Annotated in this window: 57 protein-coding genes (2 of these 57 running past the window's edge); 23 read left to right on the top strand and 34 right to left on the bottom strand. The window is 63.8% G+C overall.

Annotated features, from left to right (window positions below; translation table 11 throughout):
• A protein-coding gene (locus tag ABZN20_RS18450; protein WP_367026193.1) for a substrate-binding periplasmic protein crosses the window boundary here: on the bottom strand, positions 1-19 show its 5' portion. It extends 725 nt beyond the left edge of the window; only the first 19 of its 744 coding nucleotides appear in the window; the start codon lies at positions 17-19; the stop codon falls past the left edge of the window.
• Between the two features lie 237 nt (positions 20-256).
• On the opposite strand from ABZN20_RS18450, the gene ABZN20_RS18445 reads away from it, so the two are divergent.
• The gene (locus tag ABZN20_RS18445) at positions 257-415 is read left to right on the top strand and encodes a hypothetical protein (protein ID WP_218805867.1); all 159 of its coding nucleotides are present in this window, start codon (positions 257-259) and stop codon (positions 413-415) included.
• Positions 416-628: 213 nt separating this feature from the next.
• Here the strand turns inward: ABZN20_RS18445 and ABZN20_RS18440 are convergent, their stop codons facing one another.
• From ABZN20_RS18440 to ABZN20_RS18415, 6 genes are read right to left on the bottom strand one after another with little or no spacing between them, the layout of a single operon-like run.
• Positions 629-1801: a fused response regulator/phosphatase gene (locus ABZN20_RS18440; protein ID WP_367026192.1), complete on the bottom strand. Its 1173-nt coding sequence runs from the start codon at positions 1799-1801 to the stop codon at positions 629-631.
• Positions 1794-2861, bottom strand: coding sequence for a chemotaxis-specific protein-glutamate methyltransferase CheB (gene cheB, locus ABZN20_RS18435; protein WP_367026191.1), 1068 nt, complete (start codon positions 2859-2861; stop codon positions 1794-1796). Before cheB ends, ABZN20_RS18440 begins: the two co-directional genes overlap by 8 nt.
• Positions 2858-5089 carry a hybrid sensor histidine kinase/response regulator gene (locus ABZN20_RS18430; RefSeq protein ID WP_367026190.1) on the bottom strand — a complete coding sequence of 744 codons (2232 nt, stop codon included), beginning with the start codon at positions 5087-5089 and terminating at the stop codon, positions 2858-2860. Before ABZN20_RS18430 ends, cheB begins: the two co-directional genes overlap by 4 nt.
• Positions 5086-5739: a chemotaxis protein CheW gene (locus tag ABZN20_RS18425; protein ID WP_218805863.1), complete on the bottom strand. Its 654-nt coding sequence runs from the start codon at positions 5737-5739 to the stop codon at positions 5086-5088. Before ABZN20_RS18425 ends, ABZN20_RS18430 begins: the two co-directional genes overlap by 4 nt.
• Positions 5736-6992, bottom strand: coding sequence for a CheR family methyltransferase (locus ABZN20_RS18420; protein ID WP_218805862.1), 1257 nt, complete (start codon positions 6990-6992; stop codon positions 5736-5738). The genes ABZN20_RS18425 and ABZN20_RS18420 overlap by 4 nt, the downstream gene beginning before the upstream one ends.
• A complete protein-coding gene (locus tag ABZN20_RS18415; RefSeq protein ID WP_218805861.1) occupies positions 6983-7444 on the bottom strand; it encodes a chemotaxis protein CheW in 462 nt (153 codons plus the stop codon). Before ABZN20_RS18415 ends, ABZN20_RS18420 begins: the two co-directional genes overlap by 10 nt.
• 112 nt (positions 7445-7556) lie before the next feature.
• On the opposite strand from ABZN20_RS18415, the gene yfbR reads away from it, so the two are divergent.
• Complete coding sequence (gene yfbR / locus ABZN20_RS18410) at positions 7557-8144, top strand: 5'-deoxynucleotidase (RefSeq protein ID WP_218805860.1); 588 nt, start codon at positions 7557-7559, stop codon at positions 8142-8144.
• A gap of 226 nt (positions 8145-8370) precedes the next feature.
• On the opposite strand, the gene ABZN20_RS18405 is transcribed toward yfbR, so the two are convergent.
• Positions 8371-8925 carry a hypothetical protein gene (locus ABZN20_RS18405; RefSeq protein ID WP_367026189.1) on the bottom strand — a complete coding sequence of 185 codons (555 nt, stop codon included), beginning with the start codon at positions 8923-8925 and terminating at the stop codon, positions 8371-8373.
• A gap of 367 nt (positions 8926-9292) precedes the next feature.
• Between ABZN20_RS18405 and ABZN20_RS18400 the strand changes: the two genes are divergently transcribed.
• Both ABZN20_RS18400 and ABZN20_RS18395 read left to right on the top strand, forming a co-directional pair.
• Entirely contained in the window at positions 9293-9973 is a 681-nt protein-coding gene (locus tag ABZN20_RS18400) for a TIGR04283 family arsenosugar biosynthesis glycosyltransferase (RefSeq protein ID WP_218805858.1), read from the top strand.
• Between the two features lie 32 nt (positions 9974-10005).
• Positions 10006-10737, top strand: a complete 732-nt coding sequence (locus tag ABZN20_RS18395) for a DUF3047 domain-containing protein (protein ID WP_367026188.1) — start codon at positions 10006-10008, stop codon at positions 10735-10737.
• Positions 10738-10741: 4 nt separating this feature from the next.
• On the opposite strand, the gene ABZN20_RS18390 is transcribed toward ABZN20_RS18395, so the two are convergent.
• From ABZN20_RS18390 to ABZN20_RS18355, 8 genes are read right to left on the bottom strand one after another with little or no spacing between them, the layout of a single operon-like run.
• Entirely contained in the window at positions 10742-11227 is a 486-nt protein-coding gene (locus ABZN20_RS18390) for an inorganic phosphate transporter (protein ID WP_367026187.1), read from the bottom strand.
• Positions 11224-11970, bottom strand: a complete 747-nt coding sequence (locus ABZN20_RS18385; RefSeq protein ID WP_367026186.1) for a TVP38/TMEM64 family protein — start codon at positions 11968-11970, stop codon at positions 11224-11226. The genes ABZN20_RS18390 and ABZN20_RS18385 overlap by 4 nt, the downstream gene beginning before the upstream one ends.
• Positions 11967-12920, bottom strand: a complete 954-nt coding sequence (locus ABZN20_RS18380; RefSeq protein WP_367026185.1) for a DUF3179 domain-containing protein — start codon at positions 12918-12920, stop codon at positions 11967-11969. The genes ABZN20_RS18385 and ABZN20_RS18380 overlap by 4 nt, the downstream gene beginning before the upstream one ends.
• Positions 12917-14353, bottom strand: coding sequence for a dihydrolipoyl dehydrogenase family protein (locus tag ABZN20_RS18375; protein WP_367026184.1), 1437 nt, complete (start codon positions 14351-14353; stop codon positions 12917-12919). Before ABZN20_RS18375 ends, ABZN20_RS18380 begins: the two co-directional genes overlap by 4 nt.
• 23 nt (positions 14354-14376) lie before the next feature.
• Positions 14377-15162, bottom strand: coding sequence for a DUF547 domain-containing protein (locus tag ABZN20_RS18370; RefSeq protein WP_367026183.1), 786 nt, complete (start codon positions 15160-15162; stop codon positions 14377-14379).
• Positions 15159-15683, bottom strand: a complete 525-nt coding sequence (locus tag ABZN20_RS18365; RefSeq protein ID WP_367026182.1) for a carboxymuconolactone decarboxylase family protein — start codon at positions 15681-15683, stop codon at positions 15159-15161. The genes ABZN20_RS18370 and ABZN20_RS18365 overlap by 4 nt, the downstream gene beginning before the upstream one ends.
• The gene (locus tag ABZN20_RS18360; RefSeq protein ID WP_218805849.1) at positions 15680-16345 is read right to left on the bottom strand and encodes a TIGR04282 family arsenosugar biosynthesis glycosyltransferase; all 666 of its coding nucleotides are present in this window, start codon (positions 16343-16345) and stop codon (positions 15680-15682) included. Before ABZN20_RS18360 ends, ABZN20_RS18365 begins: the two co-directional genes overlap by 4 nt.
• Positions 16342-16638: a carboxymuconolactone decarboxylase family protein gene (locus ABZN20_RS18355; protein ID WP_423246415.1), complete on the bottom strand. Its 297-nt coding sequence runs from the start codon at positions 16636-16638 to the stop codon at positions 16342-16344. The genes ABZN20_RS18360 and ABZN20_RS18355 overlap by 4 nt, the downstream gene beginning before the upstream one ends.
• Positions 16639-16779: 141 nt before the next feature.
• On the opposite strand from ABZN20_RS18355, the gene ABZN20_RS18350 reads away from it, so the two are divergent.
• The 3 genes from ABZN20_RS18350 to ABZN20_RS18340 all read left to right on the top strand — a co-directional run bounded on the left by ABZN20_RS18350 (position 16780) and on the right by ABZN20_RS18340 (position 19104).
• Positions 16780-17850 (top strand): IS630 family transposase, encoded by a 1071-nt coding sequence (locus tag ABZN20_RS18350; protein WP_218806107.1) that lies wholly within the window; start codon positions 16780-16782, stop codon positions 17848-17850.
• A 346-nt stretch (positions 17851-18196) separates the two neighbouring features.
• Positions 18197-18817, top strand: a complete 621-nt coding sequence (locus tag ABZN20_RS18345; protein ID WP_367026181.1) for a sigma-70 family RNA polymerase sigma factor — start codon at positions 18197-18199, stop codon at positions 18815-18817.
• Positions 18817-19104 (top strand): zf-HC2 domain-containing protein, encoded by a 288-nt coding sequence (locus ABZN20_RS18340; protein ID WP_218805845.1) that lies wholly within the window; start codon positions 18817-18819, stop codon positions 19102-19104. Before ABZN20_RS18345 ends, ABZN20_RS18340 begins: the two co-directional genes overlap by 1 nt.
• A 231-nt stretch (positions 19105-19335) precedes the next feature.
• Here ABZN20_RS18340 and ABZN20_RS18335 read toward each other — a convergent pair whose 3' ends face one another.
• Both ABZN20_RS18335 and arsS read right to left on the bottom strand, forming a co-directional pair.
• A complete protein-coding gene (locus tag ABZN20_RS18335) occupies positions 19336-20457 on the bottom strand; it encodes a methyltransferase domain-containing protein (RefSeq protein WP_218805844.1) in 1122 nt (373 codons plus the stop codon).
• Between the two features lie 4 nt (positions 20458-20461).
• Positions 20462-21454 (bottom strand): arsenosugar biosynthesis radical SAM (seleno)protein ArsS, encoded by a 993-nt coding sequence (gene arsS / locus ABZN20_RS18330; RefSeq protein WP_218805843.1) that lies wholly within the window; start codon positions 21452-21454, stop codon positions 20462-20464.
• Between the two features lie 142 nt (positions 21455-21596).
• Between arsS and ABZN20_RS18325 the strand changes: the two genes are divergently transcribed.
• A complete protein-coding gene (locus ABZN20_RS18325; protein WP_367026180.1) occupies positions 21597-21788 on the top strand; it encodes a YfbR-like 5'-deoxynucleotidase in 192 nt (63 codons plus the stop codon).
• A 10-nt stretch (positions 21789-21798) separates the two neighbouring features.
• Here ABZN20_RS18325 and ABZN20_RS18320 read toward each other — a convergent pair whose 3' ends face one another.
• The 6 genes from ABZN20_RS18320 to ABZN20_RS18295 form a co-directional block, all read right to left on the bottom strand.
• Entirely contained in the window at positions 21799-22230 is a 432-nt protein-coding gene (locus ABZN20_RS18320) for an SRPBCC family protein (protein WP_367026179.1), read from the bottom strand.
• Between the two features lie 396 nt (positions 22231-22626).
• On the bottom strand, positions 22627-23169 hold the full coding sequence (locus tag ABZN20_RS18315) for a cytochrome P460 family protein (RefSeq protein ID WP_218805841.1): 543 nt from the start codon (positions 23167-23169) through the stop codon (positions 22627-22629).
• Between the two features lie 306 nt (positions 23170-23475).
• A complete protein-coding gene (locus ABZN20_RS18310) occupies positions 23476-23814 on the bottom strand; it encodes a hypothetical protein (RefSeq protein ID WP_218805840.1) in 339 nt (112 codons plus the stop codon).
• 129 nt (positions 23815-23943) lie between these two features.
• Positions 23944-24456 carry a DUF6653 family protein gene (locus ABZN20_RS18305; RefSeq protein WP_367026178.1) on the bottom strand — a complete coding sequence of 171 codons (513 nt, stop codon included), beginning with the start codon at positions 24454-24456 and terminating at the stop codon, positions 23944-23946.
• A 67-nt stretch (positions 24457-24523) separates the two neighbouring features.
• A complete protein-coding gene (locus ABZN20_RS18300; RefSeq protein ID WP_367026177.1) occupies positions 24524-25336 on the bottom strand; it encodes an alpha/beta hydrolase in 813 nt (270 codons plus the stop codon).
• Between the two features lie 47 nt (positions 25337-25383).
• On the bottom strand, positions 25384-25953 hold the full coding sequence (locus ABZN20_RS18295) for an HXXEE domain-containing protein (RefSeq protein ID WP_367026176.1): 570 nt from the start codon (positions 25951-25953) through the stop codon (positions 25384-25386).
• Positions 25954-25959: 6 nt separating this feature from the next.
• On the opposite strand from ABZN20_RS18295, the gene ABZN20_RS18290 reads away from it, so the two are divergent.
• Positions 25960-27393 carry an IS1380 family transposase gene (locus ABZN20_RS18290; protein WP_367026175.1) on the top strand — a complete coding sequence of 478 codons (1434 nt, stop codon included), beginning with the start codon at positions 25960-25962 and terminating at the stop codon, positions 27391-27393.
• Between the two features lie 376 nt (positions 27394-27769).
• Here ABZN20_RS18290 and ABZN20_RS18285 read toward each other — a convergent pair whose 3' ends face one another.
• From ABZN20_RS18285 to parE, 3 genes are all read right to left on the bottom strand, one after another.
• Positions 27770-28360 carry a group II intron maturase-specific domain-containing protein gene (locus ABZN20_RS18285; protein ID WP_367026174.1) on the bottom strand — a complete coding sequence of 197 codons (591 nt, stop codon included), beginning with the start codon at positions 28358-28360 and terminating at the stop codon, positions 27770-27772.
• Between the two features lie 144 nt (positions 28361-28504).
• The gene (gene parC / locus ABZN20_RS18280) at positions 28505-30739 is read right to left on the bottom strand and encodes a DNA topoisomerase IV subunit A (RefSeq protein ID WP_367026173.1); all 2235 of its coding nucleotides are present in this window, start codon (positions 30737-30739) and stop codon (positions 28505-28507) included.
• A gap of 18 nt (positions 30740-30757) precedes the next feature.
• A complete protein-coding gene (gene parE, locus ABZN20_RS18275; RefSeq protein ID WP_367026172.1) occupies positions 30758-32644 on the bottom strand; it encodes a DNA topoisomerase IV subunit B in 1887 nt (628 codons plus the stop codon).
• Positions 32645-32781: 137 nt separating this feature from the next.
• On the opposite strand from parE, the gene ABZN20_RS18270 reads away from it, so the two are divergent.
• From ABZN20_RS18270 to ABZN20_RS18255, 4 genes are all read left to right on the top strand, one after another.
• Positions 32782-33012, top strand: a complete 231-nt coding sequence (locus ABZN20_RS18270) for an exodeoxyribonuclease VII small subunit (protein WP_218805837.1) — start codon at positions 32782-32784, stop codon at positions 33010-33012.
• Positions 33002-33904, top strand: a complete 903-nt coding sequence (gene ispA, locus ABZN20_RS18265) for a (2E,6E)-farnesyl diphosphate synthase (protein ID WP_218805836.1) — start codon at positions 33002-33004, stop codon at positions 33902-33904. Before ABZN20_RS18270 ends, ispA begins: the two co-directional genes overlap by 11 nt.
• A gap of 126 nt (positions 33905-34030) precedes the next feature.
• Positions 34031-35950, top strand: a complete 1920-nt coding sequence (gene dxs / locus ABZN20_RS18260; RefSeq protein ID WP_218805835.1) for a 1-deoxy-D-xylulose-5-phosphate synthase — start codon at positions 34031-34033, stop codon at positions 35948-35950.
• The gene (locus tag ABZN20_RS18255; RefSeq protein WP_367026171.1) at positions 35950-36465 is read left to right on the top strand and encodes an adenine phosphoribosyltransferase; all 516 of its coding nucleotides are present in this window, start codon (positions 35950-35952) and stop codon (positions 36463-36465) included. Before dxs ends, ABZN20_RS18255 begins: the two co-directional genes overlap by 1 nt.
• Positions 36466-36539: 74 nt before the next feature.
• Here the strand turns inward: ABZN20_RS18255 and hpnH are convergent, their stop codons facing one another.
• Positions 36540-37655, bottom strand: a complete 1116-nt coding sequence (gene hpnH / locus ABZN20_RS18250) for an adenosyl-hopene transferase HpnH (protein ID WP_218805833.1) — start codon at positions 37653-37655, stop codon at positions 36540-36542.
• A gap of 390 nt (positions 37656-38045) precedes the next feature.
• On the opposite strand from hpnH, the gene ABZN20_RS18245 reads away from it, so the two are divergent.
• From ABZN20_RS18245 to ABZN20_RS18215, 7 genes are read left to right on the top strand one after another with little or no spacing between them, the layout of a single operon-like run.
• Positions 38046-39134 carry a phytoene/squalene synthase family protein gene (locus tag ABZN20_RS18245; RefSeq protein ID WP_218805832.1) on the top strand — a complete coding sequence of 363 codons (1089 nt, stop codon included), beginning with the start codon at positions 38046-38048 and terminating at the stop codon, positions 39132-39134.
• A gap of 31 nt (positions 39135-39165) precedes the next feature.
• Entirely contained in the window at positions 39166-41130 is a 1965-nt protein-coding gene (gene shc, locus ABZN20_RS18240; protein ID WP_367026170.1) for a squalene--hopene cyclase, read from the top strand.
• Entirely contained in the window at positions 41127-41837 is a 711-nt protein-coding gene (locus ABZN20_RS18235; protein WP_367026169.1) for a phosphorylase, read from the top strand. The genes shc and ABZN20_RS18235 overlap by 4 nt, the downstream gene beginning before the upstream one ends.
• Positions 41838-41845: 8 nt before the next feature.
• Complete coding sequence (locus ABZN20_RS18230) at positions 41846-44500, top strand: MMPL family transporter (RefSeq protein ID WP_367026168.1); 2655 nt, start codon at positions 41846-41848, stop codon at positions 44498-44500.
• A 53-nt stretch (positions 44501-44553) separates the two neighbouring features.
• Entirely contained in the window at positions 44554-45942 is a 1389-nt protein-coding gene (locus tag ABZN20_RS18225) for an aspartate aminotransferase family protein (RefSeq protein ID WP_367026167.1), read from the top strand.
• Positions 45943-45968: 26 nt separating this feature from the next.
• Positions 45969-46349: a copper resistance CopC family protein gene (locus ABZN20_RS18220; protein WP_218805827.1), complete on the top strand. Its 381-nt coding sequence runs from the start codon at positions 45969-45971 to the stop codon at positions 46347-46349.
• A gap of 18 nt (positions 46350-46367) precedes the next feature.
• A complete protein-coding gene (locus ABZN20_RS18215; RefSeq protein WP_367026166.1) occupies positions 46368-48044 on the top strand; it encodes a copper resistance D family protein in 1677 nt (558 codons plus the stop codon).
• 71 nt (positions 48045-48115) lie between these two features.
• Here the strand turns inward: ABZN20_RS18215 and ABZN20_RS18210 are convergent, their stop codons facing one another.
• From ABZN20_RS18210 to ABZN20_RS18185, 6 genes are all read right to left on the bottom strand, one after another.
• Positions 48116-48745, bottom strand: coding sequence for an HpnM family protein (locus ABZN20_RS18210; protein WP_255556292.1), 630 nt, complete (start codon positions 48743-48745; stop codon positions 48116-48118).
• A 190-nt stretch (positions 48746-48935) separates the two neighbouring features.
• Positions 48936-51431: a heavy metal translocating P-type ATPase gene (locus ABZN20_RS18205; RefSeq protein WP_218805824.1), complete on the bottom strand. Its 2496-nt coding sequence runs from the start codon at positions 51429-51431 to the stop codon at positions 48936-48938.
• Positions 51424-52008: a cation transporter gene (locus tag ABZN20_RS18200; RefSeq protein ID WP_367026165.1), complete on the bottom strand. Its 585-nt coding sequence runs from the start codon at positions 52006-52008 to the stop codon at positions 51424-51426. The genes ABZN20_RS18205 and ABZN20_RS18200 overlap by 8 nt, the downstream gene beginning before the upstream one ends.
• 51 nt (positions 52009-52059) lie before the next feature.
• Positions 52060-52506: a hypothetical protein gene (locus tag ABZN20_RS18195; RefSeq protein ID WP_255556291.1), complete on the bottom strand. Its 447-nt coding sequence runs from the start codon at positions 52504-52506 to the stop codon at positions 52060-52062.
• A gap of 82 nt (positions 52507-52588) precedes the next feature.
• On the bottom strand, positions 52589-52792 hold the full coding sequence (locus ABZN20_RS18190) for a heavy metal translocating P-type ATPase metal-binding domain-containing protein (RefSeq protein ID WP_218805822.1): 204 nt from the start codon (positions 52790-52792) through the stop codon (positions 52589-52591).
• Between the two features lie 124 nt (positions 52793-52916).
• Entirely contained in the window at positions 52917-53189 is a 273-nt protein-coding gene (locus tag ABZN20_RS18185; protein WP_255556290.1) for a hypothetical protein, read from the bottom strand.
• Between the two features lie 323 nt (positions 53190-53512).
• On the opposite strand from ABZN20_RS18185, the gene ABZN20_RS18180 reads away from it, so the two are divergent.
• The 3 genes from ABZN20_RS18180 to ABZN20_RS18170 form a co-directional block, all read left to right on the top strand.
• Positions 53513-54445, top strand: a complete 933-nt coding sequence (locus tag ABZN20_RS18180; RefSeq protein WP_218805821.1) for a sulfite exporter TauE/SafE family protein — start codon at positions 53513-53515, stop codon at positions 54443-54445.
• Positions 54446-54572: 127 nt separating this feature from the next.
• On the top strand, positions 54573-55190 hold the full coding sequence (locus ABZN20_RS18175; protein WP_367027583.1) for a methylthioribulose 1-phosphate dehydratase: 618 nt from the start codon (positions 54573-54575) through the stop codon (positions 55188-55190).
• On the top strand, positions 55187-55474 hold the 5' portion of the coding sequence (locus ABZN20_RS18170) for a 1,2-dihydroxy-3-keto-5-methylthiopentene dioxygenase (protein WP_367026164.1). The gene runs 279 nt beyond the window's last position; the window shows 288 of its 567 coding nt (coding positions 1-288); it begins with the start codon at positions 55187-55189; the stop codon falls past the right edge of the window. Before ABZN20_RS18175 ends, ABZN20_RS18170 begins: the two co-directional genes overlap by 4 nt.

Here is a 55474-nt window from a genome sequence, read left to right as displayed (position 1 = left end):
GCTTCGGCAGTTTCGACATCTTGGGACCCCGCTCCTTGATGAAATTCGTGGGTGGCGCAATGCCGGCGGCGGGCGGAAAACGCGCCCGTGCAGCCGGCCGGTTCGGCCCGGAAGTGTAGAGGGAGTCGGCGCCGAAATCGAGACGTTGGAGTCTCCTGACAACTCATTCTCAGCCTTTGCGCAAGGACGGCCATACCAGCGATCACGGCTGGAGTTACGCAATCCACACACTGCCGTACACCTGGGATTGCGGCCTGTGCAGTTCGTGACACACCTGCTCCGCGCATACAACGCCCAGAGCGACGGCGTACTCGGCGAACTCCCCAAGGCCATGGGCCAGAACCTGTTCTACCCGTCTTCCGTCTTCAACTACTCCCCCACGAATACACCGTCCCCGGCACGGCGCTGCAGCTGAAGGGGCCGGACGATCCGACCGGCGAGGGACGCTGGATACCCGCCACCGCCGTGGACGAATACGGCGCGAAACTGGCGGAATGGTTCGGGGGCGGCGGACCTCGCCGCGCCATTCCCCAACCTCGGCAAACTCCACGCCGGCCGCACCGATCTCGCCCTCATGAGGACCGGCCGAGCGGCGCTGCGGATCATCGATGCTCCGGAGCCCTCGGGATCAATCGAACTTCAACTCCAGGACGGAAACGTCGTCTTCGAACTCGGCACTGTCCTGGATGGCCCGCATTGCCGCCAGCAGCTCCCGCGGCCCGCCGCCGGCCGAAGCGACCGACGCCAGCTGCTCCGTGAACTCGCCGAACGTGAACTCGTCCCCGCTGGGGCGCGTGACCTCGTAGATTCCGTCGCTGAACAGATAAACCGCGGCGGCCGGCGGCAAGCGGAACTCCGCTGCCGTGAACGTCGCATCGCCCATCACGCCGATGGGCATGGCCTGCTGCCGCAGCTCGGCCGGCCCGCCGCCGGCCGCGATGACGATCGCCGGGGGATGCCCCGCGCTGGCATAGCGCACCGTGCGGGTAGCCCGCTCGAACACCCCGTACCAGATGGTGAAATACAGCAGATTGTGCTTTTCCATGGCGAAGGCCTCGTTCAGCGCACCAAGCACCGACGCCGGTTCCAGGAAATCCACCTCCGGGAGGGTACGCCGGCTGATCGCCGCCATGGCCGATACCGAGAGCAGGGCGGGCCCCACGCCGTGCCCGCAGACGTCCAGGAGGAAAAATGCGAAATGGCCGGGATCGACGTCGAAATAGCCGAAGGAATCCCCTCCCAGCGTGGTGGAGGGCACGAACTCCCAGGCGCTGCGGATGGGCCCCGCGAGTATCGGCGCCGGCAGTTGCGAGCGCACGTAGCTCGCCGCCTCGTGCAGTTCCGCCGCCAGCGCGCCGTAGGCCTCGTCGCGCTGCAACTGGGCGATGTAGGCATTGGAATGGTAGCGCAGGCGGGCGATCAGCTCGATGCGGTCGGGCAGCTTGACCAGGTAGTCGTTCGCCCCCCGTGCGAAGGCTTCCGCCTTCACCGTCGGCTCCTCCTTGCTCGACAGCACGATCAGCGGGATGTTGCGGGAAGCCGGATGCTCCCGGAACCGTATCACCAGATCGAGCCCGTCCACTTCCGGCATCACCAGATCCTGGAGGATGATGGTGGGCCGTACCCGCTCCGCTTCCGCCAGAGCCTGGGTCGGATCGCTCAGGAAATGGAACTCCATGTCCGTCTCGTCCTTCAGCAGGCGGCGGACGGCTTCGCCGATGATCTTCTGGTCGTCGATCAGCAGCACGACGACGGGGTGGGCGACCGCGAGCGCCGCGGTCACCCCTTTCTCTTCACTCATCAGAAGCTCCCTGGGAAACTCGTCCCGGTTCCGTTAACGAACGTATGTGCCGCACCACGGCGGGCGCGATCCGATCCAGAGGCAGAACGGCACTGGCCGCTTGCTGCCGGACGGCGGCCCCCGGCATGCCCCAGATGACGCTGGTGTTCTCGTCCTGTGCGATCGTCATCATGCCCGCCCGCCGCAAAGCCAGCAGACCCGCTGCGCCGTCCCTGCCCATCCCCGTCAGCAGCACCCCGCAACCGGCCAGGCCGGGGAGAACGGCGAGGCTTTCGAACAGCCGGTCCACCGACGGGCAATGGCTGGCCTTGTCCTCGGCTTCGACGTAGTGGAGCCGCATCCGGCCGTCCAGCACCATGTGCGCCTCGCGAGCGGCAAGGAACACCGTGGCCGGCCTGATCCGCTCCGGCCGCTCCAGCAGCCGGACATCCAGCGGCGTCTGGCGCGACAGCCAGTGCGCCAGGTTGTCGGCGAAACGCGCGTCCAGATGCTGCACCACCAGTACGGCAGCGGGAAAATCGGCCGGAAGCCCGGCGAGAACGACGCCGAGCGCCTGGGGACCGCCGGTCGAGGACCCTATCGCCACCACCGGCACCCCCTCGCCGTTCGACGGCCGCGCCTGCCGAGGCGCCGGTTTTCCCGCGGATGCCCCGTGGGACGGCGCGGCCATCAGGGCGCCCACCGTCGCTATCTTGCGCAACAGCTCGCCGGCGCCGGCGACTTTCTCGCCGTCCTCCAGCCGTCGCGGCGTCTCGACCGCATCCAGCGCGCCGGCCGCAATGGCCTCGTAGACGCGGGTGAAGGCACCGGCGATCGTCGCCGTCACCACCAGGATGGGGCAGGGAGTCGTGCCCATGATGCGGCGCGTGGCTTCGACACCGTCCATGGCCGGCAGATGCATCGCCATCAGGATCAGATCCGGCCTGTCGGCGGCGCAGCGGGCCACGGCTTCGTTCCCGTCGAGGGCGGTCCAGCAGACCTCCAGGCCCGCCTCCCGCTCGACCACGCCGCGCAGGGTTTCGATCGCCTGGCGGTCCGCGTTTACGATCGCGATCCTCAAACCGCGGCCTCTCCGATCAGTTCCCGCACCGCCTGGATCAGCGTGTCGTCGCGGAACCCGCTCTTGGCGAGATAGTAGTCCGCGCCCGCCTCCAGTCCCGCCATCCGGTCCTCCTCCCTGTCCTTGTACGAAACGATCATGACGGGCAGCCGCTCGAAACGGGCATCGGCCCGTATCCGCCGCACCAGCTCGATGCCGTTCATGCGCGGCATGTCGACGTCGCTCACCACCAGATCGTAGCGGCCCAGCCCCAGCGCATTCCAGCCCTCCATGCCGTCGACCGCCACGTCCACCTCGTAGCCCTGATTTTCGAGCAGCCGCCGCTCCAGTTCGCGCACGGTGATGGAATCGTCCACCACCAGGATCCTGCGGACACGCTGGCGTTCCGGCGCCGAACGGCCGCGCCGCCCGACCGCCAGGCCGCCCGACAGCATCGAGGCGATGGACCGGAACAGGTCGTCCACGTCGAGAATCAGGACGGGCATGCCGTCCTCCGCGACCGAAACGGCGCTGAGGTGCGGAACCTTGCCGAACCGCGTATCCATGGGCCTGACCACCAGTTCGGACTCGCCGAGAAAGTCGTCGACCTCGATGGCAAAGGCTTCCCCCTGGTTCATCAGAACCACCGCATGGATGCGGTCCGCCATCGTATCCGGAGCCTCCATTCCCAGCAGCTCGCGGGCGGCGACGAGGGCGACGTTCGCGCCGTCCGCGACGAAATAGCTTCGGCCCTCGATGGTCTTGAGTTCGGAAGGCTCCAGTGCCGCCAGGTAGCCGATTCGCGCCAGGGGGAAGGCATAGGGTTCGCCACCGAGCCGGACCAGCAGGGCGCGGACCACCGAGCGGGTGACCGGAAGCTGGAGCCGGAACACCGTGCCACGGCCGGCCGCCGACTCGACCGACGCCGAGCCGCCTTCGGCATGCACCATGGATTGCACCACGTCCAGACCCACGCCGCGGCCCGATACCCGGCTGGTCACGTCGCGCGTCGACAGCCCCGGCAGAAACAGGAAGTCGAACAGCTCCGCGTCGGTCATCTGCGTCGCCAGCGCCGCCGTGGTCAGGTTGCGTTCGACGATCTTCCGCCGGAGCCGCTCGCGGTCCACGCCGCGGCCGTCGTCGCTCACCGAGATCAGCAGCAGCCCGGCGTGATGACGCGCCTCGAGGCGGAGGCTGCCGGTTTCCGGCTTCCCCGACGCCCGCCGCTGCTCCGGCGGCTCCAGGCCGTGATCCAGCGCGTTCCGGAGCAGATGGCCGAGTGGCGCCTCCAGCTTGGCGAGGATGTCACGGTCGACCAGGGTGGTGCCGCCGCCGATCTCGAAATGGACCTGCTTGCCGAGCTCCCGCGCCAGATCGCGAACCTGGCGCGGAAACGAACGCGTCCCTTCCTCGAAAGGACGCATCCGGCCGGCCACCACTTCCCTGAACTGGGATTCGGCGGTCGACGCCGCGCGGCGCGCGTGGGCATCCAGCTCCTCGAGCGTCCGCCCCAGCCCGCCGCGTATCTCCTCCAGCAGCCGGAGCGCACTCGCCCCTTGATCTTCTTTCTGCAGCACGGCCGCCAGCCGGCCCAACCCCCGGCGAGTGGTCTCCAGGCCGGCGAGCATGTCCTCCATGCGGTGCGCCTCGACCAGTGACTCGGAGGCCAGGCTGATGATCCGGTTGAGCACCTCGGCGCTGATCTTGACGGAGCGGTCCGGCGCCCCGGTGGACACGGGTTCCGGTACCGGCGCGGCGGACACCGCCACGGCTTCGGTTTCGGAAGGAGGCGGCGCCGCTTCGGCGATTGCCGGCGGCTCCGCCGGCCCGGAGGAGCCGCCGGCCGTACCCGGTTCCACCTGCTCGAGATGCCGCAGACGGCGCTCCAGATCGTCCGCCGCGTCCGCCTGCGCCACCAGCCAGGCCGGCAGGTCCGACTCGTCCACCTGCGCCAGGGCGACGATCCAGTCGACGCCCTTGAGCAGCACGTCGACCCGCGCCGGACTCAGTTCCAGCCTGCCTTCCTTGGCCGCCACCAGCCCGTCCTCCATGGCGTGGGCGATGCCGACCGCCGCATCCAGCCCCAAGACCCGCGCCGCCCCCTTGAGCGAATGGGCGGCGCGCATGAGCGGTTCGATCTGCCCGGGTCCGGCCGGCCCCGCTTCCAACGCGATCAGGCCCGCGGTCAGGACGCCCGCATGGGTGTCGACTTCCTCCCGGAACAGATCCAGCAGGGCGAAATCGCTCATCGCAGCATGGCCTCGAGCGCTCCGAACAGACGTTCGGCGTCCAGCACCGCTATGCTTCCCACATGATGCCTCACCAGCCACCGGGTGTAAGCGTCGGCGGCCCTGCCGACCGTCGCCGGCGGCCTGCTTTCCTCGTCCAGGATCAGACGCCTCGCGCCCAGGATGGCTCCGACCGGAAACACCAGCCGGCGCCCCTCCCCGCCGCAGACCAGGACCACTCCACTTGCGGAATCGGCTTCGCTTTCGATGCCCAGGACGGCGGCGAGGGAAAAATACGGAATCAGATCGCCGCGCACACTCATGATTCCCAGGAATTCGTTCCCGCTGCGGTGCGGAACGCTCCGCCAGAGGCCCGGCGCGATGCCTTCCCGCACCCACTCCGCCGGCAAGGCAAACCATTCCGCCCCCAGCCGGAAGACCACCAGCGACGTCCGTTCCGCGGCGTCCTCGTCCGTCACGGCCGAGAGCTGTTCGGTCCAGCGCTCGATGCTGTCCTCCGCAGGCGGGCGGTCGAACAGCGCACGGCCCGCGGCCTGATAAACGCCGCAACTGCGACAATGGATCACCTCGGCGAGGCGGGGGCACTCACGGCTGCCGTAGATGCCGATCCGGTTCCAGCAGCTTTCCTCCGAGATTCCGGCTTCCGTCATTGCCCACCCTCACCGGCGGCGGAGCGGTTGCGGAAGTGGCGGGCGCGCTCCTCATCCCCGCGCCGCTCGTGCAGGGCGGCCATGTGCAGCAGGCTTTCGCCGTGCGTGGGGGCCAGATAAAGCGCCTGGCGGAAATATTTCAGCGCTTCGTCCTCCCGGTTGGCGGCCGACATGACGATCCCGAGCAAGGCGTGGACCTCCGGATCGTGCGGGTGTGAAGCCAGATAGCCGAGACAGAGGCGTTCCGCGGCCGTGTAGTCCCCACCGTCCGCCAGGGCGCGCGCGGTGCTCAGCGTCGCGACGTCATCCGACGGCGCGGCACGCGCGGCTTCCTTGGCGCCAGAGGGCAGGTCCGGCCCCGAAGGCTTCGCTCCGGCCAGGGCGTCGCGCCTGGCCGCCTTGATGGGCACCGGCCTGGAGGGAGGAACGGGAGGGATCTCCGCTTCGGCCGCGTCCTGCCGTATCCAGGAGAACGCTCCGGCCGCGCCATGCCGCCGGAAACCGCGGTCGAGCCCGCCGATGCCGTCGGCATGCCCCAGAACCAGCAACCCGCCCGGATCGAGCGCCTCACGGCACCGTCCAATGATTCGGGCCCTGAGATCGGCCTTCAAATAGATGAGCACGTTGCGGCAAAACACCGCGTGGTAGCGCCGGCTGCCGTCGCCCCAGCCCGCCCCGCCCAGGTGGGCGACCCGGAACTCGACGTCGCCGCGCAGCCCGTCCTGCACACGGTAGCGGCCGTGACCGATCTCATCGAAATAGCGGCTGCGCCAGGTCCCGTCCCCCGGATTCCGGAACGAGCGTCCGCCGTAGATTCCCACACTGGCCGCCTCGATGGCCCTGGCGCTGATATCCAGGGCTTCGACCCGGACATCCCCCTTTTCCAACCCGGCCTCCCGCAGCGCGATGACGATGGACCAGGGCTCCTCCCCCGTCGAACAGCCCAGGCTGAGGACCCGGAACGGCCCAGTCCGCCGCTCCAGCCGATGCCGGGCGGCGGACTCGGCCAGCGCTTCGAAGGCCGGCGGCTCCCGGAAAAACCAGGTTTCGGGCACCAATACCGCCTCCAGCAGACGCGCCCGTTCCTCCGCATCAGCCGCCAGCATCGCCGGGTAGGCCGCGGCGGCACAGCCGGCGGCATGGAGCCGCCGTTTCAAGGCGCATTCGACGGCGGCTTCGCCCAAAGCGCGCGGCTCGAGTCCGGCTGCCGCCAGCCAGTCCCGCAGCCAGCCGATGTCGCCATTCAGCCGCACCGGTCCACCCCGGCGCACAAACGGGCCAGTTCCTCGGTCGCCAGAGGCTGCCAATGGACGAGCTGCAGCAGAACCCGGTCCAGCCCGGCCACCTCGCCCAACCACTCGGCGCCGGGAATGCTGACGCCGGTCTTGCGGAGCGCGTCCCGATCGACGGTCTCCGTACCCGTCACCCGCTCGGCCAGCAGCCCCAGGGCGGGCCTGGCCTCCAAGTCTTGGGCATTCCCGACCAGGAGCAGACGCGTGCTGAGGAGGCTGCGGGCGGGCTGCCCCGCGATCAGCAGGCTCAGATCGACAGCCGGCAAAACGGCGCCGCGATAACGGAAGACGCCCGCCACCCAGGCCGGCGCCTGCGGCAGCGGACGCAGCCTGGGTACCTGCGCCACCGTGAAGACATCGGCGGCGGGCAGTGCATAATGCTCACCGCCGATCTGGAAGGGTACGAGCAACATAGGCCGAAGATCATACCGGCCCACGCATTTTTCTGCATGCCGCGATCTTCGGCCATGCCGGCGCTCTCACGCCCCCAGGCCGGCTTCACGACTCCATGGAATCAGCAAGCCCATGAACGAAAGCCCGTTTTTCGCCCATCTGGGCCGCCTGCGCTGGATCAAGCGCTGGGGCCTCATGCGCAACGCCTACGAAGAGAACGTCATGGAGCACGGCTGGGAGGTGGCCGTCATCGCCCACGCCCTGGCGGTGATCCGCGGCGAAATCCTCCACCAGCCCGTAGACGCCGACCGGGTCGCGGCCGCCGCGCTTTACCACGACGTGAGCGAAGCCATCACCGGGGACCTGCCCACCCCGATCAAATACCATTCCCCCGCCATCCGCGACGCCTACAAGGACCTGGAGCGAAAAGCCTCCCGGGAACTGCTCGCCCTGCTGCCGGAAGAACTGAAACCGGCATTCGCCCGGATGCTGCTGCCCGAGGAAATCCCCGAGGAAGTCCACGTCCTGATCAAAGCCGCCGACCGCATCGCCGCCTACCTGAAATGCCGCGCCGAACGGCGGGCCGGCAACACCGAATTCGTCAACGCGGAAGAGGAAATCTGGGAAAGAATCCGGCAACTGGGGTTGCCGGAAGTCGACTATTTCATGGAAGTGTTCGTGCCAGGATATGAACTGACGCTGGACCGGCTGGTGTTGTGAGTATTTGTCGTTACGCGCAGCGGAGACCCTTTCCCATGCCGTCGATACCGTCGCTTATAAGCTCGCCGCGTCAAACTTTCTCACTATGTCCAGCAATATCAAATAGTCACATGCCGCATTGAAGGCAAACGAACTTTCACCCACCTGATTAACTGTGAATTCGGGTCGAAATCATGTCCTAATACGGGATCGACATAGCGACCGCCGATCCCGCACGGTTTTTCTCCTATTTCCTCACCGGCTGGAGATGCTGGACGCTGATACTGCTCACTGCGCTATTCGAGTCGGCGGATGCGGTGTGCGTCTCCGCTACCGAAACGGGACGATCTGCTTCGATAATGAGAAACCCTTCGAAGTAAGGGAAAGGCGTGTTATTTGGCCTCTGCGGAAGACCGGAGAAAAACGCCGAATTAACGCCGTCTCCAAAGATCTGATCGCAACTGACTTCCAGCGCCTCATAGGCGTTCAGCTTCGCGGTCTTCACGTCAGAGACCGGCCCCGGCTCGGCTAGCACCCCAACCGCTGCCGCCGGAGGAAAAGTCAAAGCCACCCGCATCTTTAGATTAGCGGCTTTTCTGCCCGCGGGATTCTGTATCCCAACCGAGGTCAAATAATGCCCTGGAACTATACGCGCGACGACTCCCGCGGGATCTACGCCGCAGACGATTTTCGCCTGGTAAACCACACTACCGGCCGAGGCCAATGCCGGCGCAGCCGCCAAACCAATCAACCCGACAAAATTCCGCACGACACAAGGATTGGGTAAAAATTTGTTGATCATAATCAGTCCTCACAACCTGCATCAGCCGCTACAATTAAAATCCAGCAGCAATTCTGCAGATCAATAAACGCCTCGTGGATGATAATGACAGAAGGCCACACGTTAAACCCAGCATAGAGAGAAACGAGACCCCGATCATTAGCGCTGTGGCGATCTATTCTTGGATCACCGCCTTCGGAAGTGTCAGCGAGCCAGGGTAGATCCCATCGATTAGTCGTGAGGCGGAGCGGTTCCTTACAGCCGCTGAGAGGATAAGTGTTCAGTGGTAAGCTCATCGCGTGAAGCTCGCTGGCCATGCCACTCCCTTCGACTTACGAAATGTCCGGGCTTAGAACCTGGTCAATGAGGCAGTACGCCGGAGCATCCAATGTCACCCCGATTGTCCATCATCCTACCTACACTGAACGAAGCCAGCGGCATCCTGGCCACCCTCGAAGCACTGCAGACGATGCGTCGCCAATGCGTGGACGTTATCGTCTGTGACGGCGGCAGCGACGATGCAACCGCGGCGCTCGCGGCTCCGTTGGCGGACCGTGTGTTGTCCGGGCCGAGGGGACGGGCACGGCAGATGAACGCGGGCGCGGCGGCGGCTCGAGGAGAAGTTCTGCTGTTTTTGCACGCCGACACATTGTTACCGGAGCGAGCCGACAGGCTGGTGTTGGAAGGACTGGAAACCGGCGGCAGATTGTGGGGCCGCTTTGACGTGCGTATCGGCGGCCGCCCGTGGTTGCTGGGCATAGTGGCCTTTTTTATGAATTGCCGCTCACGGTGGACCGGCATCGCCACGGGAGATCAGGCGATATTCGTGCGACGGGAGACGTTCGACGCGCTCGGCGGCTTCCCCGACCAGCCATTGATGGAAGACATCGAACTGTCCAAGCGATTACGCCGTCTTGGGCCGCCGCTGTGCCTGCGCGAGAAGGTCGTCACCTCCGGACGCCGCTGGGAGAATAGGGGGGTGTGGCGCACCATCTGGCTCATGTGGCGGCTGCGCTGGCTTTATTGGCGGGGAATGTCTGCGGAGAAGCTGGCGGAGAAGTACCAGTGAGCCGGCCTTCGGTCGGCCGACTGCTGGCCGTCTTGCTGAGCCTCGCCTTGCCTGCCCATCAAGGGCCGCTGGCTTCGGCGGAATCATGGACGGTCGGCGAATTTTCCCGACTGGCTCCCGGCGACATGCTGCCGGAAGGCTGGCAACTGGTCCGGCCCAACGAGGATTTTCCGGCAACCCGCTTTCGGCTAGAAGCAGACAGCGGGATGACGGTGCTGCGGGCTGATGCCGATCACTCCATGGCTGGGCTGTCGCGCGAGGTTCGCGTCGATGTGGGACATCTGCCCTATCTGTGCTGGAGGTGGAAAATCGCCGCGCCGCTCATTAGTGCCGACCTGCGCACCAAAGGGGGTGACGATTATGCTGCGCGCCTTTACGTATTGTTTGACTACGACACCCGCCATTTACCGCTGGGCACCCGCCTCGAGCTTGGCGCGCTGCGCGGATTGTTCGGCATCGACGTGCCGGCGGCGGCGCTCAATTACGTGTGGGACAACCGCTATCCGGTCGGCACAGTGATCCCCAATGCCTATACCGACCGGGCCATGATGTGGGTGTTGCGCAGCGGCGCCGGCGAGGCGGGCCGCTGGATCGGCGAAATCCGTGACTTGGCCGCCGATTTCCGCCGCGCTTTCGGCGACGAAGCGCCGAATGCCGTGGCAGTGGTGATCGCCAGCGACACCGACAATACTAGCGAAAAAGCCACCGCCTGGTTCGGCGACATCCGCTTCGCGGCCGACCCAAGCGTTTGCGGCCGACAATGAGCGGTCAGAGCAAGCCGCCCAGCACCCAGGTCACCCCCGCACCGATCAAGGCCGCCGCTGGCAGAGTGACAAGCGAGGCAAGGAGAATGGTGCGAAAGGCGTCGGCTTGGCGGGGCTGGGAACGGTCGGTGAAGCGCACGCCCATCAGCGAACCGGTGCTGACGTGGGGGGTGGATACTGGCAAACCCAGGCGGGTGGCTATGCCCACCCAGCCGAATGCACCGCTCATGGCACCGGCAATGAAGGCCGTGTCCGGACGGAAATCGGTAGCCAAGTATCCATGGGCGAAATTCGCTGCCAGGATCGATCCCCAAAAAGCCGCTGCGATACCGCCCGCGAGGGTCCAGAACGCGCCCCACAGAATGGCGGGCGCCGGTTTGGCCAAGCCGCTGCCAATCAACGTGGCGATACCCTTCGACACGTCGTTGGCACCGTTAGCCCAGGCCAGTAGTAGCACCGGCAGGGTGACGGAATAGACTTGTACGCTCATCTTTTGTCCTCCTGCCGTTGTGCAATGAGGGTCCGGCTCCAGCCGAAGCGTCGCAGTCCTACCGGCAGCAGCGCCAGCAGACCCAGCAACCCAAGGGAAATCAGCACTTCCGCGGAAATCAGTCCCTGCAGTGAACGGATGTCGCCCAGGGATTGCCCCAGGTTGGCGAATACGAAACTGCCGGGCAGGATGCCGACCACCGTCGTCCACAGGTAAGTGGAGGCCGGAACCGGTGCGAAAGCCGGCGCCAGGTTCACCAACCAGAAGGGGAAGACCGGCACCAGGCGCAGAAACAGCAGGTAGCTGGCGGCATCCCGGCCGAAACCGCTCAGGAGCCTTACCGCCGTCGGGTTCCGCTCCAGACGCTGCCGTGCCGCGTCGGCGAACAAATAACGGGCCGCGGAAAACACCGCCGTCGCCCCCAGGCTGGCGGAGACCACGATGAGAACGGTACCCAGCCAACGGCCGAAGAGAAAGCCCGTGGCCAGGGACAGCAAGGCTCCCCCCGGCAGGCTGAAAGCCACCACGGCGGCATAAAGCAGCCCCCAGCCGACGAAAAACAGCCAGAAATGGCTTTGCGCGTAACCGTGAAGCTGGTCGCGGTGGGCCGCGAACGCTTCAAGGCTCAGCCACTTCCCGCCGCCCAGGGCGAAAAAGGCCGTCGGCGCTAGCAGAAACAGGATCAGGACGAGCCCCCTGGGCGAAGCCAGGAACCGACCGACGGAACACATCGTGGCGTTCACGGCCGCACCTCCCGTCCGGCCTGGAACACCGCCGTATCGGGATGAAAGGCATACCAGGCGAACCAGTAGGCGACGACGCCCGGCAGTTCCGTGCCGTCCGGATCGTACACCGCCGCCGTACGGTGCCCGCGATCGAAGCGTACCCACGGCGTTTTCCCGCCGACGTGGTCTTCGATTTCACCCTCGGCCTTGGCCAGTTCGGTGAAGGGGTAAGCCTTCGCAACCCCATTCACCTCGACGCCAAGAACCCATTCCTTGGGAGGATAGCGGCCGCTTTGCGCCTTGACCGGAAAATACGGATCCCGGGATTGGGCGTAATCGGCGTAGGGGTCGCGGCCGTAATCGCGGTGATAACCGGTATCCGCCGACAGCACGAGGGTGTTCGGGTGGCGCTGCCGCCAGTCGGCCCAGGTGGTATGCAAAAGAGGCAGGGGTTTCAGGGATTTCCCCTTGAAACGGCCGCTCACCGCCCGGTTCATCAACTGCGGCCAGAGGGACAGGGTCTCGCGGTCGTACATCACGAGGTTGCTGTTGTAGAGCAGCCCCGAGGTGCCGAAACCGACCGGCCGGCCGTCAATGCGGGCGTGATAGGCGACACCACTGAGGGCCAGCGGGCAGTAGGTTACGGCCACCGGCTCGCCGGCGAATTGGTCGTTGACGATTTCGTGCCAATTGAGGATGGCGATGGGGTATGCCTTGGCGACGCCTTTGTGCGACAGGCCCAGCACGCGGTCCTGGTCCCGCGGGACGCCGGCGCTTCGCGCGGAAACGAAACGCGGCGCGTCCAGGGCGGGAATGCCGTCGCGCGGCGGGCCGCCGGACACGATTTCGGCGCTGGATACCGTGGCGTCCGAGAGATCGAAGCCATTCTTGAACGGTCCGGCCGAACAGGCCGAAGCCAGAGCCGCCAACGCCAGAAAGGCGACCTTGCGGCGGGCGTCAACTTTCATGGATTGCCTCCTCCCAGGCAGAACAGGCGCTGGATCCAGCGCCTCCGGCCCGGCGTCAGCTTAGCCTTCAAGTGGAGTTCGGCCACGCGGCGATTGATTTGCGCCAGCGTGGGGTAAACGTGGATGACACCGGCCAAGTCGGACACCTTCATGCCTTTGGTCAGGGCCAGCACGTATTCGTGGATCAGTTCGCCCGCGTGGGGGCCGCACAGGGTGGCGCCCAGCAGCTTGCCGTTCGGCGCAACCACCAGTTTGGCGCGGCCTTCGGTGGCGTCGTCGGCCACCGCCCGATCGATATGGGCAAAGTCGAAGCCGTACACGCGATGGGGCACACCGGCCCACTTGGCTTCGCTTTCCGACAATCCGACGCGGGCCAGTTCCGGATCGGTGAAGGTGCACCAGGGCACGGCGCGTGGGTTGAAGCGCGCCGGCCAATGGAACAGAGCGTTCCTCAGCACGATACCGGCCTGGTATTCGGCCATGTGGGTGAACAGGTACGGCCCGGCCACGTCGCCGCAAGCGTAGATGCGCCGGTTGGTGGTGCGTAGGCGCGCGTCCAGCTTGAGCCGTCCGTTCTCCAGCGCCACCCCGGCGGCTTCCAGACCCAAGCCGTCGAGATTGGGCCGGCGGCCGGCGGCGATGAGCAGATGGCTGCCCTCCAGACGTCCCTCCTCGCCTTCTCCCGTAGTGAGGTGCAGCTGCAGTGCGCCGGCTCCGCCCTCGATGGACCGGCTCGGACAGCCGCAATAAATGCGCACGCCCTCCCCTTCCAGGCGTTGCCGCACCACGGCCGCCACGTCGGCGTCCTCGCGCGGCAGGATGCCGGAGCCGGCTTCCACCAGGTCCACTTCCGAGCCGAGGCGGCGGAAAGCCTGGGCCATTTCCACGCCGATCGGGCCGGCTCCGATGACGATGAGACGGGGCACCGGTTCACGCAGATCGAACAGGGTTTCGTTGGTCAGGTAAGGCACCCGGTCCAGGCCCGCTATGGGCGGCAGCGCCGCACGGCTGCCGGTGGCCAGGACGAAGCGCTTGGCGCTGAGCGCGCGCCCTTCCACCTCGAAGCGGTCCGGGGCGGTGAAACGGCCGGCGCCGAACATCACCTCGACGCCCAGGCCGCGGAAGCGCTCCGGGCTGTCGTTGGGTTCGATGATGCGGATCACCGAGCGCACCCGTTCCATCACGCGGGCCAAATCGACGCCGGGCTCGGTATCGTCCAGGCCGGCCAGCGCCGCCGTGCGCAGGGTGTGAGCGACCCTGGCCGAATGCAGCAGCGCCTTGCTGGGCACGCAGCCGTGCCAAAGGCAATCTCCGCCCAGCCGGTGTTTTTCCACCAGCGCCACCTTGGCACCCAGCGCGGCGCCGCCGGCCGCAGCCACAAGGCCTGCCGCACCACCGCCTATCACGCAGAGATCGTATTCGGACTTGTCCATGAGTTGTTCCTCCTCCGGGTTCGCTATTGGCCATTCAACGACCAGTCGTAAGGCAGGTCGGCCCTGACCGGCGGCCCTACCGGCAGTTCCGGATAGTAGCGGCTCAAGAACGCCGCCACGCCTCCGGCGGCATCGAAGTCTCCGCCGAACCAATCGAAAATTTTCGACACCCGGATCGCGCCGTTTTCCACGCGCAAGCCCTTGGCCGGATTGCTCAGAAAGGCTGTGGCGGCATCGCTGAGTTGCTGATCCAACTTCGCCGCCGCATAAGGTTCCCGGCGCAAATCCGGGCAGCTCTTGGAAGCGCAGACGATGGCCATGTGGATGCGCGGTTCGCCCAGTTTGCGCAGGCCATCCTCGATCTCGTCCAGGCTCAGGGTCTTGCCGCCCACTTCGCCCGCGGGCCGCTTCCATACCGGCCGCAGGAGGCTGCCGGCGTCCTTGATGCTTTCCACCGGCCAGTGATCCAGCACGGTCTTGATGGCCAGTATGTTGTAGGCATTGATGTGGAACGCCAGCCGTTCCTCGCGGGTTCGCAGGTTTTCCGGTGGATAGGCGGCGATCTGCTCGACGACTCGCGAAAATGCCGGGTCTTGCCGCAACGCCGAATAATCCAGCCATGCCAGTTCGATGCCGGCGGCGCTGCGGCGGCCGAGATGGCGTTCCAGGAGCTGGCCGTCAGCCGACCAGTCCGGCTCCGCGGCGCAAGCCGCCGCGCTCAGGCAGGCCAGTAACACGCCTATGGCGGCGAAAACGCTGCGATGTTTTCCCAGAACAAGACTGCAATTGGAAAATGCGTTGCCGTTCATGCTTCAACTCCCAAAGCGGTGTTGAACTTGGCGGACAGGTTCTGGTGGGCGACCAGAGCCGCCAGTTCGACGATGGCGTCGTCGCTGTAGTGGCGCTTCAGGCGCACCATCAACTCTTCATCCACCCGGCGACCGGTGGTGGTGATTGCCTCGGCGAACGCCAGAGCGGCCTTTTCGGCTTCGTCGTACAGCGGGGATGCCGCGAATTCGGCCAAGGCGAACAGCTTTTCTTCCGCCACGCCAAGTTCCAGCGCCCGGCTGCCGTTGAGGTCGATACAGAAGGGGCACACCTCGATTTGCGAGATGCGGGTACGGATCAGCGCGCGTAGTTTGGCGTCCAAGGGCGAAGCGCGCCGCTCCAGGGCGCGCAGCATCCACAGGAAGCCGAGAAAAGCCAGCGGCACTCGGCCCCAAAGGCGCACCGCAGCGGACAAGACGCCGGATTTACGGCGCAGCAGGAACAAGAGGGGCCTGAGGTACCAACGGTAGGGATAGGAATCCGGCGTGTCGATGTAGCTCATGGGGAAAAGTCCTCGGCAGTCAGGTCGTGCCAGAGCCGGGGCCGTTCCCGGCTCAGTTTCAGGTAGTCTTCCGGCCGGTCCAAGTCTGGCAAGGGGTCCAGTTCGCTGAAACGTAAGTCCAGCTTTTCCAGGCACGCGCGGGTTTGCGCCAATACTTCGGCGGTTCCCCAAGCGATGCCACGAAACAGTTCCGGTGCCACCCGCGCCAAGCCCAGCAACACGTATCCGCCATCCTCGGCCGGGACGATCACCGCTTCCCTTCCCCATCGCAGTTCGTCCACCACGCGGCGGAAATGAGTCCAGGACAGCAAAGGGCAATCGGTACCCAGTACCAAGGCGTAGGGGGAGCAGGCTAGGGATTCCATCACCGCATGCAGCATTCTCTCGCCCAGGTCGGCACCACGCTGGGTGCGGAGGGCGACGCCGGATTCCTCGGCAAGGGCGGCAAAGAAGGGGTGACCGGCGTCCGGCGCGCACCAAAGTTCCACTTGGCCGACACCGGCGGCCTGGGCAGTGACAACGGCGCGCCGCGTCAGACGTGCCTGCAGGCGGGCCGCGCCTTCCGCCCCCAACAAGGGGATGAGCCGGGTCTTGGCCAGGCCGGGTTCCGGAGCCTTGGCGAACACCAGGAGGCGCACGCCTTCGTCAGCGGACATTTTCATGGCTTGAGATCGGATTCGACCAGGAGTCCGTCCAGGAATTTGTTGAAGCCGCTGTACAAATCCACCACCGCCATGAGCTCCACGATGGCCGCGTCGTCCAGCCCCAGGCCCTTGAGCACGGCGGTATGGGCATTGACGCAATATGCGCAGTTGTTGGTAGCGGACACGGCCAGGGCAATGATTTCCTTGGTTCGCCGATCCAGCTTACCCGCCAGCATGACGGCCTTGTAACGGTTCCAGGTGGTTTCGAGATAAGCCGGATGGTGCGCCATGACCTTGAACAAGTTGGGCACGAAGGGTGTGCCCAGGGTTTTCCGAATTTCGGCATAAAGAGGCGCGAGCCGGGCATCGGCTTCGGTTTCTTCTAGTGTCTAATTGCATTATTAAGCGACTGTAATATCATGTCTCCGTTACCCACAGGAACGGAGGGAAGGATGGCGCGAGTTGCCATATCGGTGAGTTGTACGGACCAAGACCGGCGTGAGTTGGAGCGTTTGAGCAATAGCCGCACCGAGGAGGCTCGTCTGGTCGAACGCGCCAAGATTGTCATGGGCTGTCTGGCGGGCAAGCGCAATGACGAAATTGCTGCTGAACTCGGTATCCGGCCCGGCACGGTCGGTGTCTGGCGCAGGCGCTTTGCGGCTGAAGGGTTGAAAGGACTGCGTGATCGAAAAAGACCGGGCAAGCCTCCGCGGTACCCGCCGTCCGAGTTGCGCAATCGATTGCTTGCGCAGATTGAACAGCCGCCGCCGGCCGGACAGGCGACGTGGGATGGCGGGTCGTTGTCGAAAGCCTTGGGGGTTTCCGATGATGCCGTCTGGCGTCTGTTGCGCAAAGAAGGCATCCAACTCCAGCGGCATCGCTCGTGGTGCGTCAGCACGGACCCTCAGTTTGCCATCAAGTCGGCCGACATTATCGGGCTGTACCTGAATCCGCCGCAAAATGCGTTGGTCATTTCCGTTGATGAAAAGCCTTCCATTCAGGCGCTGGAAAGGGCCAGCGGTTTCGTCTTTACCAGCAGCGGCAAGCTGGTTCGTGGATTGAAAAGCACCTATAAGCGCCATGGCACGATCAATCTTTTTGCGGCCTTGAATGTGGCGACCGGTACCATTCAGTCCAAAACCACCACGACCAAGAAGCGTCCTGACTTTCAGGCCTTTCTCGATGAGGTGGTCGCCGATGTTCCGGCTGATCGGGAAATTCATGTGATTCTCGACAACTATTGCACTCACAAGAAGAACGATGACTGGTTGGCCGCCCATCCCAACGTGCACTTTCACTTCACGCCCACTTCAGCCAGTTGGTTGAACCAAGTGGAAATCTGGTTTGGCATCATGACCCGCAAGGCCTTACGTGGGGCCAGTTTCAACAGCATCGACCAACTGGCGCAGGCGATCAACGATTTCATCGCCGCCTACAACGACAAGGCCGCCCCATTCGTCTGGCGCAAGCGGGAAGTCAAAGGCTCCCAGCTGCGCAATACTATCGCTAATTTACGCAATTAAACACTAGTAGCTTGACTGTGGCCATGAACGGCTCCTCCAGTGGTCTCGATATGTCAATGGGAATGTTTCACCCAGCGGCCCGCATGGGCGCGCCGGCCAGAATCCGCGGTTTTCCGGCCCCAATGCAGGCAGGGACTGGTATCCTCGATCAGACGGCCGATCGGGTCGTGATCGAAGTCCGGCGGAACACGAAATAGCCCTCCCAATGGAAGCGATACTATCGATCGTTATCCATTGGTCGCCGCCGTTGGCCATTCCTTACAACGGATTCGCCATCTTCTGCGGGATACTGTTTCCCCGGCGTTTGAGTCACAATTAAGCGGTTTTCCTGCCTACGAGAAATACCATGAATCCGTCTCCGCCTCCCCCCGATGAGAGACAGCCTTCGGCCCCGGAAACCTGGCTGGACGCCTACGGCGACTACCTGTATCGCTACGCCCTCCTGCAAGTCCGCAACGAAGCCCTGGCCGAAGATCTGGTGCAGGAAACCCTGCTGGCGGCGCTCAAGTGCCATGAAGGTTTCAACGGCCGTGCCTCCGAACGCACTTGGCTGACCGGCATCCTCAAGCACAAGATCCTTGACCAATTACGCCGGCAATACCGGGAAGTGCCCTTGGGGGATGAAGCCGGAGCCGACTGCGCCGAGGAAGACTTCGGCACGGACGATTTCTTTACCGCCCGCGGCCAGTGGGCCGCCAAGCCCCTGTCTTGGAACGATCCGGCCAAAGCGACCGAGAATGCCCTTTTCTGGGAAGTGCTGAACCTCTGTATCGAGCGGCTGGCGCCCAAGCAGCGCCAGTTGTTCGTATTGCGCGAACTGCACGGAAGCAGCAACGAAGAAATTTGTAAGGACATGGGCATATCCATGACCAATGCAGGAGTGATGCTGTACCGTGCACGCATGAGCCTCCGGCAATGCCTGGAACTCAACTGGTTCGGCCAGACACGGGAAAAGGAGACACGTTGATGCTGAATTGCCAGGAAACCAGCCGGCTGCTATCTCAAAGCCAGGACCGGCCTTTGACGATAAAGGAGCGACTGTCGTTACGCCTGCATCTACTGATGTGCGACGCCTGCGATCGTTTCGCCCAACAACTTCGCTTCTTGCGCCAGGCCGCAGCGACTCTGGAAATCCAGGCCCTCATGGACGACCGATTGCGGCTCGATGAGCGCGCGCGTAAGCGAATTCAACGGGCATTACGGGACAGCGGGCTGCGCGGCGGGGGCCGCGTCGGAGAAGGTCCCGAGAGATAGGAGCCTGTCCGTGGCCGGGCTCGGCTGCGCCGGTCAGCGGCAGCGCGGCCAATCCCGGGCGCTGAATGGCGGGGGTAACGAGCACCGTGGGCGCAAACCGCTTACCCCAGGCCATCTCCTGCCCGCGACACATCAAAGCACTTCTTACATTGGCTGAGTACATCGGCTGCGAAGACATTCCATGAATGGGGGTATCCCGAACGCGGCATGGCGTATCGCCAAACCGCCACCTCAACAGCAACACGCGCTATCTCCGCAGTCAGCGATTTGCCGCCCGCCTTTGGTTTCGCTCGCGGGGCGGCGGGTGCCGGGCGGGGCGCACCAGGGAACCGAGTCGGCGAGCACCCGCGGCTCAACACCGATGAAGTCATTCCTGAAAGGGCCTTCGGTGAGAAAGCGGAAGGTGCGCTCGCACACGGCGATGCGCTCGCCGCGCGGAAAGATGTGACCCTCGTCGTCGCGGATTTCCCCGTAGGGTCCCCGGTAGATGACCGCGTGACCGCGGTCCAGGCACTCCCGCCCTTGCCCCTTGACAGCTAGCAAGGTGACGGCGCGGAATTCGATGTTCTCGATCACCCGCCACGGGTGTTCGCTCCATCTATCCAGGCACACGCCGGCAAAGCCGGCCTCGGCGAAAGCACGGGTAAATTCCCGCTCCTGGAAGGCACCGGACAGGCAACCGCTCCACAGTTCCGGGTCATTTTTCAGGTGTGCCGGCACCGGCTCGTCGGCGACGATGTCGGAGATGGCCGCCCGGCCGCCGGGCCTGAGTACGCGGAAGATTTCCCGTACCAATTGCTGCTTGTCGCCGTCGTCCACCAGGTTCAGCACGCAGTTGGAAATCACCAGGTCCACCGAGTCGTCGGGGATCAGGGGACGCTCGCGCCGCTGCTCCACCTGCCAGGCTTTCAGCCGGGCTAAGGAAGCGGCGTCCGTCACGGGGTATGCAGCCAAATAGCTCTCCATAGCTTCCACGTCCAGACTCAAATCCTGGATGTAGCCCTTGACGAAGCGCACCCGGTCACCCCCCAGCTTGGTGGCCATCTCCGCCTGATATTTGCGCGCCAGGACAAGCATGTCGTCGTTCATGTCCACGCCGACGACGCGCCCCTCGGGTCCCACCAGCTGGGCTGCCATGTAACACACCTTGCCGCCACCCGATCCCAGATCCAGCACCGTCTCTCCAGGCCGGACGTAACGGGAGGGATCGCCGCAGCCGTAGTCCTTTTCGATGATTTCCTCGGGCAGCAGGGCAAGCAGTTCGCGGTCGTAATCCACGGGACAACAAAGCGATTCCTGGCGCTCACGGGCGCCTTCAGAATAGCGTTCGCGCACGGATTGTTCGATAAACATGGTTTCATTCTCCTGTAGGTAAGGCTGGGGGATGACTGGCCGCCAAAGCCCCGCCACAGCCGCTGCCTGCACCGGCAGTGCAACCGTAACAGTGATTGGCAGTGGCGATGGGGGCACCTTCCAGACGATCCGGGACTAGACCACCGATTCGTGGCGCGGCATTGCCGCCGCCCAAAGGCAAACCAAGCATCTGGTTGAAATCGCAGTCGTAAACCCGGCCCTGCCAGTTCACGCTGATGAGACTCCGGCACATGACCCGCGCCAAGTTCTCCGTACGGTGGGCGTCACGCAGCGTATCCATGTAAGCGTGGAACACGCCTTGGGAAACGAGCGTGCTGCCGAAGCGCTGGATCGGCATGTTGGTCAAGGCGTAAAGCCGGTTGAAGACGATGCCGTAGCGGGAATCCAGCTCACGCCGGTAGGCCGTTTCCAATTCCGCCTGGGGCGGCGCCAGAACGGCGCCCTGAGGGTTGTAGACCAGGTTGAGGACGAGGCCCGAGCGTTCTTTCCCGTAACCCAGGCCGTTGAGTTTCCGCAGGGCACGGATACTGGCCGCGAAGATACCGTTGCCGCGCTGGCGATCCACGTTGTCTTCGAGATAACAGGGCAAGGAAGCCACGATCTCCACCCCTTGTGCGGCGAGGAAATCCGCCACGTCCTCATAGCCCGGCTCCTCTAGGATGGTGAGGTTGCAGCGGTCGATGACTCGAAGGCGCAGGGCCCGCGCCTCCTCCACCAAGTAGCGGAAATGAGGGTTCATCTCGGGCGCGCCGCCGGTAAGATCCAGTACGGCGGCACCCGAGCGCCTCAGGAAAGCCAATACTTCTTCGACAGTCTCCCGAGCCATGCCCTCCTTCCTCGACGGCCCCGCGTTGACGTGGCAATGCAGGCAGGTCTGGTTGCAGCGATATCCCAGGTTCACCTGCACCGTATCCAGCCTATCCCGCACGAGGGCAGGAAAATCCGAAGGTTGCAGAAGGGGCAGACAGTTGTGCATGGCGGCGTGGTATACGGCTAGAACCTGCCCATGAGTCGTCGCAGAGCCCGAAACCTTACAGGCGAGTTGGGTGTTTTCCGGTTTCCCAAACATCGCATGCCGCCGTTGCTGTTTTCCCGACGGGTTCGCGCCCATTGTACGAATGCCAACAGGCACAAACCGACAACCCGGGCCGGCAGATGATCGCCAGCGCCGGGCCGGCAACACCGACTTCGTCAACGCGGAAGAGGACATCCGCAAAAAAATCGGGCCCCTGGGGTTGACGGAAGTCGACTATTTCATGGAAGTGTTCGCACCCGGCTACGAACTGACGCTGGACCGGCTGGGGCTCTGAATATCTGTCGTTACGCGCCGCGGAGGTCCTTTTCCATCCCATCGATACCGTCGCTTATGGCGCTGCGCACCAGCTCCGCCACCGATGCGGCATCTTCCGGCCGCGACTCGAAATCGATGGTCCAAACCACGATCCCTAAGCCATCGTACGACTTGAACACTTCCACCGTGCCTTTGTAGTAGGTGACGGGAAACGGGGACACTGGCCGGAGATAGGTCAGCCTCATGGTGAGATCGTCGATCTCTTCGATGGTGTCCTTGATCTCGCCGCCGCCCGCCACGGTCATGTATCGCGATGCACCAGCGCCCTCGCCTTCCACCCTGCACGTCTCGATGATCGGAAACCAGACGTCGAGCCGCCCTATGTTTCGGACCGCTTCCCACACCACATCCGCGGACACGTTCAGTTTTTTTGCAATGGGTTGCTTCGTACTTAAGCTCATGGGACACAGCCTGGCGTCCCCTTGGCGGAGGGATTGGATTTCTGCGACGCGCGGCAAGTGTTACCCTGCCTACCGGACCTTGAATGGGTACACAAGATGAGAACGAACATCGAGATTGACGAGAAGCTCATGAAGACAGCCACCGGTTATCGTCATTTTGCCTTCTAACGTCTACGTGAGTCACTGTGTTCATCGTGGTGGGCCGCCCGATCCGGGATGCAGTAGACCCCATGACGGCCGCAGAAGTCATCCAGGCGGAAATTGCTGCGGTCGTGGGCGGCAGAGAAGCTCTCGTCCGCCCCACCGCTTCCGTCGGGCGAACCGACGCCGGCGGCGTTCGACGGGGATGGCGGAATGCGTCGATTCGCCTCCGCGAATCGACGCCCGGAAATTCCCTCACTTAAGCGTGGGATAGCCCTTCAGGTACACCCAGTCGCTGCCCTTGGCCGGGATGTGGCAACCCTGGCAATCCTTGGTCCAGTCGCTGGATGCGTTCTTGTCCGGGGCTTCTGCCTTGTACAGTCCCCAGCCCCAGCCACCACCCCAGTTGGGGTTGTTCGGAAAGCGGTTGGCGCTGTCTTTGACCATTACGAACCAAATCGCGACGTCGCCGGCCCACATCGCCCGACCCGTGGTCTCCTTGCCCTTTTGAATACTGCGGATTTCCTTTACCAAAACCGTACCGTCTGGGAATTTGCCATCTTTGCGGAACGCATTTACCGATTCTGGCTGGGTATACACATCGTGGAAACCCTGCCCTGGCGCCCCTTCCTCGTCCACCACCCAAGAACCCAGGTGGGTCCATTTTTGACGGTAATCCTTCGGCAGGCTGATGCTGCCCTGGTCGTCCACATAGGGGGAGAAAGGCGTGTCAGCAGCGATGGCTGGCGTGCCGCCAAGCAAGCTTGTGGCCAATACACTCAGGATGATGCGCAGCATGAATCGTTCCTCCAGGGTTTAACGTGAAAGTCGCTCAACCTTGCTCACCCTCCCTCTGGGAGGGCCGGGGTGAGGGCAACGATCATGGCGGGCAGTCGCTTTCATAATCCAGGGTGGCTGGTCGCCATGACAGTTAGTTGTGATTCGATACTAGTATAGCGAGCGAATCGCGATCCGTCCATGCTGTCGCGGTGTCGATGACGTCGGCGAGCAAGGCCAAAGCGCGACTCCCCTGTTCGCTGCGGGTCCCGAAGCAGGTCTTGCGCGCCACCACCCAGTGTCGCTGGCGTCCCGCCGCATTGTTGGTCAGCGGCAAGCCCGGGTCATACAACGGTCGATCACCGTCCAGTCCTTGAGCATTCCCCGGCAGAACGCGCCGAGCTTTTCGGAGGAACTGTCCTGATGGCTTTCGCACAGGGCCTTGAGGCGTTCGAGCTCCGGGGTCTGCCGCGCCGCCAGCTCAGCGGCATCCGCGGTGCCGGCCGCTGGCACCGTCTGGATCAGCCGACCCATCAGCGCCAGCAGGGCACCGCCGACTTGCCGGGTCAGCCGGCAGGTCGCCTCGGCCAAACCCCGCGCCCAAATAAACCACGAAAACACATGGGGCTTGGTCCGTCCATGCAGGATGGATCGAATGTACGGCACGAAGATGGCGAACGTCAGAACGATGCCTGCCGCGCTGAGAAGTTCTTTATACAGGTTGTTCGGCGCCTAATGTCGCAAATCAGCCGCGCAGCTTCTGGCGTCGGCCGGATTTGCCTTGTTCGGCGTTACTCATCGGGTCCAATTGGCATATTCAGGAACTTTGTCTTTCATGTCTCTATAAAGCCAAACCATTCGATCAAAGTACCAGAGCTTACCAATATACATTAAAAGGCCACCCAAGAGGGTAGGCCAAGGACTTAATAGCACAATACCATATGCATAAGGAAAAATTCCTGCTGCACTCATGGCAAGCAGAATGTTGGCAGCGATGAAATGGTGCCTAGGAATCGGAATAACCTTTCTGTTGAGCCAAACTTGTTCCCCAAAGACACCTTGCGAAGCCCAATTGTCGGTCGACTTAGGTTCGGGAAAAACTCTGGGGTTGATCCAGATCCAAAGCAGGGCGGCGACAAGTGGAAATATAGACCATCCCCCAATCCATGCCCTGCTCCATAGGGATAAGGTCAATAAAGGGAGACATGTAATGATCCTTGTCCATACGCTCCACGGGTTGGCGTGTCGTAGCCAAGTGGCATCGGACATTAGCAGTATTTTTGCAATCATATTATTTTGCGTTTTCATGATGATATTTCCGCCGAACGTAGAGGCGAGGGGCGCGACGATAGGAGTGTCCCACTCGACCGCAATGTTACGCCTTGCCTAATAGATTGCATATTCCGGGTACCGCATGGTATAGGCATGAATAGTGTGACAATCCATTGAATATTTTGGTCGAGGCGCAACCGGGAATCGCCGACTTCAAGTACTCAGCCATCAGTGGGGGAGACCAGTTGTCCTTGGCACCGTGCCAAATATGAGTGTTGACGGATACCTCGGCGAGCGTCGTTTTCCATGGTCGCACATAAAGACCAATATCTCTTGCGTAGCCTCGGAGGTGGCCAATAAAGCAGGCCTTCAATACTTTGGTGATGCTGGCGCGAAACTCACGGTCGGCGGCTAATGCCTTATCTTCGCCAGCCGCACTGGCAAATAACAAGCGAAATAAGGCATTGGGAGAAAGCCAAGCAAGCAACCCTTGCCAGTAAGACAACAAGATGAACAAGACAGGTGCTGCTTTTGCCAACATAAAAACCTGCTTTCCAGCCATGGCTTCAAGATGATCGCCAGACTCCAGAGGCGCGGCCGCAGAAATCAAATGCAGACTTCCGACCCCATGAGTCATGTAACGTGAGGTCTGTAGCGCAATAAATGCGCCAATTGAAAAGCCAACGACATCCACTTGTTTTCCGGAGGCTATTCTTGAAATTTCCGTAGCCAGGAGTTTGTAATACGCTTCCTCACTGATGGCCGGATCGACACTAAACCGGTCTAAACAAATAAACGTCAGATCGTGATTTTTTCCTTCCAGATCGAAAATGCTACATTCTTCCGGCGCTCCAGGCGCTCCATGAAAATAGACCACTAAGCGTCCATTATCGAAGCCAAACCGACTGAACTTCAAAGGATTCTCCGCTTACACATAACGTTTGAGATAAGGAGCGATGCGCGTCAGTGCAGCGTCCCGCTTGATGGAGGGGCTAACTTGTTGCCTATTACGAACAAAATTGGAATAGAGACAATGATGCCAATGACAATACCAGGCCCAGCGAGAGCGAATATGGTTTGCTCGACGTACCCGTCGGTAAGCGAGCGATAAATTAGGTAGCCGCCAAGGGGGAGGTTGAAAAACACCGCAGTGGCAGTACCGGGCGCATATGAACGTAGTGCCACGGTTGCGGCAACATGGGGGAATAAGACGTTAAGCACCATTGCAAGAGCATAGCCTGTAAGGAAGTAAACCCCAAAGCTATGTGCGCCACTAACCGAAGAGAGCCAAGCGGCAACAATTACAGCGGCGGATAAAACCACGACAGCAAACCGGAAAGGGAATGCGTCAACCTGAACATACCTACGACCAGCACGCGTTGACCAAGCGGGGAGAAACAACGCCTCCTCGGTATTGTGAATCACGACGCCGAGTGCGAATAGCCAACCACCTGAATCCGTGCTCCCACCCTCTAAATAATTCATAACATATTGAATCCATTGTATAATTAGCCCATTTTCGATGTCACCCATTTGATCATGCCGCGCTTTGAAGTCAAGCAATCCAGCAAGCTGCAACTGACCTCGTATTCCGGCCTGGCGCTGATTGGCCAGTGCTGCCAGGCGGCGCAGGTGGAGGCGGTCATTGATCCGAAGATTCCGGTGTCGCAAGGCATGCGCACCTCGGACATCGTCAAGAGCGTGGTCGGGTTGTTGAGTCTGGGCAAGAGCGACTTCGAAGCCATCGAACCGTTTCGGGAGGACCGCTTCTTCAAGGAGTCGCTGGGGCTGACGAAGGTGCCCGGAGCCGTGTGGCTGCGCCAGCGTCTGAATGCCAAGGCGGAAGCCATCCGCGATCTGGCCGATGAGCTTTCCCTGAGGCTGCTGGAGCGAGCCGAGGCGCCGATCACGCCGCACAAGGGCTATGTCTGCTGCGACATTGATACCTTCGCCATGGACAATAGTGGCACGAAGAAGGAAGCGGTGTCGCGCACCTATCAGGGCTTCGACGGTTACACGCCGATTGCCGCCTATCTCGGCAACGAAGGCTGGAACACCGGGCTGGAACTGAGGCCAGGGTCCCGCCACTCGGCGTTCGAGACGCACTACTTCTACGAGCGGCTGTTTCCGCGCATCGAACGCCTGGTCAAACCGGATCAGCCCGTGCTGCTGCGCGAGGACAGCGGTTTCGACGGCGCACAGCTCCTGTTCGCCAAGGCCGCGGAGCGAGACCGGCAAGCCGCGCTGGGGCGAAGCCTCGACTTCATCTGCAAGTGGAACCCCCGCAAGCAGGACAAGGCGGCCTGGGTGGCGCGCGCCGAGGACGCGGGCGCCTTTGCCGAGACTCGCCCCGGTAAGCGCGAGGCCCTCCTGTCGCTGGACATCGAGCGCGCCTGGCACAAGGAGAAGCGCTCCTTCCGCCTGGTCGCCAGGGTCGTCGAGCGCACCATCGACAAGAAGGGCCAACACCTGCTGGCCCCGGAGGTCGAACTGGAAGGCTGGTGGACGACGCTCTCCTGTTCCGCCGAGGAAGTGATCGAACTCTACCAGCACCACGGCATGCATGAGCAGTTCCACTCCGAGTTGTTCGGCTCCGCCGAATCCTTCGCTTCGCTCAGGACCGCCACTGCGTGGCGTCCTGCGCCCTTCGGGCTTGTCAAGACCGACCTCGACCTGGAACGGCTGCCCTCGGGCAAGTTCGACACCCACGACGTGATCCTGCATCTGGCGGCCTTCGCCTACAACTGCCTGCGTCTCTTGGGACAGATCGGCCTGACTGGCGAGATTGCGCCGATCCGTCATCCGGCCAAGCGCCGCCGCATCCGGACCGTGCTGCAGGAGATCATGTACCGGGCGGCGAAGTTCGTCGCCCATGCCCGCCGGCTGATCCTCGATTTCGGCCGTGGCGTGGCGGCAAACGTAGCCGTGTTCGTGATGCTTCAGAATCGGCTGTGGGCGGCGGCGTCCGGATGACGGGAAATGCCTGCCGCACGCCTCGAATCCCTGATTCCGGAACCCCGGAAGGGACAGTCTCGCGCAGGGAGCGGAAAATGAGCTGACGATAAGCGCACGCCAAGCAGATTGGCCCCGAAACCCCGGTCGAATGTTCCCCGGATCGCCGGTAGCGAGGGCAAATCCCAAGGGAGAGCGCTCGAAATTCATGCGTTCAGGCCCGATGGGAAGGTGTAAGCCGAGGGGAACACGGATTCAGGAACCAAGTAACGAGAAGCTCATGAGCTAGCTCCGCGGTAGGAACGCCGGTTACCCGGCGCCCCCGCCCAGACCCGGACGTGCAGTATTCCCGCATCCGGTTCCTCGGTTGTACTCGCCCGCGCGCAAGACGCGGACCTCATGCAAACACCCTCCGGCGCGCAACCTCGGTGATTCGCGGTCGCGCGATGCCTACTCGTTCGAGCACGTCGTTGAACAGTGTCCAGGTGAAGCTCCGTCTCTTGCCACCCCGCCGGTTGAGCCACTTGAAGGTGCACGTTATGGCCCAGCCATAGAAACGGTAAAGTGCTCCGGAGTTTCCGCGTATGCCGAAGTAGTTGTAGTGTCCCCGTAGCCGCCGATTGAGGCCGCGGAAGAACTCGCGTCCCGGCAGGTGCCGGTGGTCCCGTATCCATGCCTTGATCCGCTGGCACGCACCCTGCGATTTCTTGGGGGCGGTCCGGCGCTTCACCCGCGGTGTGCCTTGCCGGTCCGGAGTCCAGTAGAACTCGAAGCCGAGAAAGGTGAAGCGTCGCTTCATGCTCGGGTGAAAACGGCAAAAGCGCAGACAGCGGGTCTTGTCGGGGGCGACTTCAAGGCTGAATTTCTCCAGCCGCTTCGGCAGCCCGCGATAGAACCGCTCGGCATCGTCACGGTAGCGGAAGGCGCAGACGAAGTCATCAGCGTAGCGCGATATCAGCGCTTCGCCTCGACAGTGCCGCTTGACCACCCGCTCGAACCACAGGTCCAGGGCGTAGGCAGATAGACGTTCGCCAGGACCGGCGAGATGATGCCGCCTTGCGGCGTGCCGGTGTCCGGATGGACGACATTCATTTCTTTACGCTTGGTAACGCTAACGCCTTATCTACGCCCCCTAAGACTGCTCCAGCCGCTCCACCCGCTGGAATCCCCGAGGCAGCGGGTTGCCGCGCCGCCCTCTGGCTCCCAGATAATTTTCCAGGTCGCCCGGCTGCAGGGTCAGCGTGCGCTTGCCGGCGGTGGCGCGCAGCGCTGCGCCGGCGGGCAAGGCGGCCATGGCGACGAGGTAGTCCTGCCGCGCTTCGAGGTCGGCCGGGGCGATCTGGATCAGCTTGTTGCCCTTTCCCTTGTTGAGCCGGGGTATTTCGGCGGCGGGATAGACGAGCAGACGGCCCTGGGCGGAAACGAAGGCCAGGCGGTCGGCATCGGGGTGTGTGACCCGCAGCGGGGTCATGACCTTGGCGTGGTCGGGCACGGTCAGCAGCGTCTTGCCGGAGCGGTTTTTCGATCCCAGCTCGCCGAGCTGGACCAGGAAGCCGTAGCCGCCGTCGGTGGCCAGCAAATACCAGTCTTCGTCCGATCCGGCCAGCACCGCGGTGAAGGTGGCGCCGGGCGGCGGGTTGAGGCGGCCGGTCAGCGGCTCGCCCTGGCTGCGGGCGGAGGGCAGGTCGTGCACGGCCAAGCTGTAGCTGCGCCCGGTGGAGTCGAGGAAATAAGCGGGCTGGGTGGAGCGGCCCAGCGCTGCGCACAGGAAGCCGTCGCCGGCGCGGTAGCTCAGGGTTGCGGAATCGACTTCGTGGCCCTTGGCCGAGCGTATCCAGCCCTTCTCCGAAAGCACGATGGTGACCGGCTCACTGGCGATCAGCGCGGTGGTGTCCAGGGCCTGGGAGGCCTGGCGGGCGACGATGGGCGAGCGGCGGGCGTCGCCGAATTTCTCCGCATCCTGCCGCAGTTCCTGCTTGATCAGGGCATCGAGTTCGCTGCGCGAACCCAAGGTTTTTTCGAGCTGGGCGCGCTCCTGTTCGAGCGCATCCTGTTCGCCGCGAATCTTGATTTCCTCCAGCTTGGCCAGGTGGCGCAGCTTCAGTTCCAGGATCGCCTCCGCCTGAAGATCGGTGAGGCCGAAGCGCGCCATCAGCACCGGCTTGGGCTCGTCTTCGCGGCGGATGATGGCGATGACTTCGTCGATGTTGAGGAAGGCGATCAGCAAGCCCTCGAGGATGTGCAGCCGCGCCAGCACCTTGTCCAGGCGATGCTGCAAGCGGCGGCGCACGGTCTCGGTGCGGAAGCTCAGCCATTCCGTCAGGATTTCGCGCAGGTTCTTGACCTGGGGCCGGCCGTTGAGGCCGATGATGTTCAGGTTGACCCGGTAGGAGCGTTCCAGGTCGGTGGTGGCGAACAGATGCGACATCAAGGGCTCGACCTCGACCCGGCGGGAGCGGGGCATGATGACCAGCCGGGTCGGGTTCTCGTGGTCGGACTCGTCGCGCAGGTCTTCCACCATCGGCAGCTTCTTGGCCTGCATCTGGGCGGCGATCTGCTCCATCAGCTTGGCGCCGGACACCTGGTAGGGCAGCGCGGTGACGACGATGTTGCCGTCCTCCAGCTCGTAGCGGGCGCGCAGGCGCACCGAACCGTTGCCGGTCTGGTACAGCTTCAGCAGCTCCTCGCGCGGCGTGATGATCTCGGCCTCGTTGGGGAAATCGGGGCCGCGGATGCAGCCGAACAACTCCTCGACCGTCGCCTCGGGCCGGTCGATCAGCAGGATGCAGGCTTCGACCACCTCGCGCAGATTGTGCGGCGGGATGTCGGTCGCCATGCCCACGGCGATGCCGGTGGTGCCGTTGAGCAACAGATTCGGCAGCCGCGCCGGCAGGAGCCGCGGCTCTTCCAGCGTGCCGTCGAAGTTCGGCACCCAGTCGACCGTGCCCTGCTCCAGCTCGGACAGCAGGGACTGCGCGTAGGGCGTCAGCTTGGCCTCGGTGTAGCGCATGGCCGCAAACGACTTGGGATCGTCGGGCGAACCCCAGTTGCCCTGGCCGTCGATCAGCGGGTAGCGGTAGGAGAACGGCTGCGCCATCAGCACCATGGCCTCGTAGCAGGCCGAATCGCCGTGCGGGTGGTACTTGCCCAGCACGTCGCCCACGGTGCGGGCGGATTTCTTAGGTTTCGACTGCGCCGACAGGCCCAATTCGGACATGGCGTAGACGATGCGCCGCTGCACCGGCTTCAGGCCGTCGGCGATGTGCGGCAGGGCGCGGTCCAGGATGACGTACATGGCGTAGTCCAGGTACGCCTTCTCGGTGAAATCCCGCAGAGGGATGCGCTCGTAATTCGCGACTTCGTTCATGGTGGATTCTTGCACGGGTCAGATGTCGGCCAGATTGCCCTTTTCTTCCAGCCAGACGCGGCGGTCCCCGGCGCGCTTCTTGGCCAGCAGCATGTCGAGGCGTTCGTCGGTGGCGGCCGGGTCGTCCAGCGACAACTGCACCAGCCGCCGGGTGTCGGGATTCATGGTGGTTTCGCGCAGCTGCGAGGGGTTCATCTCGCCCAGGCCCTTGAAGCGCAGGACGTTGATCTTACCCTTGATCTTCTCGGCTTCGATCCGGTCCAGCACCCCTTTCTTCTCCGCCTCGTCCAGCGCGTAGTACACCTGCTTGCCGACGTCGATGCGGTACAGCGGCGGCATGGCGATGAACACGTGGCCGGCCTCGACCAGGGCGCGGAAATGGCGCAGGAACAGGGCGCACAGCAGGGTGGCGATGTGGTTGCCGTCGGAGTCGGCATCGGCCAGCACGCAGATCTTGCCGTAGCGCAGGCCGCTCAGGTCGCTAGCACCGGGGTCGACGCCGATGGCCAGGCTGATGTCGTGCACCTCCTGCGAACCGAGGATGGCGCCGGACTCCACCTCCCAGGTGTTCAGGATCTTGCCGCGCAAGGGCATGATGGCCTGGAAGTCCTTGTCGCGCGCCTGCTTGGCCGAACCGCCGGCGGAGTCGCCCTCGACCAGGAACAGCTCGGTGCGGTTGAAGTCCTGCGCCGCGCAATCGGCCAGCTTGCCGGGCAGCGCCGGGCCGCTGGTGACTCGCTTGCGGGTGACCTGGCGGCTGGCGCGCAGCCGCTTCTGGGCGCTCTCGATCACCAGTTCGGCGATGCGCTCGCCGACGGATGGATGCTGGTTCAGCCAGAGACTGAAGGCGTCCTTGACCACGCCGGAGACGAAGGAGGCGCATTCGCGCGAATTCAGCCGCTCCTTGGTCTGGCCGGCGAACTGCGGCTCCTGCATCTTCACCGACAGGACGTAATTGCAGCGCTCCCACACGTCGTCCGGCGCGATCTTGATGCCGCGCGGCAAGAGGTTCCGGTACTCGCAGAATTCCCGCACCGCCTCGGTCAGGCCGGTGCGCAGGCCGTTGACGTGGGTGCCGCCCTGCACCGTCGGCACCAGGTTGACGTAGCTCTCGGTCACCGGCGCCGAGCCTTCCGGACACCAAAGCAACGCCCAGTCCACCGCCTCCTGGCGGCCTTCCATCGTACCGACGAACGGCTCCTCCGGGATGCAGGCGCTGCCCTGCAACTGGTCCAGGAGGTATTGAGGCAGGCCGTTCTGGTAGCACCAGGTTTCGCTCTCGCCGCTGGCGTCGTCGGACATCCGGATCTCCAGCCCGGGGCACAGCACGGCCTTGGCGCGCAGCAGATGCTTGAGGCGCGATCGGGAAAACCGGACGTTGTCGAAATAATGCGCTTCCGGCCAGAATCGCACGGTGGTGCCGGTTTCGCGCTTGGGCGCCGTGCCGGTTTCGGTCAGTTCACTCACCTTTTCACCCTTTTCGAAGGCGATGGCATGGACCTTCCCGTTGCGCCGCACCTCGACCTCCAGCCGCAGCGACAGGGCATTGACCACGGACACCCCGACGCCGTGCAGACCGCCGGAATAGCGGTAGGCCTTCTGGGAGAACTTGCCGCCGGCATGCAGCTTGGTCAGGATCACCTCGACACCGGAGACGCCGAGTTCGGGATGGATGTCGACCGGCATGCCGCGGCCATCGTCCCGCACCTCCAGCCCGCCGTCGGCCAGGAAGCGGACCTCGATGAGGCGGGCAAAACCGGCCAGCGCCTCGTCCACGGCGTTGTCGATCACCTCCTGGGCGAGATGGTCGGGCCGGCTGGTGTCGGTGTACATGCCCGGCCGGCGGCGAACCGGATCCAGGCCGCTCAGGACTTCGATGGCTGATGCGTCGTAAACTTCATTCATTGGGTGAGCGCGATACAGGGTGGGATAGGGACGCGGCGGCCGTCACGAACAGCGGCGCATTTTAATCAACTTGACAAGTTTGAGATAATGCCGCGTTCGGCCCCGACGCATCTTACGACTACCGCACAGAACCCCCCATGGCCCGTAAACCCCCGAGCTTTGAAGAAGCCCTAGCCGAGCTGGAGCAACTGGTGGAACGCATGGAACAGGGCAACCTGCCGCTCGAGGAGTCCCTCAAACTGTTCGAACGGGGAATCGAGCTCACGCGGACCTGTCAAAAGGCGCTGCAGGATGCCGAACAGAAGGTCCAGATCCTGCTAGAAGAAAACAGTTTACCCACTTTGAAGCCTTTTCGTGATGAACCCTGAACAATCTCTGCGCGATTTCATGCAGTCCTGCCAGGAGCGGGTGGAACGGGCGCTGGATGCGCGCCTGCCGGCCGCCGACCGCATGCCGGAACGGCTCCACCAGGCCATGCGCTATTCCGTGCTGGGCGGCGGCAAGCGCATGCGCCCCCTGCTCACCTACGCGACCGGCCAGGCCATCGGCGCGGCAGCGGACCTGCTCGACGGTCCCGCCTGCGCGGTCGAATTCATCCACGTCTATTCGCTGATCCACGACGATCTGCCGGCGATGGACGACGACGACCTGCGGCGCGGCAAGCCGACCTGCCACAAGGCCTATGACGAGGCCACCGCGATACTCGCCGGCGACGGTCTGCAGACCCTGGCTTTCCATGTGCTCGCCCAGGACCCCAGCATCGCCGTGCCGGCGGAAAACCGCATCGCCATGATCGAGACGCTGGCACAGGCCAGCGGCCCGGCCGGCATGGTGGGCGGCCAGGCGATCGACCTGGATTCGGTGGGCAAGAAACTGGACCTGCCGGGCCTGGAGAACATGCACATCCGCAAGACCGGCGCCCTGATCCGCGCCAGCGTGCGGCTGGCCTGCCTGGCCCGCCCCGGCCTGCCCGCCGAACGGGCCGACCGGCTGGACCACTACGCGAAGTGCATCGGCCTCGCCTTCCAGATTCAGGACGACATCCTCGACGAGGAAAGCGACACCCAGACCTTAGGGAAAACCCAGGGCAAGGACCGCGACCACAACAAGCCCAACTACCCGGCCCTGTTGGGACTCGGCGGCGCCAAGGAGAAAGCGCTGGAAATGCACGAAGCCGCACTGGAAAGCCTGGCCGGCTTCGGTCCCGAGGCCGATCTGCTGCGCGAACTTTCCCGCTTCATCATCCAGCGGCAGAGCTAGAGGCAAGCCGTGCTTTCCTTGAAAGGCGGGGACCGCGGTTACATAATTCCCGAGTAACCTACTTTACTTATTTAGTCTGGACAGCCGAAGCCTCCGGCCGGACCGAGCAACCTGGAACGCGATTACATGACCGAAACCACAAGATATGCCCTTCTCGAAGCGGCAGACAATCCCGCCGCACTGCGCAACCTGCCGGAAGACAGGTTGCCTGAGCTCGCCGAAGAACTGCGGGGCTATCTCCTGGAGAGCGTGAGCCAGTCGGGCGGCCACCTGGCCGCGGGGCTCGGGACGGTGGAGCTGACCATCGCCCTGCATTACGTCTTCAACACGCCCGAAGACAAACTGGTCTGGGACGTCGGCCATCAGGCCTATCCGCACAAAATATTGACCGGGCGCCGCGCCCGCCTGCCGACCATTCGCAAGAAGGACGGCCTGTCGGCCTTCCCCAACCGGGCCGAGAGCCCCTACGACTGCTTCGGCGTCGGCCATTCCAGCACCTCGATCAGCGCCGCCCTCGGCATGGCGATCGCAGCCTCGCTGGACCGACGGCCCAGCCACGCGGTGGCGATCATCGGCGACGGCGGCCTCACCGGCGGCATGGCCTTCGAGGCGCTCAACCACGCCGGCACCCTGGACGCGAACCTCCTGATCATTCTCAACGACAACGAGATGTCGATCTCGCCGAACGTCGGCGCGCTCAACAACTACCTGGCCAAGATCCTGAGCGGGAAGTTCTACTCGTCGGTCCGCGAAGGCGGCAAGCACCTCCTGGGCCGCCACATGCCGGGCGTGTGGGAGCTGGCGCGCCGCGCCGAGGAACACGTCAAGGGCATGGTGGCGCCGGGAACGCTGTTCGAAGAGCTGGGCTTCAACTATTTCGGCCCGATCGACGGCCACGACCTGGACACCTTGATCACCACCTTGCGCAATCTGCGCGACCAGAAGGGTCCCCGCTTCCTGCACATCGTCACCCGCAAAGGCAAGGGCTACGCGCCGGCGGAGAAAGATCCCGTGGCCTACCACGGCGTCGGCGCCTTCGACCTGGACGCCGACGAACTTCCCAAGTCCAAACCGGGGACACCGACCTACACGGAAGTATTCGGCCAATGGCTATGCGACATGGCCGCGCGCGACCGGCGGCTTCTGGGCATCACGCCGGCGATGCGCGAAGGCTCGGGGCTGGTGGAATTCTCCCAGCGCTTTCCGGAACGCTATTTCGACGTCGGCATCGCCGAGCAGCACGCCGTGACGCTCGCCGCGGGACAAGCCTGCGAAGGCTACAAGCCGGTGGTGGCCATCTATTCCACCTTCCTCCAGCGCGCGTACGACCAGCTGGTACATGACGTCGCCCTGCAGAACCTGCCGGTACTGTTCGCCATCGACCGCGCCGGCCTGGTCGGCCCGGATGGCCCGACCCACGCCGGCAGCTTCGACCTGAGCTTCATGCGCTGCATTCCCAACATGCTGATCATGGCGCCCTCGGACGAAAACGAATGCCGGCAGATGCTCTACACCGGCTTCGTCCATGACGGGCCGGCGGCCGTCCGCTATCCGAGGGGGAGGGGACCCGGTATCAAGCCCGAGGAAACCCTGACCGCAATCCCCATCGGCAAGAGCGAATTGCGCCTTACGGGCAAGGGTACCGCCATCCTGGCCTTCGGCACGACCCTGGCCGCCGCGCTCGCCGTCGGCGAGCAGATCGGCGCCACGGTGGTCAACATGCGCTTCGTGAAACCGCTGGATGAAGCCCTGATCCTGGAGCTGGCCGGCACGCACGACCGCATCGTCACGGTCGAGGAAAACGCCGTCGCGGGCGGCGCCGGCAGCGCGGTCAGCGAATTCTTGGCCGCCCAGCGCTGCGGCATCCCGGTCTGCCAGATCGGCCTGAAGGACGAGTTCCTCGACCAGGGCACCCGGGAGGAACTCCTGGCCATCGCAGGCCTGGATCAGGCGGGCATCGCCCGATCGATCGAGGCATTCCTCCAGGCCACGGCTTCCGGGGAGAAATCACCGCGCGCCCGCAGCTCGGCCAAGGGGAAGCACTGATGGACAAGCTGCGTGCCAGGATTCGGGACATTCCGGACTTCCCCAAGCCCGGCATCCTGTTCCGGGACATCACGCCGCTGGTGAAGGATCCGGCGGCGCTGAGGTTCGCCATCCACCAGCTCATCCACCCGTTCGTCGGCGAGGACATCACCGCCGTCGCCGGCATGGAAGCGCGGGGGTTCATCTTCGGCGCACTGGCGGCCTGGGAGCTGGGCGTCGGCTTCGTGCCCCTGCGCAAACCAGGCAGACTTCCGTACGACGTCCAGGCTGTCGACTACGATCTGGAATACGGCTTGGCCCGTCTGGAGGTACACCTGGATGCCTTGGGGGTGGGCGACCGCGTGCTGATGGTCGACGACCTCCTGGCCACCGGCGGCACTGCCCGCGCCAGTTGTTCGCTGGTGGAGAGTCTCGGCGCCGAAGTCGCGGCCTGCGCCTTCGTGGTCGAGCTCGACGCGCTCGAAGGCCGCCAGGCGTTGAACGGCCGACGCGTGCATTCGCTGCTGCACTACTGACCGGACGGCTTTCGTCCGGGCGCAAAAAAGCCGGCTTCGAGGCCGGCTTTTTTGCAGGAGTCTCTCCAGGCGAACTATTCGACCGCTTCGATACGGATCGCCGGACGCGCTTTGACCGGGGCAACCCCGGGCGTCCCGGTCTCGTATTCCGGCTCCGGCTCCGGCGCCATGCCCCCTGCCGTCTTCGGCCCGAACATCGCGACCCAGGCCGCTTTCCAGGGACGCTGCATGGCATCCTCCACCGCGCTGGCCTCGTAGCCGCAGTGAGCCATGCAGTTGGCGCATTTCGGATTTTTCGAATTGCCGTACTTGTGCCAGGGCGTCTCCTCCATCAAGGCGCGGAAGGAAGGCGCGTAACCCTCGTCCACCAGCAGGTAGCATGGTTTCTGCCAGCCGAAGACGTTCCGGGTCGGGTTGCCCCAGGGCGTGCAGTTGTAGCTCTGGTTGCCCGCCAGGAAATCGAGATAGAGCCCCGAATGGTTCAAACGCCAGCCGCGGCCGCGGCCCAGCTTGAACACCTTGCGGAACAGCTCCTTGCTGTCGCGCATCCGGATGAAGATGTCTTGCTGCGGCGCGTGCTCGTAGCTGAAGCCGGGCGCGATGGTGACGCCCTCGACGCCCAGGCGCCTGGTGTGGTCCAGGAACTCGGCCACTTCCTCGGCCGATTCACCCTGGAACAGCGTGCAGTTGATGGTCACCCGGAAGCCCCGGGCAATCGCCATCTCGACCGCTTCGACGGCACGGTCGAACACGCCTGTCTGGCAGACGGAAGCGTCGTGCCGATCGCGGTTGCCGTCGAGATGGATCGACAGCGTCAGGAAGGGGGAAGGCTGGTAATCGTCGATCCGCTTCTTGAGCAACAGCGCATTGGTGCACAGATAGACGTACTTCTTGCGCGCGATGATGCCGCGCACGATCTCCGGCAATTCCTTGTGAAGCAGTGGCTCCCCCCCCGCGATCGACACGATGGGCGCATCGCATTCGTCAACGGCCTGCAGCGATTCCTCGACGCTCAGGCGCCGGTTCAATATCTCGTCCGGATAATCGATTTTCCCGCAGCCGGCGCAGGCCAGGTTGCAGCGGAACAACGGTTCGAGCATCAGCACCAGAGGATAGCGCTTGACCCCGAAAATCTTCTGTTTGAGCAGATACTTTGCGACGGTCAGTTGTTGACGCAGTGGAACGCCCATTCGTTTCTCCTCGATTCTTCTAGCTGGGGACGGAACGGCGTGAGACAGCCGGTCCGACGATCGTTTCATGTCTGCCCAAACGCATACAGGCCAAACCATTGCCCAAAAAACGCGGCCGCACGGGACCGCCGGGGGACATTTTCCTAGTCTGGCACTAGGGATTGAGCCCGGATTGTAACAACAATCCTTTTTCTTGTTCAAAAACGGGGATTGCGGCATTCCCTTGAATAGGAACGCATGCTAGCATCCAGTTGCATATTACTCAACTCATCTTTGATAAAAAAACAACAGAACTTGACTCAAGCCCCCGAATCGGTAGACTTTCACCCCTTTTACAAGGAGTTAGCCACCGTGGCCGACTCGAGCCCGAGCAACCGACGCCTACCCTAGATGAGCGGAACATCCCCCTCGCAACCTGCGATGCACGAGAATCTGTCGGACGACGAGTTCCAGGCCTATTTCCTGGACGGCGTGTCCCGCACTTTCGCCCTGACGATCCCGCGGCTGCCGGAAGGCTTGGCCCGGCCGGTATCCAACGGCTACCTGCTGTGCCGGATCGTCGACACCATCGAGGATGAAGTGGCACTGAGTTCCGCCCAGAAGAGGCGGTATTGCGAGCGCTTCGCCCAGGTCGTCGCCGGGAATGCGCCGGCCGCCCCGCTCGCCAGCGAGCTGTTTCCGCGGCTCTCCGAACAGACCCTGGCCTCCGAGAGGGAACTGATCGCCGCCATTCCGCGCGTGATCCGCATCACCCACGGTTTCGCCCGGCCCCAGCGGGAGGCCTTGGCCGACTGCGTGGCCACGATGTCCAGAGGAATGGCCGAGTTTCAGGACAAAGACCTGCGCCACGGCCTCAAAGATCTGCGGCAGATGGGCGATTACTGCTATTACGTCGCCGGTGTGGTCGGAGAGATGCTGACCCGGTTGTTCTGTCATTACTCGCCGGAAATCGCCGCACACAGGGCCCGGCTCATGGAGCTCGCGGTCTCCTTCGGGCAAGGCCTGCAGATGACCAACATCCTCAAGGATCTGTGGGATGACCACTCGCGCGGCGTCTGCTGGCTTCCGCAAGACGTCTTCACAGAATGCGGCTTCTCCCTTGCCGAGCTCCGGCCGCACCACGGCAATCCCGATTTCGTCCGCGGCTTCGACCGGCTGATCGGCGTGGCCCATGCCCACCTGCGCAACGCGCTGGATTATACGTTGCTGATCCCGAGCCACGAAACCGGCATCCGCGAATTCTGCCTGTGGGCATTGGGGATGGCGGTGCTCACACTGCGCAAGATCCACGGCAACCCGTATTTCAGCGACTCCGCCCAAGTAAAGATCACGCGGCGGGCGGTCAAGGCGACGATAGTCGCCTCGCGGCTGACCCGCGGCAACGACGCCTTGCTGAAGGCCACATTCCGGCTCGCCGGACTCGGCCTGCCCACCGCAGTGCCTGCCGCCGTGCTCCAGCCCAGGCCCATCGACATTTGAATACGCACCGAACCTCCAGGAAACATCGCCCATGTTGAGAGAAGCGACAGTAATATCCAACCTCGAACCGCCGCTGACCGCCTCATACGTCGAGTCTCCTCTCGATGCGGCGATCAGGCAGGCCAAGGACCGTCTGCTGAGCCTGCAACACCTGGAGGGCTACTGGGTGTTCGAGCTCGAAGCCGACTGCACCATCCCGGCCGAGTACGTCCTGATGATGCATTTCATGGACGAAATCGACGGGGAGCTGCAGGCCAAGATCGCCAACTATCTCCGCGCCCATCAGAGCGCCGACGGCAGCTATCCGCTGTTCCAGGGCGGCGCCGGCGACATCAGCTGCACCGTCAAGGCCTATTACGCCCTCAAGCTGGCCGGCGATTCCGTCGATGCCCCCCACATGAAGAAGGGCCGCGAGTGGATTCTCGCCCAGGGCGGCGCCGCGCGCTCCAACGTGTTCACGCGCATCATGCTCGCCATGTTCGAACAGATTCCCTGGCGCGGGGTCCCCTTCATCCCGGTGGAAATCATGCTGCTGCCGAAGTGGTTTCCGTTCCACTTGGACAAGGTGTCGTACTGGTCGCGCACGGTCATGGTGCCGCTGTTCATCCTGTGCAGCCATAAGGTGACCGCGCGCAACCCGTCCAGGACCCATATCCGTGAGCTGTTCACGGTCGATCCGCAGCAGGAGCGCCATTATTTCGACCACGTCAAGACGCCGCTCGGCAAGGCCATCCTCGCCCTGGAACGGTTCGGACGGATGCTGGAACCGCTGATCCCCGACGCCATGCGCAAGAAGGCGACCCAGAAGGCGTTCGAGTGGTTCACGGCACGGCTCAACGGCGTCGACGGGCTGGGCGCGATTTTCCCGGCCATGGTCAACGCCTACGAGGCGCTGGATTTCCTCGGCGTGCCGCCGGACGACGAGCGCCGCAGAGTCGCCCGCGAATCCATCGAACGGCTGCTGGTATTCCAGGGCGAAAGCGCCTACTGCCAGCCCTGCGTCTCGCCGATCTGGGACACCGCCCTCACCTCCCTCACCTTGCAGGAGGTGGCGCGCCATACCGCGGATATCCAGCTCGACGCGGCTCTGCACAAAGGGCTCAAGTGGCTGGCCTCGAAGCAGATCGCCAAGGATGCGCCCGGCGACTGGCGGGTCAACCGGCCGGGCCTGGAAGGCGGCGGCTGGGCGTTCCAGTTCGGCAACGACTATTATCCGGACGTCGACGACAGCGCCGTCGTGGCCCATGCGCTACAGGGCTCGGAAGATCCGAGCTTCGACGAGACCTTGCGCTTGGCAGCCAACTGGATCGCCGGCATGCAGTCCAGCAACGGCGGATTCGGGGCCTTCGACGCCGACAATACCTACTATTACCTCAACTCCATTCCCTTCGCCGACCACGGCGCCCTGCTCGACCCGCCGACGGCGGACGTGAGCGCCCGCTGCGCCATGTTCCTCGCCAAATGGGTGAACCGGCAACCCGAGCTGCGCCCCGTCCTGGAGCGCACGATCGAGTACCTGCGCCGGGAACAGGAAGCCGACGGCTCCTGGTTCGGCCGCTGGGGCACCAACTATATCTACGGCACCTGGTCGGTGCTGCTGGCTTACGAGGCCGCCGGCATTCCGAACGACGACCCGAGCGTGCGCCGCGCCGTGGCGTGGCTCAAGAGCGTCCAGCGCGAGGATGGCGGCTGGGGCGAAGACAATTTCAGCTACCACGACACGTCGCACCGGGGCCGCTTCCACACCAGCACGGCATTCCAGACCGGATTCGCGCTGATCGCGCTGATGGCGGCAGGCGAAGCCGGATCGCCGGAGGTCCAGGCCGGCGTCGACTATCTGCTCAGACAGCAGCGGCCCGACGGGTTCTGGAACGACGAATGCTTCACCGCACCGGGCTTCCCCCGCGTGTTCTATCTGAAATATCACGGCTACGACAAATTCTTCCCCCTGTGGGCACTGGCTCGTTACCGTAACGAACGCTACGCCCGGGCGTGACTCGGATCGGTGTCGTCGTCGCCCTGCCGGCCGAATGCCGTACGCTGACGCGGCGCCCGCTGCGCCGCAGCGAACCGCTTGCCGTCAGTGACACGCTCCATTTCTGCCTGTCCGGCAGCGGCCCGGACAATGCGGCGAAGGCCGCGCTCCGGCTGGCGGAAGGAGGCTGCAACGCCTTGGTCAGTTGGGGATGTGCCGGCGCACTCGGGGGACATCTGGCGTCCGGTGACCTTATGCTGCCCACCGAAGTCGCGTGTGCCGACGGCACGGTATTGCCTGCCCATCCCGACTGGCATCGAGGAGCGGTACGGTATGCAGAAGCGCTTCCCTGCAAGGTGTCCACTGGACGGGTAACCGCCAGCGACGGCATCGTCCACGGCCGCGACGCCAAGCAGATATTGGTTGCCGCCACCGGCGCCGACGCCGTCGACATGGAAAGCGGAGCCGTAGTCCGTACCGCCACGGCACTGGGACTGCCGGCTTTGGTGATCCGCGCCATCGCCGACGACGCGGCGACGGCGATCCCCCGCAGCGTGCTCGACGCGCTCGACCCGCATGGCAATACCCGGCTGCCGAAACTGATCGCCAACCTGATGCGGCGACCGTCGGATATTCCCGACCTGCTCCGCCTGGCCATGGCTTTCAAAGCGGCGTCGGCGACCCTGCGTGCAATGAGCCCCCATCTGCACGCTCCCGCAAAATTCTGACTCGAGCAATGTCCAAAGGAAAAATGACTGTCACGCCGGAAACCCGGACGAGCTTTCTCATCCGCCTGATGCACGGATGGGAATCCCGGGTGCTGACCCATCCCTGGCTGATCCTGTTCGTCGCGTTTGCCGCCTGCGGCCTGACGCTGCAATACACGACGAAAAACCTGACCGTGAACACCAACACGGCCGACACCATCTCGACGGAACTCCCGTTCCAGAAAAACAGGATCCGGTTCGAGGCGGAATTCCCCCAGGACGTCTCCACCATCGTACTGCTGGTCGAGGGAAAAACGCCCGAACAGGCTTCGGATGCCGTCGATGCTCTCCAGCAGAAGCTGGCCGGGCAGTCGGCGACGATCGAGTCGGTCTATGTGCCCGACGGGGGCGATTTCTTCGCCCGCAACGGACTCTTGTATCTGAGCCTGAAAGATCTGGAACAGGTCAGCCAGGATCTGTCCGCCGCCCAGCCGTTCTTCGGACGGCTGGCCGAGGACAACAGTCTCGCCGGCTTCTTCGGCATCTACGCCCAGGCGCTGGACGCCAAGGAATCCGACCTCCCCGTCGAACTGGGCGCCTTCACCCGCCGCCTCAACGAGGCGTTTCAAGCCGCGGTGGACAAGCACCCCTACCGCCTGTCCTGGCAACAGCTCATCATGGGACAGAAGGAGGGCCTCGGCATCACCAAGCGTTTCATCGTCATCCGGCCGAAACTCTTCTTCGAGGAACTGACGCCGGCGGCGAAGGCCATAGCCGCCATCGACCAGGCCATAGACGGCATTCGCGCCGATGCCCTGTCCGACGTCCAGGTACGCAAGACCGGCGAAGTCGTCCTGGAATACGAGGAAATGCTGACGGTGCAGGAAAGCGTCACCATCGCCGGCGTGGCCTCCGCCGTGCTGGTCTGCCTCACCCTGTGGCTGGCCTACCGTTCGTTCAAGCTGATGCTCGCCACTTTCCTGACCCTGGGCATGGGCCTGGTGTTTTCCATGGGTTTCGCCACCCTGGCGATCGGCCAGCTCAACCTGATCTCGATCTCCTTCACCGTGCTGTTCATCGGCATGGGGGACGCGTATTCGTCCCATTTCTGCCTGCGCTACCGGGAGCTCATCCTGCGGGGCATGCCGCAGCGGGCCGCCTTGCGCGAAACCTTCGCGTCGACGGGCTCGGCGCTACTCCTGTGCACGCTGACCGCCGCCATCGGCCTCTACGCGTTCATCCCGACGGCCTACTCCGGCGTCGCGGAGCTGGGCATCATCGCCGGTACCAGCATGTTCATCGCCCTGGCCACCACCTTCACGGTGCTGCCGGCGATCATGAACATCCTGCCCTACAAGCCTTCCCGCCGCGCGGTCCAGCGCAGGCCGCGCGCGCTGACCCGGGCGCTGCTGTCCAACTGGCCGATGCGCTATGCCGGGCCGATCCGGATACTGACCCTGATCCTGGGACTCGCGGCCGGTGCGCTGCTGAGCCGGATCGTGATCGATTTCAACCCGATCAACCTGCGCGACCCGGCCACCGAATCGGTCAAGACTTTCAAGTATCTGCTGAAATCCCGCGACACCTCGCCGATGACCCTGGCTTCGCTCGCCTTGAACGAGGAGGATGCGCACACCCGGATTCAACGGTTCGAGAAACTGTCCTCGGTCGACAGCGTGCGCAGCGTGTTCGATTTCGTTCCCGACCAGCAGGACGAGAAGCTTGCCGCCATCGCGGATCTGGCGCTGGTGCTCGGGCCTCAGTTGCAGAATTTCCCGGCCGCCTCCGAGGCCGAGCCGAACCTGCAGACCCTGGAAAAACTGCACGCCGCGCTGCGCAAGCGCCTCGAAAAAAGCCACGATGCCGATGTCGCCGAGCTGGATGACACCCTTGAGAAGCTCCTCGAAGAGCTGCGCGCGCTACCCTCTCAAGCGGTTCAACCCCGCCTCGACGCCCTCGAAAAAAGCGTTCTGGGAGGCTTGAGAAAAACCATCAACAATCTGAATACCAGCCTGGAAGCCGAGCCGATCACCCTGGACTCCCTCCCCGCGGATATCCGCGAGCGCTGGATCAGCAAGGACGGGCTGTACCGCCTGCAGATATTTCCCCGGAACGACCTGAACGACCTGGACAAGCTGCGGGAATTCATCCAGGAAGCCCAGACGGTGGACCCCGACGTCACCGACCTGCCGGTGACCTACCTGGAGTCGATGAACGCCGTCATCGTCGCTTTCGTACAGGCTTTCGGCACGGCGCTCGGCGCGATCACGCTTCTGTTGCTTCTGATCCTGAGAAACCTCAAGGATACCCTGCTGGTCCTGTTGCCCCTGCTGCTCGCCTCTCTGTTCACCGCGGCCGTGACGGTGCTCATCCACGTGCCCTTCAATTTCGCCAATATCATCGCCCTGCCCCTGCTGTTCGGCCTGGGCGTCGACAACGGCATCCACATGGCGCACCGGCTGCATTACCTGAAGTCCACGCACGACGCTCTGCTGGACTCCAGCGAAGCCAAAGGCGTGTTCTACGGCGCCCTGACCACCGTATTCAGCTTCGCCAGCCTCGCCTTCACCCCCCACCCGGGCATGTCGTCCATGGGTATCCTGCTGGCCATCGGCCTGATGCTGTCCCTGGTCTGCGCCCTCGTGGTGCTGCCGGCCTTCGCCGCGCGCCGGGTCAAGGCCTGAGGCGCTTGGTGTAGAATGCGGAATTTGACAATTCACCAAACCCGAGGTTGTTGATGTCGAGTCGTATTTCCGACCTGCTGAAGAACCGCAGAGGCGAAAATTTCGATCTGCATGAAAAACATCTCAACACCCAGATGGTCCGGGTGTTGAAGACGATCGGCTACGACCGGGTTTACGTCCGGGCGCAAGGCCCCTACCTGTACGACGACCAGGAGCGGGAGTACCTGGACCTCCTCAGTGGCTTCGGCGTGTTCGCGCTGGGACGCAACCATCCCAAGGTGGTCGCCGCGCTGAAGGACGTGCTGGACGCCCAGCTCCCGGATCTGGTCCAGATGGATGTGTCGCTCCTGAGCGGTCTGCTGTCGGAAAAGATCCTGCAGCGCTGCCCCGGCGATCTGTCGCGGATGTTTTACTGCAACTCCGGCGCCGAGGCGGTGGAAGCGGCCATCAAGTTCGCCCGCTACACCACCAAGCGGGAAAAAATCGTGTATTGCGAACACGGCTTCCACGGCCTCACCCTGGGCGCGCTGTCGCTGAACGGCGAACAGGTGTTCCGCGACGGTTTCGGCCCGCTGCTGCCGGCCTGCACCGCCGTACCGTTCAACGACCTCGGCGCCCTCGAGGCCGCCCTCCGCCACAACGACGTAGCCGCCTTCATCGTCGAGCCGATCCAGGGCAAAGGCGTCAACCTGCCGGATGACGGCTATCTGGCCGAGGCCGCCCGCCTGTGCCGGAAGTACGGCGCGCTGTTCGTGGCGGATGAGATTCAGACCGGCATCGGCCGCACCGGGAAATTCTGGGCCATCGAACACTGGGGCGTGGAGCCGGACATGATCCTGATGGCGAAGGCGCTGTCCGGCGGATTCATTCCGGTCGGCGCCGTCGCCATGAAAAAGCAAGTCATGGAGGCGGTGTTCAACCGGATGGACCGCGCCGTGGTCCACGGCTCCACCTTTTCCAAGAACAACATGGCGATGGCGGCCGGCATCGCCACCCTCGACGCCATCGAAGAGGAAGGTCTGGTCGAGAACGCGGCGCGGATCGGCGAGCAGATCACTGCCGGAATCCGGGCGATGGCCGACCGCTACGAGCTGCTGCATGCGGTGCGCGGCAAGGGCATGATGATCGCGGTCGAGTTCGGCGCGCCGAAAAGCTTTTCGCTCAAGGCCGCGTGGAGCCTCCTGGAGACCGCCAACAAGGGCCTGTTCAGCCAGATGATCACCATTCCGCTGTTCAAGAATCACCGCATCCTGAGCCAGGTGGCGGGGCACGGCATGAACGTGGTCAAGTTCCTACCGCCGCTGGTGATCGGCCAGAAGGACGCCGACTGGATACTCCAGGCCATGGATGCGGTCATCGCCGATTGCCACAAGGTCCCCGGCGCCATCTGGGACCTGGGCAAGAACCTCACCAGCCACGCCCTGAAAGCCAAGGCCGGCTGACCCTTTACTCAATCTGACAGGTAGCCATGTCCCTTCACGCTATCAAGCCATTCGGCAAGCCCCTCCGGATCATCGCCCTGAGCCTGCTTGCACTCAGCTCCGAGGCCTGGAGCCATGCCGTCGTCACCGAATCGTCGCTGACCAGCCATCCGGTGAAGCCCAACCAGCCGACCAAGGTGGTGCTGTTTTTCAACTCCGGAGTCGAGCTCGCCCTGTCGCGGGTCTTCCTGGTCAGCAAGGGCGACGTGTTCCACCCCGTCAACATCGCCAAGGGCAAGAAGGCAGGCGAGATGCTGGTCGACATCCCTCCCCTGGAGCCTGGCGACTACGCGCTGAAATACAAGGTGTTTGCGGCGGACGGCCACTTCACCGAAAACGTGATCCGTTTCCGCGTCGACAACCCGTAGCTCGAGGTCGTACAACCCATGTTCATACAAGGCCTGGCCAATTTCATCGATGACTTCCTCGGCGGCTTGATGCTCATCAGCTATGCGCTGATCGTCGGCAGCCTGATCTGGGCGGCCTGGATTCTGCGGATCTGGGACAGGTCCGCGGCCGGCAACGGCGCACCGGAGCCGGTCGTCGCCGTCAGCGTCCGTCTGCTGAAGGGGGGAGCGATCACGCTGGCCGCCATGCAGGGCACCAAACTGCTGATCAAGGGCATGCTGCTCGCCGCCACGCTCGGCGATTTCCCCCTGGAGGCCTATTTTGGGACGGTGCAGTTCATCGCCGGCCTGCTTCGCCTCGTCCTCTCGTGCGGGTTCATCTATCTGGCGGGGCGGCTCAGCGCTTCACCGTATGACCGCTCCGCCTGGAACACCGCGGCATTCCTGACCGTGCCGCTGGTGATCAGTGGCGCCTGGCTCGTTCATGGCGTCGGGCGTTTCGAGCACCGCGAACAGCTCATGCTCATGACGGTGATCCACCAGTTGGCCGCCGCGGTCTGGTTCGGCGGCGTCGCCCAGCTTCTGTTTCTCTGGCATTCCCGGCGCGCCGAACAGGCGGCGCACAAGTTCTGGCCGCTCGCTATCACGCGATTCGGCTGGTTGGGCGCGGCCTCCGTGCTGCTGCTGGTTTCCACCGGCCTGCCGCTGGCGGTCGAATACATCGGTTCGCTGGACGGCCTCTTCGGCACCGGCTACGGCAGCCTGGTGGCGACCAAGGTCGCGCTGATGGGAGGCGCGCTCTATTTCGCCTACCGCAACCACAAGGCCGGGAAGGAATGGAAAGAGCGCGGCGCCTCCGCCGACCTGACCGGCAAGGTGCCGTATTTCATCGAGGCCGAGACTTTCGTGCTGGTGAGCGTCTTGTTCGTCGCTGCGACGCTGTCTTCGCAGCCGCCATCGGTGGACATCAAGGACACCACGGCGACGGTTTCGGAAGTGGCCTACATGTTCTCGCCTCGCCTGCCCAAAGTCAGCTCTCCGACGCATGAGCAGCTTCTGGCCGGCGAAGCGGGCCGAGTCGCGGTGGTGGACAAGGTGCCTTCGGTCGCCGCCACCGAGTGGTCGGACTACAACCACAACATCTCCGGCATCTTCCTGACCGGCATGTGCCTGGTGGCGATGCTGTCCTATACCGGGCGCTTCCGCTGGGCGCGGTATTGGCCGGTGGGGTTCATCGGCCTCAGCATCTTCCTGTTCTTCCGCAGTGACGCCGAAACCTGGCCGCTGGGGCCGATCGGATTCTGGGAGAGCACCTTCGGCAACGGGGAGGTTTTCCAGCACCGCATCGCAACGCTGCTGGCGTTTCTGCTCGGCGTCCTCGAACTGCGCGCCCGCACCCGGCCCGACGCCCACCGGCTGCGCTACATGTTTCCGGTCCTGAGCGCGTTCGGCGGCATCCTGCTGCTCACGCACTCGCACGCGGAATTCGAGCTCAAGAGCGAATACCTGATCCAGTCGACGCACACCGCCATGGGCCTCCTGGCGGTCGTTGTCGCCAGCGGACGCTGGCTGGAGCTCAGACTGGCGACGGCGCCGGTGTCCTCGCAGGGGGCCGCCGGCCGATTCGACACGGGTCAGGTGGCGGGCTTCCTGTCCATCCTCGCCATGTTCGTGATCGGCAACTTCCTGATGTTCTACCGGGAACCGCTGTACTGACCGAAGTCGCAGCGCGTAAAAAAAGGCATCCCGCGGGATGCCTTTTTTGTGCCGCCTGCCGTAAAGCGAGGTCAGCTCTTGGAGTTGTTTTCGTTGTTGGCGTAATCCGTGATCTTCTGAGTCAGCTTGCTCATCAACACATCGAAACCTTCACGGTCGATGACGCTGGTGTACTGGGCCTTTTTCAGCGCCAGATCGCTGATGCCGTCGACGACGATGTTGATGATCTCCCACCTCCCGTCGAACTGGTTGACCATGTAATCGAACTTCACGGGGGTCTCCTTCGGCGCCACCAGCTTGTACCGCACCACCACCCGGTCGGGCCTGACCGCCTGATCCGAATCGTACTGGAACTGTTCGCCGCCATAGCTGTTGAACTGGGCGGCGTAGGTGGCGATGCTCAGTTCCGTGAGCTTTTTCACGAATTCCCTCTTCTGCTCGTCGCTCAAGGTCTTCCAGTGTGCCCCCAGGGCGATCTGGGCCACGGCTTCGAACTGGAAAACCTCGCGCACCACGGGGTCCAGCTTCTTGTACCTGCCTTGATAACCCAGTTGCTTTGCATTTTTCATCACGTCGATGAGCGCGCCGTTCAATTTGTCCACCACCACGCGCGCGGCTTCCGTGCCGGTGTCGGCTGTGGCGACCCTTGCCGCCGACAGCATCAAGGCCAGCGCCAGCCCGCCAAGAATTCGTAAGAACATGTAATTCCTCACCATGGGCATATTTGCAACAAAATATACCATAACACCCACAGTCCCCGAATCAGTTTCGAATGCGACGAGGACCTGCCGCCCCCGTCGAAGGAGGCGTTGCGGCCGGGAAAAAAACACGGAAGGCTCAGAACCCGGGAAAAGCGTAAGAATCGCCGTCCCGGAAAAAAGGGGGGGCCGCCTACCGCCGCTGCAAGCGCAGGGAATTCAGCACGACGGAAACGGAACTGAAAGCCATGGCGCCCGCCGCGATCATGGGACTCAGCCGCCCCATCACTGCGAGCGGGATGGCGATCGTGTTGTAGCCGAAGGCCCAGGCAAGATTCTGGTGGACGACCCGCAGCGTGAATTGGCTGAGCGCCATGCCGTCCGCCACCCGGCTGATGTCGCCCTGGCTGATGATCATGTCGGCGGTCTGGATCGCCACGTCGGTGCCGCTGCCTATGGCGAAGCTCACGTCCGCGGCGGCCAGCGCGGGCGCGTCGTTGACGCCGTCGCCGATCATCCCCACCCGCTCCCCCTGCCCCTGCAGGGCGCGGATGATCTCCAGCTTCTGCGCCGGGCGAGCACGGGCGGTCACTTCCGCGATGCCCACCTGCTGCGCGATGTGCTCGGCGGCCGCTTCCACGTCGCCGGTCACCATCAGAGTCCGGACGTTCAGGTCCTGCAATCTTTCGATGGCGGCCCGCGCGTGTTCGCGGGGCCGGTCCGCGATGCCGAACACCGCCGCGAGCTTGCCGTCCAGCGCCATGAAAACCGGGGTCTTGCCCTGCCCGGCCAGGTTCGAGGCCGGCTCTACGGCGGCGGCGAAATCGACGCCGGACTCCGCCAACCATTCGGCGTTGCCTATCAGCACCTCGCGGCGGTCCACCCGCGCGCGGATACCGCGTCCCGGCACGCTGTCGAATTCATGGGAAACCAGGGTATCGGCTCCGGCCTCCTGCGCCCTGCGGACGATGGCCCGCGCCAGGAAGTGCTCCGAATCGATTTCGGCCGCTGCCGCCAGGCCCAGCAGTCGGGGCTCGCCCAGCCGCGAAAACCGGACGATGTCGGTGACTTCCGGCTTGCCTTCCGTGATGGTGCCGGTCTTGTCGAACACGACGGCGGTCAGTTTCGACGCCATCTCCAGGCTTTCGCCGTTGCGGATGTAGATGCCCTTGCGGGCGGCCTGTCCCGTTCCCACCATGATGGCTGCCGGAGTCGCCAGCCCCAGCGCGCAGGGACAAGCGATGAGCAGTACCGCGATCGCGTTGGCGAACGCCCTGGCCGCGGGTGCGCCGAGCCAGGTCCAGCCCATGAACGTGCCGGCCGAAATCACCAGGACGGTCGGCACGAACACCGCCGAAACCCGGTCCACGGTCTTCTGGATCGGGAGTTTCGACGACTGGGCCTGCCCCACCATATGGATGATCCCGGCCAGCACCGTGTCCTCCCCCACGGCCGTGACCCTGACCTGGAGCGCACCGGTGCCATTGACGCAGCCGCCGATCACCCGGTCGCCGGGCTGTTTGATGACGGGAACGCTTTCACCCGTGACCATGGATTCGTCGATGCCGGAGGTGCCGGCGAGGACCTCGCCATCGGTGGGTAAACGGTCGCCGGGACGCACCCGCACCACGTCGCCCACCTTCAAGGACTCGACCGGCACCTCGAACTCCCCGCCGTCCCTGAGGAGCGTGGCGGTGGCGGGTTGCAGATCGAGAAGGCGCCGGATCGCTTCATGGGCTCGGCCGCGTGTGGTCTCCTCCAGGTAGCGGCCGTACAGCACGAAACTCACGATGGCGGCTGCGGCCTCGAAATAGAGCTCTCCCCGCCGCGCCAGCAAGGCCACGACGCTGGAACCGTAAGCCGCTCCGACGCCCAGCGCGACCAGGGAGTCCATGTTGGCGGTGCCCTGCCCCGCAAGCCTCCAGGCCTTGGAGAAAAACGAACGGCCGCTGCCGAGCACCACCGGCGTGGTGAGAATGGCGCTCAGCCAGGCCCATGCCCGCCCGTGCGGCATCACCATCCCGAGCACCACGACGGGGGCGCTCAGGAGAACCGACACCAGCGCGTGGCGCCGCGCCTGCCGCAGACGTTCGGCTTCCCGCGCAACCATGAGTTTGCGCTGGACGATGCTGTCGGCCGCCTGCGCGCGGTAACCGATCCGCGCGATGGCCGCCATGACGGCGTCGCGGCTGAGGACGGCCCGGACGGTGGCGGTCTCCGTGGCGAAATTGACGGAAACGTCGCGGATGCCGGGCTGCCGCTTCAGCATCATTTCGATGAGCAGGGCGCAAGACACGCAGGTCATCCCTTCGATCGCGAACTGCCATTCGCGCACCGGCCCGTCGCCGCCCGTGCCGCCGAGCGCTTCCGGCGCCTGCTTGCGGTGGCCCAGGCTGGCGATCAGATGATCCGCCACCCGCAGCAGGTTCGTGCGCGGCAGTTGGTCCGGATTGAAGCGGATCGCCACCGAACCGAGGTCAGCCGCCACCCGCACGGACCGTATCCCGGAATGCTTGAGCAGCAGAATCTGCAAGAGGTAGCAGCGTTCCGGATCCTTGCGCAGCGCCGGCGCCTGGATCCGGACGCGCCGCCGCAAGGCATGCACGACTTCGAGATTGGGCCAGGCATGCGCGAACGGCGCCGCCGCGGTTCGGGCCGTCGAAATCTCCGAACCTGCGGCGTCAGACATTGCGGGGACGCCGCGACCGGACCAGAAGGAAAATCATGTAGAACACCGCCATCCACTCGTAGCGATAGCGAAGAGGCTGTCGGAGCCAGTGCTGTGTGATCAGGTGCCAATGCAGCTTGATGAGATAGAGCACCAGCACGTCGTTGAAAAATTCTATGAATCCTCTTTCCCGCGCCGGCGTCAGCAGCTTGGGCGAATTTTTCATGGTCCGCCGGGCGACGATTTTCATGGCCGCCAGGGTTTCGCCCGCCTCCCGCGCCTTTTCACGCAGCCAGCCGAAAGGCCGGCCCACCGGGACGCTCACGGCGCCCTGCACCCGACCTGCCTGCCCGACGCCGGCATCGACGAGCTGGCCCAGCCGCCGCCCGATGGCCTTGAGATCGCACACGGCGATGTCGAAACGCACCGAAAGTTTGCGGCTGCCCGGCGACAGGCTGACCCGGTAAACGCCATCCAGCGCACGCAGGGCCGACTCGATTTGAGCGCGCGCCGAGGCCTCGCAGAGCTCCGCCGGCAGTTCGAAACGCACGTGGCCGGCACCGCTATAGCGCAAAATAATCTGTTTTTTCAGTGACATGGTCTCAAGGCCAGACGATGACAGGCTGCCGGCGGATTTCTATCCGCGTATTCAGGTATCACCCCGTTCCGAGCCTTCCTGGCGTTCGGCCAGCAGATCCTCCAGATTTTCCCGCTGCTGAAGGACGAAATCCTTGCCGCCTTCGGCGACGCTCATGGCCGAACCGATGATCTCCTTGCGGTATTTGTGAATGTAATAGCCTGCCGCCATGCCGAGGCCGAACAGCACCAGCGGATGGGTGAACACCCGCTTCAGCAGCGACCTGCCGGTGTGCGTCCCCGCCGTCGCGGCCGCGCCTACCGCCGCGCCCTTGACCACCGCGGCGGCATTGTGGGACGACTGGACCAGATGGCGGGCGCCTTGCATCGCGCCGTGACTCATCATGCCCTCCATGCCAGCCATCGGACCCATCATCCCGCCCGCCATGCCGTGCTCCATCGCCTTGGCCGCGCCCATCGCCGCGTCCGTCATCGTCTTCCCGCCGTGTACATGAGCCATGATCTAGTTCCTCGTTGACTGTGCCGAATATTCCGACGCCCCACCCGTCAGGGGAGCGACCGAGAGCCGCGCCGATTATCGGTCATTTTCTCGAATGAGGTAAATCCGGCACTTCCGCATGGCCGGGGACGTCCTCGGCAAGGATCTCGGCCTCGTGAAGCATCGCGTAGATCCCCTGGCAGCCTTCGCAACAGAAGACCTTGAGCCCGCCGGTGGTGTTCAGGGGAAAGCCCGGCGGGATCACGGGCAGACTGCACAGGTCGCAAACACGCGGTTCGGTGTCCATCCATCGCCTCCTTGACGCCTCTTACGAAAAATCAACAAACTTGGGCAGTTATAATAAAAAACTCCGCAGCGGCTTGCACAGCTTGCGGAGTCTGCGCCGGTATATCCGGCCGGGAGACGAAAAATCAGTGACAGCTGAAGCTCATGGTCGCAGCTTCGGCACCGTCGCCCGACCCGCGGATCGCGCGGCTGGAAGCCTTCATGAGGGCGATCCGGAGCGCTCCGGTCAGACTGCTCCCCAGGCCGACCTGGGTGGCGATCGCAGGCACCAGGATCAAGGAAGCGAAGGCGAGGCCGGTGCCGATCAGCAGCGGTCCGATGGGCGCATCCTGCTTCCGCGCGCGGGCCGTTTTCGGCTTTTCGACGATTTTCACGTGGGCTACCTGGGAATTTTTCATGTTCGGCTCGCTCTGATGAGAATGAATGCTGCGACGAAACTATCTTTTTCAACATTCGTGCCCAATGCTTAGCCGCTTGATTTACAAGCACCCGCAGTTCAACCGGAGCGCGGGAACACATGGAGGCATGGCGTATCACGCAGGCGGACTGCGTGATATCACACACTTTTGCCGCGAGGCCCCTTTCCCCGTTCTCGCCAAGGCCCGAGGAGCCGGCCGGATTTGACGCCGGACGAACTGGCAGAAAACCTGCACGCCTTATAATCTTCGAGCTCCCTAGAGCATCCTCAGACTACGTCCGTACCCTAAATCCGATCGGAAACATGAACTCGACCAACGCAGCGAACCGTCAGTCCATCGCGAGCCCCTCAGCCTGGCTCAGACGGCCTGGCGCGATTGTCCTGGGAATCCTGGGCGTCATCGTGATCCTCTTCCTGGATGAACGGATGGGCGCTCTGGCCCAGATGCCGGCGCTGGGGCGCGACATGAGCTACTGGCTGCTGTTCGTGACCGGTCTTCTGACCGGTTTCCATTGCGTGGGCATGTGCGGGGCGCTGGTGCTGGCCTATGCCGCCAAACCCGCCAGCGGCGGCAAGCCATCTCCCTTCTCCCATTTCCTTTACGGCACGGGCAAGACCCTGTCCTACACCGTGATCGGAGCGGTTTTCGGCCTGATCGGATCGATTTTTTCGTTCTCGCCGGTGCTTCGGGGTGCCATCGGTATCGCCGCCGGCCTGTTCCTGGTGCTGTTCAGCTTGGGGATGCTGCGCTGGGTGCCGGCCTTGAGCCATTTCCAGATCAAGACGCCGGGCTTCCTGCTGCGCTTCATCGGCACACAGTCGAGGCGGTCCCACAGCCCCTTCGTCATCGGCCTGCTCAACGGTCTCATGATCATCTGCGGCCCGTTGCAAGCCATGTACGTCATGGCCGCAGGCACCGGCAGCCCGGTCGAGGGCGCCCTGCTGATGTTCTTTTTCGGCCTGGGGACGCTGCCGGTGATGCTCAGCTTCGGCTGGTTCGCCGCGCTCATCTCGGCCGGGCTGAAACCCAAGCTGGTCCGGTTCTCCGGTGTCATCGTGCTGATCCTGGGGATACTGATGGTGAATCGCGGTCTCAAGGCCAGCGAAAGCGGATTCGATTTCCACTCCCTGCTGGTGGGGCTGTCCGGCTTCACCGAATCACGCTGGGGCTTCGTGCTCGCCACGCCGGATGCTCCGATGCCGCAGGACATGTCCGGGATGCACCACAACCACTGAGCCTTCTGCCTCAGGAAGTTAAGGATCCGGCCGGGCGAGGAACGGCCCTTCGCCGCCGATTTTGAATCGTCCTGCCGGTACCGCTAGAATCGGCGGCTCCCCTCTCGACTTCCTCCGGCGAACTTCCATCTTGCACGACACCGAATTCGAAACCCGCGCGGCCGAACTGATCGAAGCGGGCCGCTTCATCGACGCCCGCGGCTGGGTTCCCGCCACCAGCGGCAATTTTTCCGCCCGCCTGAGCGATGGCCGGATCGCCATCACGGTTTCCGGCCGGCATAAGGGCCGCCTGCGCCCCGAGGACATCATGCTGGTGGACGCCGAAGGCCGTTCGCTCGACGGCAAGCAGCCCTCGGCGGAAACCGTGCTGCACACCGGCATCTACCGGCGCTATCCGGATGCCGGCGCCGTGCTGCATCCGCACTCGCCCGCATCTACCCTGCTGTCGCGGCTGGTGGTCGGCGAAATCGTCCTGGAAGACTACGAGCTGCTGAAGGCCCTGGCCGGCATCGACACCCACGAGACCCGGATCGCCGTGCCGATCTTCCCCAACGACCAGAACATTCCCCGCCTCGCCCTGAAAGTCGAGGAATACATCGAGATGCACGGCGACATTCACGCCTACATCATCGCCGGCCACGGCTTTTATACGTGGGGAAAATCGGTTGCCGACGCACTGCGTCATGTGGAAGCGCTGGAATTCCTCTTCGACCTGGAAACCCGCATGCACGGAGTCAAACGATGAGCCTTCTGACCATACACCCGGAATCCGGCGCCGGAATGCCGGAGATCGTCCGCGACGGCGACGGCGACGCCATCGCCGCACGGCTGGCCGGGATCGGTGTCCTGTTCGAACGCTGGCAGGCGAACCGGGCATTCGGTCCGGATGCCGGACAGGACACGATCCTCGCGGCCTACGGTGATCCGGTCGAACGCCTGAAAGAGAAATACGGTTTCGAATCGGCCGACGTCATCAGTGTCGACCCCGATCACCCGCAGAAAAGCGAATTGAGATCCCGCTTCCTGAGC

Source organism: Methylococcus sp. ANG (assembly GCF_040730495.1).
Taxonomy (GTDB): Bacteria; Pseudomonadota; Gammaproteobacteria; order Methylococcales; family Methylococcaceae; genus Methylococcus.
This window is presented reverse-complemented; position numbering and strand designations above follow the sequence as displayed.

What these genes read in the sequence shown, in the direction of transcription:
- ABZN20_RS18390 (WP_367026187.1), bottom strand. Translation starts at nt 11,227, where the DNA reads ATGAGCGTACAAGTCTATTCCGTCACCCTGCCGGTGCTACTACTGGCC.
- parC (WP_367026173.1), bottom strand. Translation starts at nt 30,739, where the DNA reads ATGAACGAAGTCGCGAATTACGAGCGCATCCCTCTGCGGGATTTCACC.
- ABZN20_RS18440 (WP_367026192.1), bottom strand. Translation starts at nt 1,801, where the DNA reads ATGAGTGAAGAGAAAGGGGTGACCGCGGCGCTCGCGGTCGCCCACCCC.
- ABZN20_RS18295 (WP_367026176.1), bottom strand. Translation starts at nt 25,953, where the DNA reads ATGGGTGACATCGAAAATGGGCTAATTATACAATGGATTCAATATGTT.
- ABZN20_RS18370 (WP_367026183.1), bottom strand. Translation starts at nt 15,162, where the DNA reads ATGAACGGCAACGCATTTTCCAATTGCAGTCTTGTTCTGGGAAAACAT.
- arsS (WP_218805843.1), bottom strand. Translation starts at nt 21,454, where the DNA reads ATGCACAACTGTCTGCCCCTTCTGCAACCTTCGGATTTTCCTGCCCTC.
- ABZN20_RS18190 (WP_218805822.1), bottom strand. Translation starts at nt 52,792, where the DNA reads ATGGACACCGAACCGCGTGTTTGCGACCTGTGCAGTCTGCCCGTGATC.
- parE (WP_367026172.1), bottom strand. Translation starts at nt 32,644, where the DNA reads ATGAATGAAGTTTACGACGCATCAGCCATCGAAGTCCTGAGCGGCCTG.
- ABZN20_RS18405 (WP_367026189.1), bottom strand. Translation starts at nt 8,925, where the DNA reads ATGATCAACAAATTTTTACCCAATCCTTGTGTCGTGCGGAATTTTGTC.
- ABZN20_RS18305 (WP_367026178.1), bottom strand. Translation starts at nt 24,456, where the DNA reads ATGAAAACGCAAAATAATATGATTGCAAAAATACTGCTAATGTCCGAT.
- yfbR (WP_218805860.1), top strand. Translation starts at nt 7,557, where the DNA reads ATGAACGAAAGCCCGTTTTTCGCCCATCTGGGCCGCCTGCGCTGGATC.
- ABZN20_RS18205 (WP_218805824.1), bottom strand. Translation starts at nt 51,431, where the DNA reads ATGTCTGACGCCGCAGGTTCGGAGATTTCGACGGCCCGAACCGCGGCG.
- ABZN20_RS18245 (WP_218805832.1), top strand. Translation starts at nt 38,046, where the DNA reads ATGAGCGGAACATCCCCCTCGCAACCTGCGATGCACGAGAATCTGTCG.
- ABZN20_RS18225 (WP_367026167.1), top strand. Translation starts at nt 44,554, where the DNA reads ATGTCGAGTCGTATTTCCGACCTGCTGAAGAACCGCAGAGGCGAAAAT.
- ABZN20_RS18380 (WP_367026185.1), bottom strand. Translation starts at nt 12,920, where the DNA reads ATGAAAGTTGACGCCCGCCGCAAGGTCGCCTTTCTGGCGTTGGCGGCT.
- ABZN20_RS18180 (WP_218805821.1), top strand. Translation starts at nt 53,513, where the DNA reads ATGAACTCGACCAACGCAGCGAACCGTCAGTCCATCGCGAGCCCCTCA.
- ABZN20_RS18350 (WP_218806107.1), top strand. Translation starts at nt 16,780, where the DNA reads ATGGCGCGAGTTGCCATATCGGTGAGTTGTACGGACCAAGACCGGCGT.
- ABZN20_RS18185 (WP_255556290.1), bottom strand. Translation starts at nt 53,189, where the DNA reads ATGAAAAATTCCCAGGTAGCCCACGTGAAAATCGTCGAAAAGCCGAAA.
- ABZN20_RS18315 (WP_218805841.1), bottom strand. Translation starts at nt 23,169, where the DNA reads ATGCTGCGCATCATCCTGAGTGTATTGGCCACAAGCTTGCTTGGCGGC.
- dxs (WP_218805835.1), top strand. Translation starts at nt 34,031, where the DNA reads ATGACCGAAACCACAAGATATGCCCTTCTCGAAGCGGCAGACAATCCC.
- ABZN20_RS18325 (WP_367026180.1), top strand. Translation starts at nt 21,597, where the DNA reads ATGCCAACAGGCACAAACCGACAACCCGGGCCGGCAGATGATCGCCAG.
- ABZN20_RS18375 (WP_367026184.1), bottom strand. Translation starts at nt 14,353, where the DNA reads ATGGACAAGTCCGAATACGATCTCTGCGTGATAGGCGGTGGTGCGGCA.
- ABZN20_RS18400 (WP_218805858.1), top strand. Translation starts at nt 9,293, where the DNA reads ATGTCACCCCGATTGTCCATCATCCTACCTACACTGAACGAAGCCAGC.
- ABZN20_RS18215 (WP_367026166.1), top strand. Translation starts at nt 46,368, where the DNA reads ATGTTCATACAAGGCCTGGCCAATTTCATCGATGACTTCCTCGGCGGC.
- ABZN20_RS18360 (WP_218805849.1), bottom strand. Translation starts at nt 16,345, where the DNA reads ATGAAAATGTCCGCTGACGAAGGCGTGCGCCTCCTGGTGTTCGCCAAG.
- shc (WP_367026170.1), top strand. Translation starts at nt 39,166, where the DNA reads ATGTTGAGAGAAGCGACAGTAATATCCAACCTCGAACCGCCGCTGACC.
- ABZN20_RS18345 (WP_367026181.1), top strand. Translation starts at nt 18,197, where the DNA reads ATGAATCCGTCTCCGCCTCCCCCCGATGAGAGACAGCCTTCGGCCCCG.
- ABZN20_RS18270 (WP_218805837.1), top strand. Translation starts at nt 32,782, where the DNA reads ATGGCCCGTAAACCCCCGAGCTTTGAAGAAGCCCTAGCCGAGCTGGAG.
- ABZN20_RS18290 (WP_367026175.1), top strand. Translation starts at nt 25,960, where the DNA reads ATGCCGCGCTTTGAAGTCAAGCAATCCAGCAAGCTGCAACTGACCTCG.
- ispA (WP_218805836.1), top strand. Translation starts at nt 33,002, where the DNA reads ATGAACCCTGAACAATCTCTGCGCGATTTCATGCAGTCCTGCCAGGAG.
- ABZN20_RS18220 (WP_218805827.1), top strand. Translation starts at nt 45,969, where the DNA reads ATGTCCCTTCACGCTATCAAGCCATTCGGCAAGCCCCTCCGGATCATC.
- ABZN20_RS18430 (WP_367026190.1), bottom strand. Translation starts at nt 5,089, where the DNA reads ATGAGCGATTTCGCCCTGCTGGATCTGTTCCGGGAGGAAGTCGACACC.
- ABZN20_RS18200 (WP_367026165.1), bottom strand. Translation starts at nt 52,008, where the DNA reads ATGTCACTGAAAAAACAGATTATTTTGCGCTATAGCGGTGCCGGCCAC.
- ABZN20_RS18255 (WP_367026171.1), top strand. Translation starts at nt 35,950, where the DNA reads ATGGACAAGCTGCGTGCCAGGATTCGGGACATTCCGGACTTCCCCAAG.
- ABZN20_RS18320 (WP_367026179.1), bottom strand. Translation starts at nt 22,230, where the DNA reads ATGAGCTTAAGTACGAAGCAACCCATTGCAAAAAAACTGAACGTGTCC.
- ABZN20_RS18210 (WP_255556292.1), bottom strand. Translation starts at nt 48,745, where the DNA reads ATGTTCTTACGAATTCTTGGCGGGCTGGCGCTGGCCTTGATGCTGTCG.
- ABZN20_RS18230 (WP_367026168.1), top strand. Translation starts at nt 41,846, where the DNA reads ATGTCCAAAGGAAAAATGACTGTCACGCCGGAAACCCGGACGAGCTTT.
- hpnH (WP_218805833.1), bottom strand. Translation starts at nt 37,655, where the DNA reads ATGGGCGTTCCACTGCGTCAACAACTGACCGTCGCAAAGTATCTGCTC.
- ABZN20_RS18415 (WP_218805861.1), bottom strand. Translation starts at nt 7,444, where the DNA reads ATGTTGCTCGTACCCTTCCAGATCGGCGGTGAGCATTATGCACTGCCC.
- ABZN20_RS18365 (WP_367026182.1), bottom strand. Translation starts at nt 15,683, where the DNA reads ATGAGCTACATCGACACGCCGGATTCCTATCCCTACCGTTGGTACCTC.
- ABZN20_RS18425 (WP_218805863.1), bottom strand. Translation starts at nt 5,739, where the DNA reads ATGACGGAAGCCGGAATCTCGGAGGAAAGCTGCTGGAACCGGATCGGC.
- ABZN20_RS18335 (WP_218805844.1), bottom strand. Translation starts at nt 20,457, where the DNA reads ATGTTTATCGAACAATCCGTGCGCGAACGCTATTCTGAAGGCGCCCGT.
- ABZN20_RS18340 (WP_218805845.1), top strand. Translation starts at nt 18,817, where the DNA reads ATGCTGAATTGCCAGGAAACCAGCCGGCTGCTATCTCAAAGCCAGGAC.
- ABZN20_RS18195 (WP_255556291.1), bottom strand. Translation starts at nt 52,506, where the DNA reads ATGGCTCATGTACACGGCGGGAAGACGATGACGGACGCGGCGATGGGC.